The organism is Streptomyces sp. RK9 (assembly GCF_045070545.1).
GTDB lineage: Bacteria > Actinomycetota > Actinomycetes > Streptomycetales > Streptomycetaceae > Streptomyces > Streptomyces alboflavus.
Genome location: NZ_CP173703.1, coordinates 861,678 through 918,283, shown reverse-complemented (window position 1 = coordinate 918,283; position 56,606 = coordinate 861,678). Strand labels below are relative to the sequence as shown.

49 protein-coding genes (2 of these 49 cut by a window edge) are annotated in these 56,606 nt (G+C 74.5%); 22 read left to right on the top strand and 27 right to left on the bottom strand.

All coding sequences use genetic code 11. From position 1 onward, the window contains the following. The 15 genes from AB6L24_RS03900 to AB6L24_RS03830 all read right to left on the bottom strand — a co-directional run. On the bottom strand, window positions 1-1,523 hold the 5' portion of the coding sequence (locus tag AB6L24_RS03900) for a GTPase-associated protein 1-related protein (RefSeq protein ID WP_405652110.1). The gene continues 922 nt to the left of window position 1, outside the view; only the first 1,523 of its 2,445 coding nucleotides appear in the window; the start codon lies at window positions 1,521-1,523; its stop codon lies off the left edge, out of view. Further along, window positions 1,520-2,707: a hypothetical protein gene (locus tag AB6L24_RS03895; RefSeq protein ID WP_405652108.1), complete on the bottom strand. Its 1,188-nt coding sequence runs from the start codon at window positions 2,705-2,707 to the stop codon at window positions 1,520-1,522. Before AB6L24_RS03895 ends, AB6L24_RS03900 begins: the two co-directional genes overlap by 4 nt. Beyond that, complete coding sequence (locus AB6L24_RS03890; protein WP_405652106.1) at window positions 2,708-4,357, bottom strand: Hsp70 family protein; 1,650 nt, start codon at window positions 4,355-4,357, stop codon at window positions 2,708-2,710. Window positions 4,358-4,361: 4 nt separating this feature from the next. After that, window positions 4,362-6,512 (bottom strand): AAA family ATPase, encoded by a 2,151-nt coding sequence (locus tag AB6L24_RS03885; RefSeq protein WP_405652104.1) that lies wholly within the window; start codon window positions 6,510-6,512, stop codon window positions 4,362-4,364. Then, window positions 6,509-7,933, bottom strand: coding sequence for a hypothetical protein (locus tag AB6L24_RS03880; protein WP_405652102.1), 1,425 nt, complete (start codon window positions 7,931-7,933; stop codon window positions 6,509-6,511). The genes AB6L24_RS03885 and AB6L24_RS03880 overlap by 4 nt, the downstream gene beginning before the upstream one ends. Beyond that, window positions 7,930-8,610: a 4Fe-4S single cluster domain-containing protein gene (locus tag AB6L24_RS03875; protein WP_405652100.1), complete on the bottom strand. Its 681-nt coding sequence runs from the start codon at window positions 8,608-8,610 to the stop codon at window positions 7,930-7,932. The genes AB6L24_RS03880 and AB6L24_RS03875 overlap by 4 nt, the downstream gene beginning before the upstream one ends. After that, complete coding sequence (locus AB6L24_RS03870) at window positions 8,607-9,659, bottom strand: protein kinase domain-containing protein (protein WP_405652098.1); 1,053 nt, start codon at window positions 9,657-9,659, stop codon at window positions 8,607-8,609. Before AB6L24_RS03870 ends, AB6L24_RS03875 begins: the two co-directional genes overlap by 4 nt. Before the next feature lie 2 nt (window positions 9,660-9,661). After that, on the bottom strand, window positions 9,662-10,588 hold the full coding sequence (locus AB6L24_RS03865) for a protein phosphatase 2C domain-containing protein (protein ID WP_405652096.1): 927 nt from the start codon (window positions 10,586-10,588) through the stop codon (window positions 9,662-9,664). Continuing rightward, entirely contained in the window at window positions 10,585-11,355 is a 771-nt protein-coding gene (locus tag AB6L24_RS03860) for a vWA domain-containing protein (RefSeq protein ID WP_405652094.1), read from the bottom strand. The genes AB6L24_RS03865 and AB6L24_RS03860 overlap by 4 nt, the downstream gene beginning before the upstream one ends. Then, the gene (locus AB6L24_RS03855; protein ID WP_405652092.1) at window positions 11,352-11,567 is read right to left on the bottom strand and encodes a hypothetical protein; all 216 of its coding nucleotides are present in this window, start codon (window positions 11,565-11,567) and stop codon (window positions 11,352-11,354) included. Before AB6L24_RS03855 ends, AB6L24_RS03860 begins: the two co-directional genes overlap by 4 nt. 218 nt (window positions 11,568-11,785) lie before the next feature. Further along, window positions 11,786-12,463 carry an RES family NAD+ phosphorylase gene (locus AB6L24_RS03850; protein WP_405652090.1) on the bottom strand — a complete coding sequence of 226 codons (678 nt, stop codon included), beginning with the start codon at window positions 12,461-12,463 and terminating at the stop codon, window positions 11,786-11,788. Beyond that, a complete protein-coding gene (locus tag AB6L24_RS03845) occupies window positions 12,463-13,155 on the bottom strand; it encodes a hypothetical protein (RefSeq protein ID WP_405652088.1) in 693 nt (230 codons plus the stop codon). The genes AB6L24_RS03850 and AB6L24_RS03845 overlap by 1 nt, the downstream gene beginning before the upstream one ends. Next, a complete protein-coding gene (locus AB6L24_RS03840) occupies window positions 13,152-16,544 on the bottom strand; it encodes a CHAT domain-containing protein (protein ID WP_405652086.1) in 3,393 nt (1,130 codons plus the stop codon). The genes AB6L24_RS03845 and AB6L24_RS03840 overlap by 4 nt, the downstream gene beginning before the upstream one ends. A 121-nt stretch (window positions 16,545-16,665) precedes the next feature. Then, window positions 16,666-17,337 carry a hypothetical protein gene (locus tag AB6L24_RS03835; protein WP_405652084.1) on the bottom strand — a complete coding sequence of 224 codons (672 nt, stop codon included), beginning with the start codon at window positions 17,335-17,337 and terminating at the stop codon, window positions 16,666-16,668. 93 nt (window positions 17,338-17,430) lie between these two features. Continuing rightward, window positions 17,431-18,063, bottom strand: coding sequence for a TetR family transcriptional regulator (locus AB6L24_RS03830; protein ID WP_405652082.1), 633 nt, complete (start codon window positions 18,061-18,063; stop codon window positions 17,431-17,433). Between the two features lie 115 nt (window positions 18,064-18,178). On the opposite strand from AB6L24_RS03830, the gene AB6L24_RS03825 reads away from it, so the two are divergent. Continuing rightward, the gene (locus AB6L24_RS03825; protein WP_405652080.1) at window positions 18,179-19,030 is read left to right on the top strand and encodes an alpha/beta fold hydrolase; all 852 of its coding nucleotides are present in this window, start codon (window positions 18,179-18,181) and stop codon (window positions 19,028-19,030) included. A gap of 79 nt (window positions 19,031-19,109) precedes the next feature. On the opposite strand, the gene AB6L24_RS03820 is transcribed toward AB6L24_RS03825, so the two are convergent. The 3 genes from AB6L24_RS03820 to AB6L24_RS03810 form a co-directional block, all read right to left on the bottom strand. Next, window positions 19,110-20,156 carry a methyltransferase gene (locus tag AB6L24_RS03820; protein ID WP_405652078.1) on the bottom strand — a complete coding sequence of 349 codons (1,047 nt, stop codon included), beginning with the start codon at window positions 20,154-20,156 and terminating at the stop codon, window positions 19,110-19,112. Between the two features lie 37 nt (window positions 20,157-20,193). Next, on the bottom strand, window positions 20,194-20,841 hold the full coding sequence (locus AB6L24_RS03815; protein ID WP_380843965.1) for a dihydrofolate reductase family protein: 648 nt from the start codon (window positions 20,839-20,841) through the stop codon (window positions 20,194-20,196). Between the two features lie 90 nt (window positions 20,842-20,931). Then, window positions 20,932-21,678 (bottom strand): DUF1838 family protein, encoded by a 747-nt coding sequence (locus AB6L24_RS03810; RefSeq protein ID WP_405652076.1) that lies wholly within the window; start codon window positions 21,676-21,678, stop codon window positions 20,932-20,934. A 363-nt stretch (window positions 21,679-22,041) separates the two neighbouring features. Between AB6L24_RS03810 and AB6L24_RS03805 the strand changes: the two genes are divergently transcribed. Then, on the top strand, window positions 22,042-23,187 hold the full coding sequence (locus AB6L24_RS03805) for a hypothetical protein (protein ID WP_405652074.1): 1,146 nt from the start codon (window positions 22,042-22,044) through the stop codon (window positions 23,185-23,187). A gap of 27 nt (window positions 23,188-23,214) precedes the next feature. On the opposite strand, the gene AB6L24_RS03800 is transcribed toward AB6L24_RS03805, so the two are convergent. Beyond that, window positions 23,215-25,119: an amidohydrolase gene (locus AB6L24_RS03800; RefSeq protein ID WP_405652071.1), complete on the bottom strand. Its 1,905-nt coding sequence runs from the start codon at window positions 25,117-25,119 to the stop codon at window positions 23,215-23,217. 332 nt (window positions 25,120-25,451) lie between these two features. On the opposite strand from AB6L24_RS03800, the gene AB6L24_RS03795 reads away from it, so the two are divergent. From AB6L24_RS03795 to AB6L24_RS03780, 4 genes are all read left to right on the top strand, one after another. Beyond that, window positions 25,452-26,537: an SMP-30/gluconolactonase/LRE family protein gene (locus tag AB6L24_RS03795; RefSeq protein ID WP_405652068.1), complete on the top strand. Its 1,086-nt coding sequence runs from the start codon at window positions 25,452-25,454 to the stop codon at window positions 26,535-26,537. A gap of 71 nt (window positions 26,538-26,608) precedes the next feature. Then, the gene (locus AB6L24_RS03790; RefSeq protein WP_405652066.1) at window positions 26,609-27,304 is read left to right on the top strand and encodes a response regulator transcription factor; all 696 of its coding nucleotides are present in this window, start codon (window positions 26,609-26,611) and stop codon (window positions 27,302-27,304) included. Continuing rightward, window positions 27,301-28,629, top strand: a complete 1,329-nt coding sequence (locus AB6L24_RS03785; protein WP_405652064.1) for a sensor histidine kinase — start codon at window positions 27,301-27,303, stop codon at window positions 28,627-28,629. The genes AB6L24_RS03790 and AB6L24_RS03785 overlap by 4 nt, the downstream gene beginning before the upstream one ends. Beyond that, window positions 28,626-29,591, top strand: a complete 966-nt coding sequence (locus AB6L24_RS03780; protein WP_405652062.1) for a LysR family transcriptional regulator — start codon at window positions 28,626-28,628, stop codon at window positions 29,589-29,591. The genes AB6L24_RS03785 and AB6L24_RS03780 overlap by 4 nt, the downstream gene beginning before the upstream one ends. Here the strand turns inward: AB6L24_RS03780 and AB6L24_RS03775 are convergent. Continuing rightward, entirely contained in the window at window positions 29,492-30,937 is a 1,446-nt protein-coding gene (locus AB6L24_RS03775) for an amidase (RefSeq protein WP_405652060.1), read from the bottom strand. The genes AB6L24_RS03780 and AB6L24_RS03775 overlap by 100 nt on opposite strands. Before the next feature lie 130 nt (window positions 30,938-31,067). Between AB6L24_RS03775 and AB6L24_RS03770 the strand changes: the two genes are divergently transcribed. The 3 genes from AB6L24_RS03770 (at window position 31,068) to AB6L24_RS03760 (ending at window position 33,654) form a co-directional block, all read left to right on the top strand. Continuing rightward, on the top strand, window positions 31,068-31,670 hold the full coding sequence (locus tag AB6L24_RS03770; protein ID WP_405652058.1) for a TetR/AcrR family transcriptional regulator: 603 nt from the start codon (window positions 31,068-31,070) through the stop codon (window positions 31,668-31,670). Window positions 31,671-31,776: 106 nt separating this feature from the next. Beyond that, on the top strand, window positions 31,777-32,535 hold the full coding sequence (locus tag AB6L24_RS03765; protein ID WP_405652056.1) for an iron chelate uptake ABC transporter family permease subunit: 759 nt from the start codon (window positions 31,777-31,779) through the stop codon (window positions 32,533-32,535). A 252-nt stretch (window positions 32,536-32,787) separates the two neighbouring features. Continuing rightward, complete coding sequence (locus AB6L24_RS03760) at window positions 32,788-33,654, top strand: glycoside hydrolase family 19 protein (protein ID WP_380845003.1); 867 nt, start codon at window positions 32,788-32,790, stop codon at window positions 33,652-33,654. A gap of 86 nt (window positions 33,655-33,740) precedes the next feature. Here the strand turns inward: AB6L24_RS03760 and AB6L24_RS03755 are convergent, their stop codons facing one another. The 3 genes from AB6L24_RS03755 to AB6L24_RS03745 form a co-directional block, all read right to left on the bottom strand. Then, window positions 33,741-34,748, bottom strand: a complete 1,008-nt coding sequence (locus AB6L24_RS03755; protein ID WP_405652054.1) for a formylglycine-generating enzyme family protein — start codon at window positions 34,746-34,748, stop codon at window positions 33,741-33,743. 139 nt (window positions 34,749-34,887) lie between these two features. Continuing rightward, window positions 34,888-36,378, bottom strand: a complete 1,491-nt coding sequence (locus AB6L24_RS03750) for a carboxylesterase/lipase family protein (RefSeq protein WP_405652052.1) — start codon at window positions 36,376-36,378, stop codon at window positions 34,888-34,890. A 19-nt stretch (window positions 36,379-36,397) separates the two neighbouring features. Next, window positions 36,398-37,312: an MBL fold metallo-hydrolase gene (locus tag AB6L24_RS03745; RefSeq protein ID WP_405652050.1), complete on the bottom strand. Its 915-nt coding sequence runs from the start codon at window positions 37,310-37,312 to the stop codon at window positions 36,398-36,400. 199 nt (window positions 37,313-37,511) lie between these two features. On the opposite strand from AB6L24_RS03745, the gene AB6L24_RS03740 reads away from it, so the two are divergent. Both AB6L24_RS03740 and AB6L24_RS03735 read left to right on the top strand, forming a co-directional pair. After that, the gene (locus tag AB6L24_RS03740; RefSeq protein WP_405652048.1) at window positions 37,512-40,412 is read left to right on the top strand and encodes an AAA family ATPase; all 2,901 of its coding nucleotides are present in this window, start codon (window positions 37,512-37,514) and stop codon (window positions 40,410-40,412) included. Window positions 40,413-40,491: 79 nt separating this feature from the next. After that, a complete protein-coding gene (locus tag AB6L24_RS03735; RefSeq protein ID WP_405652046.1) occupies window positions 40,492-41,394 on the top strand; it encodes a chitosanase in 903 nt (300 codons plus the stop codon). Here AB6L24_RS03735 and AB6L24_RS03730 read toward each other — a convergent pair. Beyond that, window positions 41,379-41,879, bottom strand: coding sequence for a nuclear transport factor 2 family protein (locus AB6L24_RS03730; RefSeq protein ID WP_405652044.1), 501 nt, complete (start codon window positions 41,877-41,879; stop codon window positions 41,379-41,381). The two genes, AB6L24_RS03735 and AB6L24_RS03730, sit on opposite strands and share 16 nt — an antisense overlap. 88 nt (window positions 41,880-41,967) lie before the next feature. Here AB6L24_RS03730 and AB6L24_RS03725 point away from each other — a divergent pair, with 88 nt between their 5' ends. From AB6L24_RS03725 to AB6L24_RS03690, 8 genes are all read left to right on the top strand, one after another. Further along, window positions 41,968-42,741: a helix-turn-helix transcriptional regulator gene (locus AB6L24_RS03725; RefSeq protein ID WP_405657026.1), complete on the top strand. Its 774-nt coding sequence runs from the start codon at window positions 41,968-41,970 to the stop codon at window positions 42,739-42,741. 149 nt (window positions 42,742-42,890) lie between these two features. Beyond that, window positions 42,891-44,336 (top strand): glyceraldehyde-3-phosphate dehydrogenase, encoded by a 1,446-nt coding sequence (locus tag AB6L24_RS03720; protein WP_031192370.1) that lies wholly within the window; start codon window positions 42,891-42,893, stop codon window positions 44,334-44,336. A 163-nt stretch (window positions 44,337-44,499) separates the two neighbouring features. Further along, complete coding sequence (locus tag AB6L24_RS03715; RefSeq protein WP_405652041.1) at window positions 44,500-45,075, top strand: TetR/AcrR family transcriptional regulator; 576 nt, start codon at window positions 44,500-44,502, stop codon at window positions 45,073-45,075. A 114-nt stretch (window positions 45,076-45,189) separates the two neighbouring features. After that, window positions 45,190-46,410, top strand: a complete 1,221-nt coding sequence (locus AB6L24_RS03710) for a GDSL-type esterase/lipase family protein (protein ID WP_405652039.1) — start codon at window positions 45,190-45,192, stop codon at window positions 46,408-46,410. 171 nt (window positions 46,411-46,581) lie between these two features. After that, entirely contained in the window at window positions 46,582-47,382 is an 801-nt protein-coding gene (locus tag AB6L24_RS03705) for a GAF domain-containing protein (RefSeq protein WP_405652037.1), read from the top strand. 174 nt (window positions 47,383-47,556) lie between these two features. Next, entirely contained in the window at window positions 47,557-49,116 is a 1,560-nt protein-coding gene (locus AB6L24_RS03700; protein ID WP_405652035.1) for an alpha/beta hydrolase, read from the top strand. Next, on the top strand, window positions 49,113-50,351 hold the full coding sequence (locus tag AB6L24_RS03695) for a serine hydrolase domain-containing protein (RefSeq protein WP_405652033.1): 1,239 nt from the start codon (window positions 49,113-49,115) through the stop codon (window positions 50,349-50,351). Before AB6L24_RS03700 ends, AB6L24_RS03695 begins: the two co-directional genes overlap by 4 nt. A gap of 192 nt (window positions 50,352-50,543) precedes the next feature. After that, window positions 50,544-51,836 carry an aminotransferase class I/II-fold pyridoxal phosphate-dependent enzyme gene (locus AB6L24_RS03690; protein WP_405652031.1) on the top strand — a complete coding sequence of 431 codons (1,293 nt, stop codon included), beginning with the start codon at window positions 50,544-50,546 and terminating at the stop codon, window positions 51,834-51,836. Window positions 51,837-51,842: 6 nt separating this feature from the next. Here AB6L24_RS03690 and AB6L24_RS03685 read toward each other — a convergent pair whose 3' ends face one another. Further along, window positions 51,843-52,436, bottom strand: coding sequence for a TetR/AcrR family transcriptional regulator (locus AB6L24_RS03685; protein ID WP_405652028.1), 594 nt, complete (start codon window positions 52,434-52,436; stop codon window positions 51,843-51,845). A 76-nt stretch (window positions 52,437-52,512) separates the two neighbouring features. Between AB6L24_RS03685 and AB6L24_RS03680 the strand changes: the two genes are divergently transcribed. After that, window positions 52,513-53,337, top strand: a complete 825-nt coding sequence (locus tag AB6L24_RS03680; protein WP_405652025.1) for a class I SAM-dependent methyltransferase — start codon at window positions 52,513-52,515, stop codon at window positions 53,335-53,337. 45 nt (window positions 53,338-53,382) lie between these two features. Here the strand turns inward: AB6L24_RS03680 and AB6L24_RS03675 are convergent, their stop codons facing one another. After that, window positions 53,383-54,189, bottom strand: coding sequence for an NAD(P)H-dependent oxidoreductase (locus tag AB6L24_RS03675; protein ID WP_405652023.1), 807 nt, complete (start codon window positions 54,187-54,189; stop codon window positions 53,383-53,385). 114 nt (window positions 54,190-54,303) lie between these two features. Here AB6L24_RS03675 and AB6L24_RS03670 point away from each other — a divergent pair, with 114 nt between their 5' ends. Next, complete coding sequence (locus AB6L24_RS03670; RefSeq protein WP_405652021.1) at window positions 54,304-55,200, top strand: helix-turn-helix domain-containing protein; 897 nt, start codon at window positions 54,304-54,306, stop codon at window positions 55,198-55,200. 77 nt (window positions 55,201-55,277) lie between these two features. Further along, on the top strand, window positions 55,278-55,865 hold the full coding sequence (locus AB6L24_RS03665) for a hypothetical protein (RefSeq protein ID WP_405652019.1): 588 nt from the start codon (window positions 55,278-55,280) through the stop codon (window positions 55,863-55,865). 40 nt (window positions 55,866-55,905) lie between these two features. On the opposite strand, the gene AB6L24_RS03660 is transcribed toward AB6L24_RS03665, so the two are convergent. Further along, window positions 55,906-56,606, bottom strand: partial view of a discoidin domain-containing protein gene (locus tag AB6L24_RS03660; protein WP_405652017.1) — the final stretch only. The gene runs 1,522 nt beyond the window's last position; the window shows 701 of its 2,223 coding nt (coding positions 1,523-2,223); the start codon falls outside the window, past its right edge; the stop codon is at window positions 55,906-55,908.

The following is a 56,606-nucleotide window of genomic DNA, read 5'->3' as shown; positions in this document are numbered from 1 at the left end:
AGCAGATCGGCGGGGAACTGGGTGAACAGCTGCTCCTGGCCGCCCCGTTCGTCCAGGACCTCCTGCACCGCCGTCGTCAGCGCCGACCTGAACTCGGGGAGGGCGTGCACGAGGCGGGCGACCTCCTCGCGCAGCCCGGGGCCCGCGTCGCAGGAGCCGAGGAGCGCGCGGGCCAGGTCGAGGCTCTGGTCCACGACAAGATCCGGCGCCGGGTCGAGCCGCGCGCCCACCGCCCACAGCAGCAGCCGCACCCGCTGCCGGCTGGTGGTGGCCTCGTCGAGCAGCCACTGCCACAGGGCCGTGGCCCGCTCCCGCTCGGCGGGACGGGTGAGCGGCACCGGGCCCGGCGCGTCCGGAACGCCGGTCATATAGGCGCGGATCCGGGACTGGTGGAGCTTGCCCTCCAGCTCCTGGTGCAGCGCGGCGTCGCCGCCCGCCTCGGCGGCGGCACTGAGCCGCGCGAGCTGTCCGTCGTCCAGGTCCCGGTGCCGGTGGTGGATGTCCGCCGCCACCGCCGCCCGGCGCGGCCCGAGATGATCGGCGCCGGGCAGCCAGTCGACCACCGCGCGGACGTCGGCGTCGGTCAGCTCGATGCCGCCCGCCGCGGCGGCCGCCGCCACCGGCGCGTGCCAGTCGCCGAGCGCCCGCTCCTGGCCGTGGGTGTACTCGGCCGTCCAGGACCACACCGAGCGGATCGAGGCGACGCCGATCCGGGTCAGCAGCCGGATCAGATGGTGCGTGGGCACCACGTCGGGGAAGCGGCCCGCACGGAAGTCGAAGACGGTGTACGACTCCTCGTCGTCGGGCCCGAAGTCGGGGTGCGCCTCGGGCACGGTGCCGATCAGGTGCAGCCGGCTGCGGGTGGGCCGCAGGAGGTAGGTGGCGAAGGTGAGGGTGCGGGCCAGCGGGGGCGGCAGGAGGTAGGAGACGGCCGCGAACCAGTGGGCGATCCGGTCCGTCGTCTCGTCGATCACGACGACCGAGCCGTCCTCCGCGAGGGCCGCGAACACCGCCGCGAGGAGGGCGGGGAGCTGCTCGGCGCCCGGGTGCGCGCGCAGGAAGGCGTGTGCCGCGCGCGGGGACAGCGGGCCGCGGGGCAGGGGCGCGGGCAGCTCCGGGATCTCGGTGGTGTCGGCGAGCCGGGTGGTCCACACCGGGGATTCCCACAGCTCGATGGCGAGCGGCCCGCCGCCCTCGCGCGCGCCCTCGTCCGCGCTGTGCAGGGCGTGGGCGAAGTAGTTGCCGAAGCGCCGCGCCGAGTCCCGGCCGACGTACCGCACGCACAGCGTGGTGGCGCCGCCCCGGCGGTCCCGGGTGTGGCACAGGTTCACCGGGCAGCGGGCGAGCAGCTCCGGGGCGTCCGACTCCAGCAGGGAGCGCGGCGGTTCGTACCCGGCGAGGCCCTCCACGCGGTGCCGGGTCTCGGCCGACACCTGCTCGCTGACCGCGTTGAACTGGAAGCCGGAGGAACCGCTGAGCCCGTGCTCGCAGGACGTGTAGTAGAGCTGCTGGAAGCCGCTCATCCGCGGCCCGCCTTCGGCACCGATCCGAACTCGCTCAGCAGCCACAGCAGCGGGTCCGCCACCCGGTAGGGCTGGATGCCGGTGGCGGCCACGCGGGCCTCGGGCGTCGCGCTGCGGCCCAGCGCGGAGACGCCGAAGTAGCGGTAGCGGGCGAAGGTGTTCTCCAGGGACTGGTCGATGGGCACGCCGTCCCACTCCTTGAGCAGCTGGCGCACCTCCTCGTGGACGCTGCGGCTGTCGCCGACGTCGAAGCGGCCGCGCGCGGGCGCGTGCGAGCGCAGCGGGCTGCCGTTCTCCATCAGGTGCCAGAAGGCGTCCATCTTGGAGAAGACCACGGCGATCGGGGTGTCGATCTTCGCGGACTTGCCGCCCCGTGCGGCGAGCAGCATGCCGCTCACCCGGCTCAGCACGTTGATCGGCGGATCGATGCCGTCGGTGCCGGGCAGCGCGGTGCCGGGCGCCGCGTTGTCCCGGGCGCCCGGCATCTGCAGCGGGTCGAGCAGCAGGATGATGCCGTCCGCGTTCGTCAGGTAGCGGGTGTTCAGCTCCACGCTCTCGCGGCTGTTGAAGTCCTCGCCCGCCGTGTCGAAGAACGACAGGACGCTGTGCTGCGGCCGCTCCCCGAACAGCGTCCTGCGGCGGAGCCCGAACCTGAACACCAGCGGGTCGACCCGGTTGGCGTTGGTCGTCGCGGTCTGCGTCGGCGGGAACATCTGCCGGTCGCGGTAGAGCCGGTCCTCGTACTCCGAGCTGTAGCGGCGCATGGTGGTGTCGTCCAGGCCCATCAGCGAGGCGCCGTAGGCCTCGCCGACCTGGTTGCGCATCTCGTGCAGGAGCACCGTCATGTAGATCGTCTTGCCGGAGGAGCGCGCGCCCACCATCGCGATCAGCCGGTTCTCCACCATCCCGAACTGCACCGGCAGTTCGACGTGGCAGACCGGGCAGACGCGGTAGGTGGTCTCGCCGTCGCAGTCCGGGCACACCGCCGTCGACCTGCGCCCGTCGGCGGCGAAGTCCGGGCCCACGTCGTGGCTCGGGCGCCTGCCGAAGCGCTCGTCGAGCACCGGGTCGCGGCGCCGCTGGCACTGCTTGCGGGTGCGGCTGAGCCGGCTGTTGCAGCGGAACCGGATCTCGCGCGGCGCGAAGGTCTCGTAGCAGTAGGGGCAGGTGAGTCGTCTGGCCATTCAGGTCACTCGCAGCCGGTGCAGCGCCGTGGGGCGCAGGTCGATGTCGGTGTCGGGGGCGTCCGCCGGGAAGCAGACGAGCCAGGAGGGGCCCCGGGTGCCGGGGAAGGGGAACTTCACGACGAGCGGGGCACCGGCGGACAGGCGCTGGGCGGGCACCTCGTGCAGGACGGTGCCCTCGGCCGTGCTGGAGGGGCGGTAGCGACCGAGGCCGTGGACGACGCGGACGGCGGGGAGGTCGCAGCCGGTCCGGGTGGCGAACGTGACGGTCGCGTAGCGGGTGCCGTTGAGGCGGCGGCGCAGCGTGGGTTCGTACTCGACGATCGGCGGTTCGGCGGCGATCCGCAGGGACGCGGCGCCCTCGGTGTCGACGGCGGGGTCGGGGACCAGGGCCTCGACGGTGAGGGTGACGGCGCCCCGGCCGAGGCGGAGGTCCAGGCCGCCGTCGTGTTCGTAGACCCGGCGCTGACAGCGGATGTCGCCGTCGCGGGGGCCGTCGCCGCCGGCGCTCGCGTCCTCGCGGCGCCAGCGGACCCGAGCGGTCAGGGCGGTGTCGGGCCAGGCCCAGAGGACGAGGAGGTGGTCGTCCCTGCGGATGGCCTGGAGCTGGGTCACCGGAACGGAACGCTGGCGGGGCGCCTCGGGGGAGGGGTGCGTTCGGGGCTCGGGGCTGCTTTGGGGGGCTGGGGGTGGGGCGGGGTTCGGTTCGGGGGTGGTCGGGGGTGGTGGGTCGCTGCGGGGTGGTGGGGGCTGGTCGCGCAGTTCCCCGCGCCCCTTTGGGGTGGTTGCGGTTGGTGGGTCGCTGCGGGGTGGTGGGGGTTGATCGCGCAGTTCCCCGCGCCCCTTGGAGGTCGTTGGTTCGCTGTCGGCCGGTGGGGGGTCCTCGCGGTCCTTCGGTGCGCTCAACTGTGGGATGCCGTGGGGTTCGGGGTCTTCCGCCGGTGTGGGCCAGGCTCCCGGTTCCGGGTCCTCCAAGGGAGGGGGGAAGCCGGTGCTCGCCGGTGCCGGACCGGTGGCGACGCGCAGGAGGCCGAAGTCCTCCAGGAGCAACAGGCCGTGTACGACGGCCAGTTCGGGGGCCCGGCAGCGGACCGTCAGGCCCTGGGCCTCGGGGAGGCTCTCGATGTCCGTGCGGCGGGCGGGCGTGGCGTACAGGTCGCCGGAGAGGAGCACGGCGTCCGGGGCGGCCTCCGCCAGCTCCCGGGCCAGCGCCGCCAGGCCGTGGTCGTCGGCCAGGTGTGCCGTGCGCGTGGTGACGACGCGCACTGTCAGGTCCGGGGTGATGGCGAGGACCGTGAGGTCCACCGCCGCCGCCGTCTGGTCGGCCACCAGGACCGTGCGGTGCACGCCCTCGGCTATCGCGCCGTAGTGCAGGGCCGCCGCGACCGGCTCCGGCACGATCCTGCTGATACGCAGGCCGACGTCCTCGGCGGCCCGCCGCAGCCGGGCCTCGGCCCGGCGGTCGGCGGTCGCGGGCAGGGCGAGCGCCGCCTCCTCGTCGGTGGCTCCGGCGCCGAGCGCGGCCAGCGCGGAGGCGGGGTCGGCGACCGCGTCCGCTCCGGCGAGGTCCGTCACCGTCAGGGTGGGGCGGCCGTCCGGGTCGAGGCGGCCGACACGGGCGACGCGGGGGCCGATGGCGATGCCGAGCATGTGGTCAGCCCTCCCCTTCCCCGGTCCTGGCCCGCGGCTCGTCGGCCCTGACCCACGGCGTGCCGTCGGCGTCGACGCCGAGCCGGATCCGGCTGCCCGGGGCCGGGCGGCGGGCCAGGAAGTGGGAGACCACGGCGGCCCGCAGCCGCTCCAGTTCGTTGCGGATCTGACGGCCGCCGTACGCCTGGTGCTCCGGGTCGCTCATCCGCTCGGTGATCCAGGGGTGCAGGCTGTCGGGGTCGGGGACCAGCTCGACCTGGTGGCGTTCGCGGACGGACTCGGTGAGCTGGTCGAGGAGCCGGTCGGCGATCCGCACGATGTGCTCGCGGCGCAGCATGTCGAAGACGACCACGCCCGGCTTGAGCCGCCCGTAGATCTCCGGCCGCCCGATCGCCCGGAACTTCTCCTCCACGGCCCGCGTGAAGTGCGCCTCCAGGGCCGCGTACGGCACCTCCTCGTCGCCCTCGGACAGCAGGTCCTGGACCGCGTCCGCACCCGTGTTGGAGGTGAAGATGATCAGGCACTGGGAGAAGTACGCGGTCTGGCCGCGGCCGTCGGTGAGGCGGCCGTCCTCCAGGATCTGCAGGAACTTGTCCAGGACCCGCGGGTGCGCCTTCTCGATCTCGTCGAAGAGGAGCACGCTGAACGGCCGTTCCTGGACGCGCCGGGTCAGCTCGCCGCCCTGCTCGTGGCCGATGTAGCCGGGCGGCGCCCCGGCGAGCCGCTCGGCCGCGTGCTCCTGCTGGTACTCGCTCATGTCGAAGCGGGCGTACGCGCTCTGGTCGCCGAACATCAACTCGGCGACGGCCTTGGCGAGTTCGGTCTTGCCGACGCCGGTGGGGCCGACGAAGAAGAAGGCGCCCCGGGGGCGTGCGGTGCCGGAGCCGCCGAAGTCCACGCCCACGTAGGCGGAGCGGAGCGCGGCGGCCACCGCGTCGACGGCCGTGGACTGGCCGACCACCCGGTCGCCCAGGACGTCGGCCGCCCGGGCGACGGCGTCCCTGTCGAGCTGGGTCCAGGGGTCGACGCTCACGTTGAGCCGGTGCAGTTCCAAGAGCTTGTCCGGTTTCTGGAGGGGGGCCTCGCGCAGCCACGAGGTCCGGGCGAGCGCGTCGATGTCCCAGCCCCGCATGCCGTCGGTCGCGCCGACCAGGGCCTCCAGGTCGTGCCGGGTGGCCTCCGGGGCGCCGTTGAAGTCGCCGCGCAGCCAGGTCAGCCACAGGCGGCGCTCGCTGGGGTCCGGCGGGCCGACGTGCAGGGTGGCGATCCGGGGGTCCTCCAGGTGGAACCAGCCGGGCAGCCGGCCGACGTCCCCCACCGCGCACAGGACGGCGTTGCGGGCGTGCGGACGGCGGCCCGCCAGGGAGACGTGCGCGGGCACGGCGTCCGTCATCGCGGCGCGCAGGCGGAGGTAGCCGGCGTTCGACTCGGGCTGGCCGGGCGGGAGGTGGTGGTCGACGTCCTGGAAGACGAAGGCCGTGGCCGCGTCGGGGGACGCGGCGAGCCGGTGCGCGACGGCGACGGCGTCGTCGAAGGTGCGCGGCGGGGCGGCCGGGCGCGGGGCGAGCAGGCTCGACCGGTCGCGGCGGCGTTCGGCGCCGCGCTGGGTGCGCGCGTCGGCCTGGGTCCGGTCGTCGTCGGGGGTGCGCGCGTCGGCCTGGGTCCGGTCGTCGTCGGGGGTGCCTGATGCGGCCCGCGCCCGGTCGTCTTCAGCGGTGCCTGATGCGGCCCGCGCCCGGCCGTCGTCGGCGGTGCCCGCCGCGGCCCACGGCCGACTGCCTCCAGTCGCGCGGGAGTCGGACCGCCGGTCGGCCCCGGGCGCGACCGGTCCCTCGCTCCTCGCGCCGCCCCCCGGCCGGTCCGCCGCCAGCCGCGCGAAGCGTTCCGCGTGGCCCGGCAGCGGGAAGGTGAGCCCGGCCACCGGGTCCCACCAGCCCACCACGTCGGCGCCGCGCACTTCCAGCACCCCGGCGACAAGATCGCGGAAGGAGGAGGGCCGGTCCTCGAACCACCAGCGGTCCCGGATCTGCCCGCTGATGACCACCTGCCGGCCGCGCCGCAGCTCCCAGCCGAGCGACACCGCCCACAGCGGCATCATGCCGTCGGCGGTGACGGGCCCCGTACCGTCGTCCTTGCCGAAGTCGATCGCGCTCACGGCGCCGACCACCTCCAGGAGCTCTCCCGGGGCAGCGGCTTCGCGCGTCGGCCCGGCGGTTTGCCGTCCCAGGTGAGCTCACCCGGCACGAAGCCGTCGTCGCCGCCCAGCGCCTCGTGCACCCGCTCCAGGAGCGCCTCGGTGGTGTCGCACACCGGCTCGTCCCGCGAGGCGTGCAGCATCACGTCCGGCTCGCCCTCCACGCGGTACACGAGGACGGGCGTGCCGTCGTCCTCGACGCCGACCGTGGTCTCGTACGTCGCCCCGGTCGGCCGCGTGAAGTGCAGCCGGAAGCTGCCCCCTTCGTCCTCGCCGCCCTCGAAGGCGAACCCCTCGCCGGTCATCGCGTCACGGAGCGCCGCGACCAGGTCCCGGCTCCGCTCGTACGCGAGCTCCAGCTCGTCCAGGCGCCGCTCGGCGTCGGGGAGCCGGTGTTCCAGGTCGGAGACGGCCGTCAGGGCCTCGGCCGCCGAGCGCGCGGTGAGCGCCTCGGTGGCCGTGCGCAGGGCGTCGCCGATCTCGTCGGCGAGCCCGGGGTCACCGAGTTCGGCGGCGGTGTCGACGACGGCCCGGGCCGCCGGACGCACGACGTCGAGCCGTTCGGCTGCCTCGGTGAGGGCCTGCTCCAGGGCCGCTGCCGCGGCCTCGGCGCGCTGTCGCTCCGCCGCCTCGCGCTCCTGCTCCTGTTCCTGTTGCCGTGCCTCCCGTTCCTGTTCCGCCCGGGTGTGCCGCTCGGCCGCTGCCCGCGCCTCCGTGACCGTCGCCGCATGCCGGGCGAGGGCGTGCTCGACCGTGCCGAGCAGGGCGTCGAAGCGGACCCGCTGGCCCGGACCCGCGGCCGCGCGCAGCTGGTCGAGCAGCTCCGTGCAGCGCCGGTGCCCGTCCGCGTCGAGGGCGGCGCCGTCCGGGCCGGTCGCGGCGAACCCGCGCTCCAGGCCGGCGAGCACGGAGGCGGGGTCGTCCGCGGCACTGTCGTCCGCGGCGCTGTCGGCGGCAGCCGGGCGCAGGCCCACGACCCGGCCGCGCAGGCGCTCCACCGCGTCCCCGAGCTGCTCGCCGCGGGCGATCCGGCCCCGCAGCGCGGCCAACTGCTCCTCCAAGGAGGCGACATCGGCCCGCGCCCCGGACCGCTGGGCCTCCTCGATGAGTGCCCGCACCTCGTCGAGGCCGCGCTCGTCGGCCCGGCTCTGCTCCGCCCGGGCGCGGGCGCGCTGGGCGTCGCGCTCCGCTTCCCGCCGGGCGGCCGACTCGGCGTCCCTGCGGGCGAGGTCGGCCCGGCGGGCCGCCAACTGGGCCCGCTGGGCCGCCCGTTTGCGTTCCCTGGCCCGGCGCTCCTCGGCCCGGCGGCGGCGCTCCGTCGCCTCCCGCTGGGCGTACAGCACGCCGATGCGGACGCTGCTGTACTTCGGTGATCCGCTCATCGTTCCCTCCGTGCCTCGGTGTGCAGCACGACCCCCCGCGCCGCTAGCCGGTCCTCAAGTCTTCTCCGGAATCCGGGAGTCGGCGGCACGCCCGCCCAGGAGAGCGCTCCGCCCGCCTCCACGGACACCTCCACCCCGGCGGTGCTGTCCGGCTCGGCCAGGCTCTGGGCATAGCGGTCGGTGAGCGGGACGAGGCGCTGGTTGTCCGAACCGCGCCAGCGCAGGCTGCCGTGTCGCGCCGCGACGTAGGGCCCGTCGACCAGCAGGTCGAGCCGGTCAAGGAGGGCCAGCCGGTCCGGCCCGCCGCGCCGCAGCGCCTCGTGGCGGAAGCCGGAGTACGCCATCGCGCCGAAGTCGGGCCGCCGCTCCCGTACCGCGTCGAGCAGCCCGGCCAGGGCTCCGGCCTGGCTGAACGGCTCGCCGCCGGAGAGCGTGACGCCCTCGATGTCCTCCAAGTGGCAGAGCCAGTCCGTGAGTTCGGCGGTCGTCCGGCTGGTGCCGCCCTCGAAGGGCAGGGTCTCCGCGGCCACGCAGCCGTGGCAGCGCAGGGGGCAGCCCTGCACCCAGACGACCGCGCGGACGCCGGGGCCGAGGACCGTGCAGCGGTCCAGTGTCCGGGCGACGGATATCAGGGTCTCCTCGCGCGCGCCGTGCCGTGGCTGGGGGAGGGCCGTCATGCTTCCTCCTGCGGCTGGTCGGGGTAGCTGTCGGAGCCCTGTTCGGCCTGGTCGCACCACGGGCACCACGGCCGTTCCACGGTGTGGACGTGACGGGCGTTCACCGCGCACACGCGCAGCCGGCCGGGGGCCAGTTCGGCCGCGAGCGCCTCGGCCCACGCGGTCGCCGTCGGACGGTGGGCCGGGTCCGTGAACGCCCTCCGGAACAGTTCCGTGAGGCGTCTCGGCAGCAGGTCGGCGGGTGGCACGGAGCGGGGCAGCAGCACCGAGGTGCGGTCGACGATCCGGCAGCGGCCGTGGAGGACGTTGTCGTCGTACGACCGGTAGTCGCCGCCGTCCGCCGGGTGGCCGGCGAAGGGGTGCAGCCCGGCCAGGAGCAGTTGGTGCACGAGGACGGCCAGGGCGAAGTCGTCGGACGTGGTGTCGGGCGGTGCGGCGGTGGCCGTGCCGAGCCGTTCGGGGGCCGTGTAACCGGGGGTGCGCATCCGGCCGGGGAAGAGCTCGCGGCCGTCCGTGAACTGCCAGGAGTCGACGTCCGCCATGCCGACCCGGCCGCCCTCGTCGACCCACAGGTTGTCGGTCTTGAGGTCGCCCACCACATAGCCCTCGGCGTGCAGTTCGCCGAGGAGCCGGGCGAGGGCGAGGGCGGCGCGCAGGGCGGTGGCCCAGGTCGCCCGGGGCAGGAAGGCGCGCCGGGCGGAGGTGCTGAGGAGGTGGCTGAACGGCTGGTAGGCGTGGCGCATGTCGGGCATCACATAGCCGTCGACGCGGTCCGCGGCGTCGCCGATGGCCGTGCGGACCGGGACCAGCGGCCAGGCGAGACGGACCGGGGTGCCGGAGAGCAGGCCGACCGTGCGCGGCTCGCGGCGCTGGCGCACCAGGCGGGCCACGCGGCGCCGGTAGGCCTCGGGGTCGGGCGGGTCGGGGACGAGCTTCGCGACGAGGGGACGGGCGTCGTCCACGCCGTACACGAACCCCTCCGAGCCGCTGCCGATCTGCTCGGTGAGGCGCCATGCGTGTCCGTGACCGGACACCACTGTCAGTCCCACGCTCACCCTCCTTCGACCAGCGCGCACAGGACGGTCAGATCGTCACCGGTGCGCCCGGCCTCGGGGCCGGACAGGCGTCGGCGGAGCGGCTCGGCGTCCCCGTGGTTCTCGCGGAGCGTGGCGGCGAGGCCGAGGAAGAAGCCCGCGGCCGGTAATGGTCCGGCCTCCGGAGGGAGTTGATGGACGGCGGGGTGGTCGAGGGCGAGGGCGGCGCAGCCGTCGGTGGACAGGACCACGCCGGCGAGGTCCGGCTCCCAGACGGCGAAGGTACGCACGCGCAGCGCCGCGCCGGGGGAGGAGAGGAAGGGGGCCGGGGCGGCGGGCGGGGGCAGGACCAGGTGGCAGCGGTCGTCGCGCGTCAGCAGGGTGCCGAAGCCGTCGCCCAGCGAGACGAAGGCCACCCAGGGCGGGGCCACGACGGCCGCGGTGAGGGTGGCCGCGAGGGTGCTGGGGTCGGCGGCACGGGTGTCGGTGAGGGGGCTGGGGTCCGCGGCACGGGTGTCGGCGAGGGTGCCGGTGTCGGCGGCACGGGTGTCGGCGTCCAGTCCTTCCGCCCCGGGGCCCACGTCCGTGCCGGTCGCCCCCGCTCCTGTTCCCGGCGCACCCGCCTCCGCCCTCAACGCCCCCGCCCCCAACACCCCCGCCACCGCGCGCAGATACTCCTCGACCACCCTGCCCCCGCGCCCCGCGACCCACCGCGTCCACGCCTCCGGCGGCTCCTCGGCGTCGGGGATGCGCTCCGCCAGCAGGCGGCACGCCGCGTCGACCGCGATGTGGGCGCCGAGGGCGCTGCGGTCGCGGCTGCCCGCGCCGTCGGACACGGCGAGGACCGCCGTGCCGCCCAGGTCGACCGCCTTGAACGCGTCCTGGCAGCCCTGTCCGCCCGCGAGATGGGCGGTGCCCTGGACGGAGGCGCCCGCGACGATCACCGGAGGTCACTCTCCAGGCGGTCCATGCGGGCGAGGCGGGCGGCGCGGTCGTTGACCTGCTGGTGGACGAGGTCCGCGTCCTGGTCCGGGCTGCTGTCGTCCGTGCTCTGGAACAGCAGATCGAGGATCCGGCCGAAGTCGAGGTCCGCCAGGGGGGACGTGGCCTTCGGCGCGAGGACCCGGAGCATCGGCAGGTCGGCGCCGTGCACCCCGATCACCTGGAAGACCCACTCGTCCCGCACCTCGCCCTGCCGCACCCGTGCCGCCGTGCCCTCCAGGGCGGCCGCGTCCAGGGGGCGGCCCCGGGCGTCGCTCGGCGCGCCGTCGGTCAGGACCCACACGAAGGGGCGCCGGACCGGTACCCGCTGCTGTTGCAGGGCGCGGTAGCGGGCGCGGGCGAGGTCCAGGGCCGTCTCCACGGCGTCCGTCAGCCGGGTCAGCCCCTCGGCGCGCAGCGTGGGCGGGCGCATGCTGTCCACCGGGACGAAGAGCCGGTCGGCGTCCGCCTCCTCGACCGGGACGAGGCGGCCAGGGCCGGGGTCGTGGACGCGCACGGCGGAGTCGAAGGTGAGGAGGCAGACCTCCACGCGGGTGCGCAGCCGCTCCTGCGCGCGGACCCCGTCGAACCAGCGGGTCAGCGCCCGGTTCAGCTCGTCGATCCGCGGGTGCTCCTCGGGGCGCCCCATGGACGCGGACGTGTCGAGGAGCAGGAGCACGGGCTGCCGTTCCTCGTATCCGCTCCCGAATCCGATGCCGTCGACGCTCATGCGGCCGCCCCCTCCGTGTCGTCGGCGCGGGCCACGAGCCGCCGCCGTTCGGGATCGTGGCGCACGGTGACGGCCGTGCCCGGCGGCAGCCCCGCGGGCTCGGGCACCATGCGCAGCAGGACCCCGTCAACGAGTACGTATGTGTCGGGCGCGGGCCAGGTCACCGTGCGCCCGGCGCGGCCGTCCGACCATGCGCCCATCCCCCCGGTCATAGGGTCACGGTAGGTGGCTGGGGCCCCAACATGCTTGGTCCTTACGTGAATTGACACAGCGTCGGCGTCGGCGGGCCGGGCGGGCACGGGCCGCCCGGGGAGGCTCCCCCGATGTGTTGTCCCCGGGCGGACCGCCCTTTCAGTGAAGCGGACCGGCCGGGCGCGGACTGGTCGCGTCCCGGTCGGGTCCTGGCCGGGCGGCGCCCCTGGTGCCGGTCTCACCGGCGCAGTGGCTCCCTGACCGCCGAACGCAGCGGTTCGAGGAGCTGGTTGACCTCCTTGACGCCGTCCGGGGAGCCGAGGTCCGGGATGCCGCGGAACGGCAGGGCTTCGAGGGCGCCGTCCGCGCGGTCCGCGAGGCGGTCCCCGAAGAGCACCAGGGCCTGCTGGGACGGATTGCGGCGCGACTCCCAGATCATGCCCATGGCCTGGGGTGCCTGGGCCCGGATCTCCCGCGCCCAGGTCCGCGTGCGCGCGTAGTGCTCGGGCCCCTCCCTCTCCAGCAGGAAGTTGTCCTGGCAGACGGCGGCGAGGGCCGCCCCGGAGCGCAGCGAGACCAGCCTCAGCTCGCACCGGGTCCGCACCACGTGCAGCGACTTGCCCCGTACCCACGGCCAGGGGACCAGCCGCATGCTGGTCTCCTTGTCGAAGTCGATCGAGCGCAGCAGGGTCTCGGCGAGTGCGGTCTCCGGGTCCGTCGCGGCGTACAGGCAGGGGTAGGGGTCCTCCGGTGTGCCGTGGAAGCGGCCGGGCGCGCGGTCCCGCGCGTCGAACGGCTTGAACTGCTCGGCCGCGAACCGGGACGAGTGCATCCGCCACAGGTGGGAGCCCGCGGGCAGCACCTCCCAGTGCGGCTGGAAGCGGTACGCGGAGGGCGAGGCGGTCGCGTCGTGCATCAGCTTCCCTCCGCCAACACCAGGGCCGCGCCCACCAGTTCACGGTCGGGACGGATGCCGAGGAGATCGGCGGGCGGACCCCCGCCCAGCCAGGGATTGCGGCTCAGCCACCACTCGGCGGCGCCCCACGGGTCCGCGTCGGCGAGCAGCACCCGGTTGACCTCCAGGACGACCTCGTACGGCCTCCCGCCGTCGGGCTCGAACTGGAACGCCGGGTAGCGGTCGCCGAGTTCGGGGTCGGCGAGCCGGATCAGCTCGGCGGGCGGCGCCGCACCGACGCACCGGGTGCGGACCTCGGCGGCCGACAGGGCGGGCGTGCGCAGCAGCCGGTCCTCGGCGGCGGCGATGATGGCCGCGGTGTCGGGGGGCGGATCGGGGTCGGCCGTGATCCGGGTGAGCAGCACCCGCGTCCGCAGGACGGCGTGCTCGCCGACCGCGGCCGCACCGGTGAGCCGGACGGCGTCCAGGGCCTCGCGGACCGGATGGTCGAACGGCAGCGGAACCAGAGCCAGGCGTACGTTCTGGAAGGCGCGGCGGACGGCCCGGGCATCGCTCGCCGGGGTTTCGGCGAGCGCGCGCAGGTGGGTGAGCAGCAGTTCGTACTGCTCGTCGCTCAGCTGCTCGCGGACGCTGTCCAGGTGTTCGTGGACGAGGCGGAGCACCTTCACCCCGCCGTCCTCTCCCTGGTTCATGCGCTCTCCTCTCCCCGGCCCGGGTGGCCCTGATGGATGAACGCGGCCCAGACGGCGGGCCGTTGCAGGTCGGTGCGGCGCACGTCCGCTCGCAGCTCGGCGCTCAGGCAGCCCGGGTCCTGCCGCTCGGGGTCGAGCATCCACAGCTGCGCGGCCCGCAGCGCGTCGACCGGGCTGAGCCCGGCCCGCAGATGGTGGTGGAAGACCGTCATCAGGAGCATCGAGGCGCCGTCCCGCGCGGTCCACCGCGACCCCACGACATCGCGTGCGCCGCCCGAGACGAACGCGGTGGTGAGGGTCAGGGCCTCGTCGTGGTCGCGGGTGCTCAGGTCGGTCTCGCAGGCGCTCAGGACGATCAACGGGCCGTCCGGAGCGTCCCGTTCGACGGGCTGCGGGCGGTCGAGGAGGCGCGTCACGGTGAGCCGGCCGACCTCCTCGCCGGGCTCGGTGGGGGCGAGGTGCAGGGCCGACTCGGTCGGCCGCGTGCCCGCCATGCCGTGCGTGGCCAGGTGGACCATCGAGTGGTCCTGGCCGAGCAGGGCGAGGAGCTGGTCGGGGGTGCCGACCGGCACCGAGTCGGGCGGGAGCGTGGCGAAGTCGCCGTACAGCCGGGCCCCCGGGTAGAAGGCGCGGCGCAGCTCCAGGACCTCCAGCTCGGCGTACGTCAGCGAGATGCTCGGGTCGGCCACCATGGCCGGGGCCGAGACCGGGTCGCGCGGCGCGCGTCTCGCCGTGCGCAGGAACTGGCCGCCGGACGCGGCGTAGCTGATCACGAGGGCCTGGCAGAGGTAGTCGTACGGGGCGTCGGCGGGGAAGCGGGCCGCGTGCCAGGGGACGATGCCGAGGCGGCCGCAGGGGACCAGGACGACCCGGGGAGCGCGCTGTTCCCCCGTGTCCTGCGGGAGGTGTTCGGCGAGGCCGGGCAGGACGTGGGCGAACACCTCGTACGCCCAGTCGCACAGGTCGGCGAGGGCCTCCTCCCAGACGCGTTCCGCCGCCTCGTCGACGTGGTCCGTGGGCCGGGCCGCGGCCGCGTCCAGGTACCGCTCCAGCGGGGCGCTCCGCGCGGCGGAGAGCACGGGCAGCGGGCCCACGCCGACGCCGATCTCGGGGCCCACGGCCAGCACCATGCCGGGGGCCTCGCCGTCGCTGCCGGGCACCAGATAGATGAGCGCGTCCGCACCGGCCTCGCCCACGCCGTCCGCGAGTTCGCGCAGGGTGGGGACGGACAGGAGCCCGCCGTCCGCCCGGTAGCCGAGGGCTTCGAGGGCCTGGCGGCGCAGGGTGCTCGGGAGCTCGGCGGGCAGCTCGGCGCCGTCGGCGGCGCCGGACTTCCGCCAGGCGGCGGCGAGTCCGTGCTGCCCGCGCTCCGCGAGCAGCTCCGGTACGTCCCGGGAGGTGGCCGCTGCCTGGAGCACCAGCGCCCGGCCCAGTTCCAGGGCGGTCACCGCGTCGGCCACCCGCTCGTGCGCCGCGGCCCACAGGGCGGCCCGCAGACCGAGCGAGGCGCCGCTGCGGGCGGTCGTCAGCCGGTGTTCGGCGCCGTGCTGGAGGAGGACGTCGGCGGCGAGGGTGGCCATGGCCTCGTTCGCCGTGTCGGTGACGGCGTCCGCGTCGGACTTGCTGTGCTCCCGGTGCCAGCGGGCGCGGTAGGCGTCGGCGAGGGACCACAGGGAGTCGGCGGCGACGCGCGGGGCCCGGCCCTGGCGGATGTGCTCGCGGAGCCGTTCCAGGGTGGCGATGACGGCGTCGAGGTCCGCCGGGTCCTTCGTGACGTCGTGGCGCAGCCTGAGGCGGGTCGCGGCGGAGTGCAGTCGGTCGGCGGGCGCGTCGGGCGGCGGCACCTCCCGGTCCGGTACACCGGCGCTGTCGCCGCTGAGGAACGCGCGCATGGCCTCGGCCTCGGGGGCGATGGCCGCCAGTACGTCGCCCCCGATCGGGAGCTTGCTGTTCGTTGCGGCCGTCTTGCTCTCGTCGAGGTCCGCGAGGCCGTCCAGGAGCAGAGCCTTGTCCCTGGTGCACCGGCCGAGCATCATGCGGGCCATGGCGCGGGCCAGGACGGCCACCGCCCGCAGGGCGTGGTCCTCGGGGACGCTGTCGCAGAAGGCCTCGGCCCGGTCCAGCAGGGCGCTCAGCCGCTCCACGTCGTCGGTCTGCCCGACGGTGCGGGCCTCCGTCATGAGGTCCATCGCGTCGGCCATGACCGGGAGGAGGTCGGCCATGGGGAAGGGGCTCTCCGCCTTGCGCCGCAGGTAGTCGGTGACCGTCCGGGTGTGGGCGAGGCCGACGGCCTGGTCCTGGAGGGTGCCGCCGGCGCCGTCGCTGACGCCGAGCAGCAACGCCATCAGCCCTTCCAGGGCGTCCTTGTCCGGCATGTCGTCCGGCAGCCCGTCCCGGGCCTCGCGCAACCTCGCCAGCTGCTGGTTGAGGGCGGCCGGGTCGCCGCCACCGGCATGGTTCACGAAGTCGACGGACGTGGTGTGCACGGCCTGCCAGGCGGCGAGGATCCTGCGGATGTCGTCGGGGGTGCGGGGCGTCGCGGGGGTGCCGCCGTCGGCGCGGGCGGTTTCCGAGGGGGCCGGGGTGCCGTGCGCGGGGCTCGGGCCCGCGTCCGTACGGGGTGCCGTGTCCGTGTCCGTACCTGGTGCCGTGTCCGTGTCCGTTCGGGGCGCCGTACCCGGGCCCGCCGTCGGACCCGCGCCGCCGGTCATCGTCGCCAGCAGGTTCAGCATCGTCTGCCGCAGCTGATCGGTGCCGGGGAGCCCGTCGTCGGGTACGAGGCCCGCGAACAGCTCGGTGATCCCGGCGGCCGAGGGCCGGGCGAACAGGTCGCGCAGCTGCCGCACCTGCCTCAGTTGATCCGGCGGCAGCGGGAGTTCGGCCGCCTCGCTCACCAGTTCCTGGACCTCGGCCGTGAAGGCGGCCATCCCGCTCGGCCCGTTCCGCATGATCATGTCGAACATGGCGGTCGCGTCCGGCTCCGGCGCGAGCCCGCCCAGCATCTCCTGCAGCGGCATCGCGTGCGTCAGCAGGAACAGCGCGGCCCACCGCCGGTCCTCGGCGCGAGTCGCGGCTCCGTGCGGCGTCGCCGGGTCCCGCGCGTCCCGCAGCAGCGTGCGCGCCCGCTCCCGGTCCTCGGGCGTTCCGCCCCCGACGGCGTGGCGCAGCGTGAGGGCCCCGCCGAGCCATACGGTCACCGAGCCGCGCAGTTCCGGCTCCTGGTCCAACAGGCGGGAGAGGTGGTCGAGTTCGGCGATCGACTCGTCGTGGGCGCGCGTGGGTACGGCGACCGCGTCCGGCGTCGGCAGCAGCGCCCTGGCCCGCTCGACGGCCTCACCGGCCCAGGTCCGCACGGCCTGCGCGCCACCGCTCTCCTCTTCTTCCCCCACCGGCTCTCCTCACGTCCCGTAGTTCTCACCCGTGGTTCTCAACAGCCGTTCGCGGGCTCCATGATGACGAGATGTCAGCCATGGCGAAGGTCGATCGCCGAGCTTTTCGTCCGGCGCCCGGTCAACGCCCCGAACTCGCCCGGATCGCGCCCGGACCGGTGGGGTCGGGGTGTGGTCCGGTGGCGGGGCCGGGCCGGGGCGGCCCCGAGGCCCCGAGGTCCGCACGCATCCCGCGCCGCAGCTCCCGCAGCCGTTCCCACAGCGCGTCGATCTCCCCCTGCGCGGCGTCGAGCGAGTCGTCCGGCCGGGGCACGCCGTCGTCCAGGCGCCGGAGCAGGCCGTAGAGGGCGCCGAGCGCGTGGGTGGCCTCTCCCGCGAGGGCGAGCAGCGGGTCGGGTAGCCGCATCTGGGCCTCCGCGTACACGTCCCGGTGCAGGTCCCGGGCCTCGATGAGGCGCTGTCGCGCCGCGCGTGGGTCCTCCGCGCGGGTCAGGGCGTGCGCCTGGTCGGTGAGCGCGGCCAGATACTGGCGGGACGCGGTGTTGAGCGCGATGCAGCACGCGCGCCGCTCCTCGGTCTCCCTGGCCCACGCCCGGGTCCGTTCGGCACGCTCCTGTTCGCGCTGTCGGCTCCGCTCGGCCGCCCGCTGGGTGAGCAGGGCCGACAGGAGGGTCCCGACCACTCCGACGGCCGCCACGATCGGCGCGCCCGCACCCGTGATGTCCATGGCCCTCGCCTTCGTGTCGCCGCACCCCTCCAGCGAACCGGCGCCGTCGGTCACGGGGAACCCCATGACCGAGGGTCACCCGGTCTTCGCCCGGGTCCCGCCCGTTCGGCACGAACGACGTGCGCGGGCCGAGGCCGTCCGCCTCCTCGACGGCGAGCGTCAGCGGTCCCGGCGGGCGGGCGCGGCGTCCGTTCCTGCGAGCGTCGACCGCAGGGTCCCGGCCCACCAGCGGAGCGTCCGCTCGCGCGCGGCCGCGTCCAGCCCCGCGCTCCTGCGGAACTCGGCGCCGAACAGGGGCTCCATCGCGACGGCTTGGTGCAGCGCGGCCACCGCGAGCTGGACGGTCTCGCGGGCCGGTGGCGTCCGGCCGGTGTCGGCGCAAGTGTCCCGCGCCGCCGCGTGCAGGCGGTCCACGACCTCGTCGAGCAGTCCGCTTCCGGTGTCCCGCCAGCCCGACTGGTGCAGGGCGAGGGCCAGTTCGGCGTAGCCGTCGGCGTAGGGCGCGGACAGGACGCACACCAGGTCGGCCGGGTCGGCGGGTCCGTCGGTCCAGGTGTCGAGGGCGGCGCGCAGCTCGGCCTTGAGCTTCCTGCCGCCGAAGCGCAGCAGCGCCGACAGCAACTGCTGGCGGTTGCCGAAGTGGTGGTTGACCGCGGCGTCGGACACCCCGACCGCGGCGGCCACGGCCCGCACCTGCACGGCCGCCGGACCGCCCGCGGCGAGCAGCGCGCCCGCGGCCTCCAGGATCAGCCGCTTGGCCTCGTCGGGTGTACGTCGTCTACGGGCAGCCATCCGGCCAGCTTACCTTGACGGTCCAAGGTAAGAAGCTTACCTTGGACCGTCAAGGTAAGGGGGTGTCGAGGTGAATGGGGGTACCGCCGTGAACGGACCGGCATCGGTCCCGTCGATGACCGATCTCGCGGCGTCGCTGGGCGTCCGGATCCACGATCCGGCACCGCCGCGCGACGTGTACTGGACCCGCGCGGGCTGCCGGTCGCACGGATTCGACTGGGGCGGCCCCGGCCCCGCGGTGCTGCTCCTGCACGGCGGCGGACTGAACGCCCACACCTGGGACTTCGTCTGCCTCGGCCTGCGCGGGGCCGCCCGGCTCGTCGCACTGGACCTGCGCGGCCACGGCGACAGCGACTGGTCCGACGACTACCGGATCGCCGCGATGGCCGAGGACGCCGTCGCCGCGGCCGACCACCTCGGCTTCGACCGCGTGCGGCTCGTCGGCATGTCCCTCGGCGGCGTGGTCGCCGCCCAGGTCGCCGCCGCGCACCCGGGCCGCGTCGAGCGCCTGGCGCTGGTCGACGTCGCGCCCGGCGTCGACTTCGACAGCACCGAGCGGGTACGGACCTTCATGGCGGGACTCGGCCCGGTCGACGCCATCGACACCGTGGTGGACGCCGCGCTGCGCGTCAGCCCGCGGGCCGACCGCGCCCGCGTCACGTACCGGATGCGCGCCCTGTTCCGCCGCACGCCCGATGGCGGGTGGGTACCGAAGGGCGATCCGCGCCCGCCCGACTTCCCCGCCATCCTCGCGGCCACCGACCGACTCGCCGCCCAGCTCACCGGCCTGCCGGTGCTCCTCGTGCGCGGCGGGCGCAGCAGGGTGCTCCCGCAGTCCACCGCGGAACGCCTGATCGCGCGCGTGCCCGACGGCGAACTCGTGGTGGTGCCGGACGCGGGCCACAACGTGCAGGAGGACGACCCGGCCGCCCTGATCACCGTGCTCCGCACCTTCCTGACGCGCTGAAGCGGGGGACGCGCCCCCGGCCCACCCGCGCCCCGGCCCGGCCGCCCAGTGGTGAACCGCTGCCCGTGGCCGCTGCGCCTCAACGATCCACCCGCACCGCCTCGACGACACACATGGGGCCCGCCGTCTCGACGGTCCGCGTCAGCCGGAACCCGGCGCCCGCCAGCAGGGCGCGCCAGTTCTCCAGGGTCCGCTCGCGCCCGTCGAGCATGCCCATCATGGTCAGGTCCAGGAGGGTCGCGATCTCGGGGGCGGGGCCGTGGCCGAGGACGGTCTCGACGAGGAGGAGCCGGGCGCCGGGGGCCGCCGCCTCGTGGACGCGCTCCAGGATGCGGGTGCCCTGCTCGTCGTTCCAGTCGTGCAGGATGAAGCAGGCGAGATACGCGTCGGCGCCCTCGGGGACGGCCTGGAAGAAGTCACCGCCCCGGGTGTCCACGCGGTCGGCGACCCCGGCCCGGCTCAGCGTGGCGTGCGCGGCCGCCACGACGTGCGGCAGGTCGAAGACGGTGCCGCGCAGCCGCGGATGGCGCGCCGCGAGGGCGGCGAGGCCCGTGCCGTCGGCTCCGCCGATGTCGACCAGGTGGCCGACGCCGGTCAGGTCGAGCGCGTCGATCGCGTCGCTGCGGACGGCGCGCATCAGGTCGGCCATCGCGGAGCTGAACCCCGCGACCCGGTCCGGGTCCTCGCCGAGCCAGTCGAAGAACGGCCTGCCCAACTCCCGCTCCGCGGCGGGCACTCCGTCGTGCAGCGTGGACCACAGTCGGCCGAAGGGCCGGTAGTGGGTCTCCATCCACATGAGGGCGACGGCGCGCACGGACTCGTCGCCGTCGCCGCGCAGGGTGTGCCCGAGCGGCCCGAGGGCCACGGAGTCCCGCTCCTCGTCGTAACCGAAGACGTGCTCGGCGGCGAGGCTCCGCACGAGGCGGCGCAGCAGGTCCGGCCGGAGCCCCGTGGCCCCGGCCACCTCGCCGACCGGCCGGGGACCGCCGGCCAGCTCGTCGGCGACCCCGGCCCGGGCCGCGACGTACAGGGCCTGGGAGATCTGGAACCCGCCGAGCAGCCGCAGCATGGCGACGGCGGGGGTGCGGGCGGTCGTGCCGGGTGCGGATGCGTGGGGCGCGGTCATGATCACATCTGTACCGGGCCCGCACGCCCGCCGCGATTCACAGGCTCGCGCGGGTGAACATCAGGTGGGTGACTCCGCTGGGCGTGGAGACGGCCTCGACCTCGTAGTCCTTCTCCAGGCCCTCCAGGCCGTCCCAGAGGCGCACGCCCCGGCCGAGCAGGATCGGGACCACCACGAGGTGCATGTGGTCGACGAGACCTGCGGTGAGGAAGTCGCGGATCGTGGTGGGCCCGCCGCCGAGGCGCACGTCCAGGCCGCCCGCGGCCTCACGGGCCCGTTCGAGCGCCTCGGCGGGCGAGGCGTCGAGGAAGTGGAACGTCGTGCCGCCCTCCATCTCGATCGAGGGCCGCGGGTGGTGGGTGAGGACGAAGACCGGCGTGTGGAACGGCGGGTTGGGGCCCCACCAGCCCTTCCACTGCGGGTCCTGGTGCCAGCCGGGGTGGCCGAACTTCCCGGCCCCCATGATCTCGGCGCCGATCCCCGGGGCGAAAAGACGCACGAGCGCGTCGTCGACGCCGCGCGTGCCGCCCGTCCGGCCCAGCATCGCGCGGCCCCATCGGGTGGCGAACATCCAGTCGTGCAGGCGTTCCCCGGCGTGGCCGAACGGCGCTTCGAGGCTCTGGCCCTCGCCGGTCGCGAAACCGTCGAGGGAGAGGGAGACGTGCTGGACGCGGACGAGTGACATGACGGGCCTTCCTTTCCTGTCCTGCGGTCGGTCGCGTCCCATGGTCGGTGCGTTCCCGCGGCCGGGAGCGGTGCCGGAACGGCGTGGCGGCTACTTCGGCGGGTTGAGCTTCTTGAAGTACGTCCAACTGGTCTCGTTGGGCTCGCTCCACTCCTTCGGTGCGTGGGCGAACTTCGGCTGGTGGTCGGCGATGTACGCGCGGGTCCGCGCGGGGACCTCTTCGTACGAGGCGAGCTTGCGGCCCCGGCAGTGGAAGGTGAGACCGCCGGGCCGCTGACCGCGCGCCATCCAGGGCATCCACGGGGACATCCGCGTCCACGACATGGTCGCCGGGACGCTGGGCGCCGGACCCGCGAGGTCCGCGCGGTCGGCGAAGAACTGGAAGAGCTCCAGGGCCTTGTACGTGTCCCCGGCCGAGTGCAGCGGATACTGGGCCACCGGCAGGGGCGAGGGGTAGGACAGCGGGATCTCCAGGCTGAAGCAGACCTGGCCGCCGAGCTCCGTCGTCGGTATCGGGAAGGGACGCCACTTCTGGTTCGCCGGGTCGTTCCAGATGTGCACCACCGGCAGGTCCTGCCAGGTCTGCAGGATCTCGCGGGTGCCGGGGTCCAGGAAGAAGGCCGCCTCGCGGGTCAGCAGTTGATACGCGTCAGGACCGGCCTCGGCGTCCTCGACCAGGCGGGCGACGTTGAGCCCCTCGAAGCCGAACACGCGCCGGTAGGGCTCGTCGGGTGCCCAGGTGTACACGTCCCCGGACCACCAGTACGTGACCTCCTCGCCGTCGAGCGAGGCGCGGGTGCGGGCGAAGGAACGGAGCAGCTCTGCGGGAGTCGTCATACGGACCACTCTGCGCGGTCGCGCCCCGCCGGGCTCAGCCGGGGCGCGATCGGCCGGAAAGAGTCGGCAAGATCCGCACCACGCGGCGCACGCGCGGGGGTGCGCGCCCCACGCCGACGCCTGCCGCCCCGGCCGTCCGCGCATCCGCCCCCCGGCCGGTCCCGGGCCCGCTCCCGGGTCGATTTCGGGCCAAGGGTCCCGACTTTTCGGGCCGAGCCCCCCGACTCCATGAGAAGGTGACCTCTTTGACGCCGATCGTCGGCAGTTTGCTGATCCCCCTTGGGGTGGAAGGGTTCTGACCTGGGAGACTCAAGCGTTCACGGACCATACTGGTCGGGCCCCGATCACCCACAGAACGATTCCATGGCCAAAAACACCACCTCATCGACCACCGCCCCCGACACCGCGTGGCTGGGGCGCGGGCGCCACCTCGGGCCCGAGCCCGAGCAGGACGTCCGGCGCAACCTGATCGCCCTCAAGGCGGCCGGGGTGCTCGACGACTTCCTGGACCTCGAACCGGCCGAGGCCGCCCGCGCCACCGTGCTGCACCCCCGGGACGAGTCCGCCGACCCCGGCCCCCTCGCCCGCCGTCTCTTCGAGGCCCGCTGGCGCGTGGACGACGACGTCACGGTGCGCGCCCAGCTCACCACGTACGACCCGGAGAGCCGCCGCAAGGAAGGCGACGGGGTCACCTGGATCCTCGCCGCCGAGGCCGACCGGGCGTGGGACGCGCGCTGGCCCTCGCCCGCCACCATGTTCTGGCCCGACAGCGAGCAGGTCCCCTGGGACCACGACACGGTGCCCGACGTGCGGCTGCGGGCGGCGAACCACCTGCCGAAGGACGACGACGAGCTGCGCCGCCGGCTGCGGGACTGCACCCGGCAGAGCTGGTTCGTGCACGTCGTGGTGCACGAGGCGATGACGCCGGACACGGTCGGGCAGCAGCCGATCGCGACGTTCCTGCCGCCGGGCCTGCGGCACCGGGTGATCGAGCACCGGGGCACGCCCGAGCAGGCGCAGATCGCCGACTTCGCGATGAAGCGGGAGCTGGGCGTGCGGATGCCGCGCGGCGGCGCCGTCGTCCTCGCCATGGACCCGCCGAGCGCGGACTACGACGCGGACCGCTTCACGGTGCGCAGCGTCTTCCTCGACGGCTCGGAGCCGACCGAACTCCTGGAGAGGATCAAGGAGTTCGCCGCCCTGCCGCGACCGCTGCCCGCCGAGGCCGAGCGGGCCCTGACGCGGCTGCGCCAGGGCTGGCACCTGCTCACCCCGGACGAGGAGCTGACGCACGCCCAGGGCATGGTCACCAAGTACGCCGAGGCGCTCGACGCCATGACGAAGTCCCGTGACCTGTACCGCGAGGCGGCCGAGGCCGCACAGGCCGCGCTCGCCGAGGTGTCCGGCGGCGACGGCGCGGCCCTGCCGACCGCGGCCGCCAAGGCCGAAGGATCGCCGCTGAAGGCCCTCTCGAAGGCGTTCGGGCGCTTCCGGGACCCGAAGAAGTAAGGCCGGGGTCCCGGCGGCAGCCGGAGGTCAGGGCGCGTTCGCTCCCGTCAGGAGCGGTGAGTACGACGGCCTGACCGGCGGCAACGGCGGGTTGAGCGCCGCGTGTTCGGCCGCCCCGTGGACCACGCGGCCGCCCACCATCGTCAGGACCGACGCCATCTCCGGGATGCGCTCCGCGGGCACGGTGAGGTAGTCCTCGCGGAGCACGGCCAGGTCCGCGTACCGGCCGGGGGAGAGGGTGCCCTTGTCCCTGTCCTCGTCGGCGAGGGCGGCGCTGCCCTGGGTCAGCAGGCGCAGCGCGGTGATCCGGTCGAGCCGGTGCTCCGGCGGGTGCAGGACCTGCCCGCCGACGCTGCGCCCCGTCACCAGCCAGTGCAGCGCACGCCAGACGTTGTCGCTCGCCACGCGGGTCGCGTCGGTGCCGAGGCCCACGGGGATGCCCGCCCGCAGCATGCGGCGCACGGGCGGGGTGTGCGCGGTGGCCGCGGCACCGTAGCGCGCCATGAAGGTCTCGCCCTGGAAGGCCATGCGGTGCTGCACGGCGATCCTGCCGCCGAGGCGGGCCACGCGGTCGATGCTGCGGGCGCTGATCGTCTCGGCGTGGTCGAGGACGAACGGGACGTCCGGGCCGCCCCGCCCGTGCACGTCCTCGATGACGTCGAGGAACCTCTTGATCGACTCCTCGTACGTGGCGTGCAGCCGGAACGGCCAGCGCCGCTCGCCCAGGAAGGCGAGGACGCCGCGCAACTGGTCCTCCATCGTGTCGGGCAGCCGGGGCCGCGGCTCCTCGAAGTTCTCGAAGTCGGCGGCGGAGTAGGCGAGCATCTCCCCGGCGCCCAGCATGCGCAGCATCCCGTCCCCGTCGCCCGGGGACACCAGGTCCGCCATGCGCCGGAAGTCCGCGAGTTCGTCGCCGGGACGCTGCGTGAAGACGTGGTAGCCGATCCTCGCGGTGAGCTGTCCGGCGCCGTGCAGGCGGCCCACGACGTCGTAGTCGTCGGGGAACGTCTGGTGGCCGCCGCCCGCGTCCATGACACCGGTGACGCCCCGGGCGTTGAGGTGGCGCAGATAGTGCCGGGTCGACACCGACTGGTCCGCGGGGGACAGACCGGGCAGCCGGGCGAGGGTCGAGTACAGCAGGGTGGCGCTCGGCCTGGCGATCAGGAGCCCGGTCGGGTTGCCCGCCGCGTCGTGCTCGATCTGTGAACCGGGCGGCGCCGGGGTCGACTTGGTGAAGCCGAGGATCCGCAGCGCCGTGCGGTTCAGGAGGGCGCGGTCGTACAGGTGGAGCAGGAACACGGGCCGGTCGGGCACCGCCGCGTTCAGCTCGGCGAGCGTCGGCAGGCGGCCGTCCGCGAACTGGTGCCGGGTGAAGCCGCCGACCACCCGCACCCACTGGGGCGGCGGCGTGCGCTCGGCCTGGTGGCGGATCAGCCGCAGGGCCTCGGCGACCGACCGGACCCCGGCGAGCGACAGCTCCTGGGTGTAGCTGAGCCCCTGCCGGATGAGGTGGGTGTGCGAGTCGGTGAGCCCGGGGACGACGCGGCGCCCTCGCAGGTCGATCAGCCGGGTGTGGTCCCCGGCGAGGCGACGCATCGTGGGGTCGGGGCCCACGGCCAGGACTCTGTCTCCGCGTACGGCGAGGGCGGTGGTCTCGGGGTGGCGCGGGTCGAGCGTGGTGACACGGCCGTTGTGGAGGACCGTGTCGGCGACGGGGCGCGTGCCGCGGTCGCGGGCCGAGGCCGCGCCGGGCGCGAGGACCGGGACGGCGGCGGTGGCGGCGAGTGCGGCGAGGGTCTGCCTGCGGGTGGTGTGCGGGGTGTGCGGGGTGCGCGGCGTGGACGGGGTGCGCGAGGGTGTGGTGCGGGACGGGGCGGGTGACGGGTCGCGTGCCGGGGTCGGCGACGGGCCGGGGGACGGCGTGGATCCCACGTGGATACCTCCTGGGTTGCTGGGGTCGGGGGCCGGGGCGGTGCGCGCGGTCCCGGGTCGGGGTGCGGGGCGATGCGCGAGGCCCGGCACCGCGGTGCGGGGCGTTGGGCGCGGCCCTGTTCCGGGGTGCCGGGCGGTGGCGCGGGTCCCGGCGTCGACGTCAGCCAAACCCGGGGCCGCCGCCGCGAGCCATAACGCTTCCGTTCCTCACCGATGCACGATCGTGCGTGGTCAGAGGGCCTGCGCTAACCGGCCGCTAACCATCGTTGGGATCTGCTGGGCGTCGAAGGGCCGGGGCGGTGAGCGCCCCGACAGCAGAGAGGATCCGCCCGATGAAGCACACGTCCCGTCGTCGCGCACTGCCGGTCGCTTCGGCCGCCCTGGCCGTGGTGGCCGGGCTCGCCGTCACGGCGAGCGCGACGGCCGCCGTCCCCGCGCAGCCCGGGCCCCGCACCACCGCCCAGGACACCACCACCCACGACACCGCCGCCCAGGACGCGGCCGCACGCACCAGGGCCGCCCTCATCCACGCCCTCCCCGGCGACCAGGTGTTCCCCGAGAGCGTCGCCGTCGACCCCGCCACCGGACGCTTCTACGTCGGCTCGGTCAAGGACGGCACCCTCTACACGGGCCGCGTCGGCGCCCCCGGTGACCTCCGGGTCTTCTCGCCCGCCGGGGCGGACGGCCGCACCATCGCGACGGGCCTCGCCTTCGCCGACGGACGTCTCGTCGTCGCCGGCCGGCAGACCGGGCAGATCTTCGTGTACGACACCCGCACGGCGCGCCTGGTGAGCCGCCTCGACACCGGACTCCGCGCCGGGCAGACGTTCCTCAACGACGTCGCCCTCGCCCCCGACGGCAGCGCCTACGTCACCGACTCGGTCGCCCCCGTGCTCTGGCGGGCCGAGTCCCGGGGCACCGGCTACGTCCTGGAGAAGTTCATGGACTTCACGGGCACCGCCGTGCGGTACGTCTCCGCGCCCGGCGCCCCCGGCATCAACGTCAACGGCATCGCCGCCGACCCCTCGGGCCGCTACCTCGTGATCGGCAAGCGCAACGAGGACGCCCTGTACCGGGTGGACCTCAAGGAGCGCACGGTCGCCCCCGTTGCCATGCCGTCCGGCACCCTGAGCACCCCCGACGGCCTGGTGCTGCGCGGCCGCACCCTGTACGTCGTACAGAACCTGCCCGGCTCGGTGAAGAGCCTGGCCCTCGCCGCCGACCTCGGCTCGGCGCGCACCCTCAAGGACACGCCGCACCCGACGTTCGCGTTCCCGACCGGCGCCGCGGTCCACCGGGGGCGGCTGCTCGTCGTCAACTCGCAGTTCAACACCCTGGGCAGCCCGGCGGCCGTCAGCGGCACGACCCCGCCGAAGCTCCCGTTCTGGGTGTCCGAGCTGCGCGTACCGGCGCCGTGACCGACGTCCCGCCGCTCGGCGACGACCTGCCCCGGGTGCCGTGCCGCCCGGGGCGGGGGTGACACTGCACCATGCGCATACTCGTCGTGGAAGACGAATCCGACCTGGCCGAAGGCATCGCCGACGGCCTGCGCGGTGACGGTTACGCGGTCGACATCGCCCTGGACGGCGCCACCGCCCTGGACCAGCTCGCCCACACCCCGTACGACCTGGTGTGCCTGGACGTCCTGCTGCCCGACGTGCGCGGCGACGAGGTGTGCCGGCGCCTGAAGGCGGGCGGGGCGACGGCACCCTCGGCGCGGGTCGCCCCGCGGGTCCTGATGCTGACCGCCCTCGACGCGGTCGGCAGCCGGATCCACGGCCTGGACTCCGGGGCGGACGACTACCTGGTCAAGCCCTTCGACTTCGACGAGCTCGCCGCCCGGATCCGGGCCCTGCTGCGCCGGGACGGCGGCCGCTCCGGCGCCGTCCTCAGCTGCGGGGACCTGGTTCTCGACACGGCGGGCGGCGAGGCGTGGCGCGACGGCAGGCCGCTCGGGCTCAGCCGCAAGGAGTTCGCGCTCCTGCGGTACTTCATGACCCACCCGGACCGCGCGATCCCGGCCGAGGAACTCATCGAGCACGTGTGGGACGCCCACCTCGACCCGTTCAGCCAGATCGTCAAGGTCGCCGTGCTCGGGCTGCGGCGCAAGCTCGCCGCGGACGGCGCGCCCCAGCCCCTCGTCACCGTCCGCGGGCTCGGCTACCTCCTCAGGAGCACCCCATGACACCGGCTCCGCCGCGGCGGCTGCACTCGGCCCGCAACCGGCTCGCGTTCGTCTACTCGTCGGTCGTCCTCGGCCTCGCCGCCGTCCTCGTGACCGCGCTGTACTTCATCTGCGGGGCGGCGCTCACCCGGCGCTCCCTCTCCGACGAGGTGGCCCGCACCGGGGGTGTCGTCACCGGCGGCCACTTCGCCCGGGTCGACGCGGACCCGGCCTCGCTCGTGCCGTTCGAGGCCGCCGCCAACCGCGCCACCCTGTCGACGCTGCGGGAACTGCTCGCCTGGAGCCTGCTCGGGCTCTTCCTGGTGAGCGTGTTCGTGGGACGGCTCATCGCGGGGCGGGTGCTCGCGCCGGTCGACCGGCTGATCTCCACCACGCGCCAGATCCAGGCCACCGACCTCACCCGCCGCATCCGGCACAAGGGCGCCGACGACGAGCTGAAGCGGCTCGCCGACACGATCGACGACATGCTCGACCGGCTCGACACGGCGTTCACGTCCCAGCAGCGGTTCGTGGCCGACGCCAGCCACGAACTGCGCACACCCCTGGCGATCGTGCGCACCAACCTGGACGTCGCCGTCCGCGACCTGCCGTCCGGCGCGCCCGCCCGCCGCCCCCTCGAACGCGTCGACCGCGCGACGCAGCGCATGACGGCGCTGGTCAACGACCTGCTCGCGCTGGCACGCTGGGAGTCGCGGCACCAGGGCCACCAGCCCGTCGACGTCGCCGCCCTCAACCGGCAGATACGCGAGGAGAGCCGCGCCCTCGCCCCGCCCGGCACCGGCGTCACCCTCACCGGATCCGACGACGGCACGACCCTGCCGGTCCTCGGCGACCCGCTCGCCCTCCAGCGCGCCATCGGCAACCTCGTGGACAACGCCCTGCGGTACGCGGACCCCGGCACCGCCGTGCGCCTGACCGGCACCGAGGCCGACGGGCAGGTCCGCGTCACCGTCCACAACGAAGGCCCCGCCATCCCCGCGGCGGACCAGAAGCACCTCTTCGACCGCTTCTGGCGCGGCGAGCGGCGCGCCGACCGGCCGGGCTCCGGCCTGGGCCTCGCGATCGTGCAGGGGGTGGTGAGTGCCCACGGCGGCACGGTCACCGTCCGCTCGGAGCCCGGGACGGGGACGGCGTTCACGATCACGCTGCCGGGGGCCGACGGTGCGCAGAGCCTGCCGAGCGCGCAGAGTCCACCGAGCGCGCAGAGCCCGCCGAGTCCGCCCGGTGTGACGAGTCCGCCCGGCTCGCCCGGTCCACCGAGCCCGCCGGGTCGCCCAAGTCCCGCTGTCCGCAAGGGCGTTCCCGAAGGGACGCCCCGGCCATGACCCACCGGGCGGACCTCGGCACCCTGCGCAGCTTCCTCGCCGTCTACCGGTCCGGCGGTGTCGCCAAGGCGGCCGGCACCCTGGGCCTCTCGCAGCCTGCCGTGTCGCGGCACGTCAAGGCGCTGGAACGGCTCGCGGGCCGGGCCCTCTTCGAGCGCTCGGGGCGAGGGATCGCGCCCACCGAGGACGCGCATCTGCTCGCCCACCGGATCGCCGGGCACCTGGACGCGCTCGACGGGGCGCTCGACGTCATGGCTCCGGGCGCCGCCGACGACAGCGCCACGCCGGTGCTCCTGGGCGCGCCCGCCGACCTCCTCGAGGCACACGTGCTGCCCCGTCTGGCCCCGCTCCTGGCCACCGGGGCCCGCAGGATCCACTGCCGCATCGGGCTCTCGCCCGAGCTGACCGAAGGCCTTCTCCAGGACGAGCTCGACCTCGCCGTGGTGACGAAGATCGAGGGCGCGCCCACCCGAAGCCTGTACCTGCGCCACCTCTGCGACGAGGAGTTCGTCCTGATCGGCCGCCCCGGCGACCCTCCCTACGGCGGCCCGCGCGACGCCCGCCCCTTCGTCGGCTACTCCCGCGCGATGCCCATGGCCCGGCGCTACTTCCGCTCCTGCTGGGACACGCTCCCGCCGGAACCGGCCCTCACCGTCGCCGACATGCGCGCGGCCGTCGCCGCGATCCGTGCGGGCGCGGGGCTCGGCGTCGTCCCCCGCTATCTGGCCCGGGCGGGCCTGGACGCGGGGGACCTCGCGATCCTGCACGCCCCCGAGCGCGCCGTCGGCAACGCGATCTATCTGGCGGCCCGGCGCGGCAGGGAGCGGCTGCCGCGCGTCCAGGCGGTGTTCGAGCGGCTCTGTCAGGCGGTGCCGGCCCAGACGGCGGGGGCGCGGGCGGACCAGGGGGCGGCGCCCTCGAGCTGGGACGCGAGCCGGAACAGGAGGTCCTCGCGGCCGTAGGCGGCGGCGAACTGCAGGCCTATGGGCAGGCCCGTGGCGGGGTCGGACGCCAGGGGGACGGACATGGCGGGGGTCCCGGCGACGTTGAAGGCCACGGTGAAGGGGGAGCGGTCGAAGAGCCGGTCGATCCAGCCCGGGCCGTCCAGGTCCTCGACGCCCTCGGCGAACACGCCCAGGCGCGGCGGGAGTTCGGGCAGGGTCGGGGTGAGCAGCACGTCGTACCTCTCGAAGCGGCGGCCGACGGCGCGGGCGACGGTGTTGCGGACGCCGAGCGCGCCGACGAAGTCCGCGCCGGAGACCCGGCGGCCCCACGTGTGGGCGGCGAGCGTCTCGGGCTGGAGGGTGGACAGGTCGACGGGCCGGTCGAGGGCGGCGGCCAGGGCGTCTAGCCAGGGGACCAGGTTGGCCGTCCAGAGGCGGGCGTTGGCCAGGACGAACTCCTCCCGGCTCACGCCGGCGTCCAGGGTGGCCTCCTCGACGTGGTGGCCGAGCGAGGTGAGGAGTTCCGCGGTGCGGGACACGGCGTCGAGGACGGGGGCCGCGGTGCGGCGGGGGCCGTCGCCCTGGGTGAGGACGCCCACGCGGAGGCGGCCCGGGGCGCGGGTGATCTCCTCGGTGTAGGGGCGCTCCGGCTCCGCGGCGAAGTACGGGTCACCGCTCTCCGGGCCCCGGACCGCGTCGAGGAGCGCCGCGCTGTCGCGCACCGTGCGGCTGACGCAGCCCTGTACGGCAAGGCCGCTGAAGATCTCGTCGACGTCGGGGCCCATGGACACCCGGCCGCGGGTCGGCTTCAGGCCGAACAAGCCGGTGCTCGCGGCCGGGATGCGGATGGAGCCCGCCGCGTCCGTGCCGTGTGCGACCGGCACGATGCCCGCGGCGACGGCGGCCGCCGAGCCGCCGCTGGAGCCGCCCGTCGAGCGGTCGAGGTCCCAGGGGTTGCGGGTCGGCCCGTACAGGACGGCCTCGGTGGTGATGCCGTAGGCGAACTCCGGGGTCGTGGTCCGGCCGAAGGTCGCGAGGCCTGCCGCGCGGAAGCGCCGCATCAGGTACGAGTCCGAGGCGGCGACGTTGCCCTCGGCGAGGCGGCTGCCCAGCTCCGTCCGCTTCCCGGCCATGGTGACGCCGATGTCCTTGAGCAGGAAGGGCACTCCGGCCAGCGGCGCCCCCTCGGCGGATGCCTCGCCCCCCTCGGCGGGCCAGGTCTCCACCACCGCGTTGAGCAGCGGGTTGACGGCGGCCACCGCCTCCAGCGCGACGCCCTCCAGCTCGGCGCCGGTCACCTCGCCGCGGGCGACCAACTCCGCGAGTCCGACGGCGTCATGCGTCACGTACTCCGACAGCTTCATGGGAACCCCTCCGACCTGTGAAACCGATGGGTCCCGTGCGGTACCGATCGGTATCATCTGGGACTGCTCGGTACCGTAACATGGCGGTGGCGCGGCCTGGACGGCCGGAAGCGGCGCGGGAGGACGGGACATGACGGACACGGTGCGGCCGGGTCGGGCGGAGCGGGTGGCCAAGCTGCCGCCCCGCGAGCGCATCCTCGACGCGGCCGAGGAGCTGTTCCACTCCGAGGGGATCCGGGGCGTCGGCGTGCAGGCCGTCGCGGACCGGGCCGGGACCACGAAGGCCGCCCTGTACCGGCACTTCGGCACCAAGGACGCGCTGGTGGCGGAGTGGCTGCTCATCGTCGCCGCCGAGTACGCCGACGCCTTCGACCGCATCGAGGAGCGGTGGCCGGACGACCCCCGGGCGCAGATCAGGGGCGTGGCCGCGTTCGTCGCCGACGGCCTGTCCGCGATCTCGCACCGCGGCTGCCCCTTCGTCAACTCCCTGGCCGAGCTGCCCGACGCGTCCCACCCGGCGCGCCAGGTGATCGAGGCGCACAAGGCACGCCAGCTGCGCCGCCTCACCGCCATGTGCGTCGCGGCCGGCCTCACCGACCCCGAAGGCGCCGCCGCGGAGATCACCTTCGCGCTGGAGGGGGCGCAGGTCAGCGTGCAGAACGGAACCGTGGAGCGGGTGGGCGAGCGGGTGCTGGCGTTCGTCGACGCGGTGATCGCCTGGCACGGGGGCTGAGGGGGCTGAGGGGGCGGCGGCCCCGACCTCGCCCTGGACTCCCGCGACCCCGGCGGCGGCCGATGCGGGATGTCATGGTCCGTCACCGGGGGCGGGGGGTGGTCCGGTGACTCCGGCCGCCGCGCTCGCCCCGGCTCCGGAGTCCGGTCGGGACGAGGAGGAACGCGGCGCGGCCCGCTCACTGATGCGCGGATCGGGGCTGCTCGTCCTCGTCGGCGTACTGCTGCTGCTCGTCGTCCTCAGCGCCTGGATCGGCACCAAGGACACCAGCCTCGGACAGGTCTGGTCGGCGCTGTGGCACGACGACGGGTCGTACGCCACCGACGTCGTCCGCGAACTGCGCCTGCCCCGCACCCTGGTGGGCCTCATGGTCGGCGCCGCCCTGGGCGTCGCGGGCGCGGTGATGCAGGCCACCACCCGCAACCCGCTCGCCGACCCCGGCCTGCTCGGGGTGAACGCCGGGGCGTCCGCCGCGGTCGTCTTCGGCATCGGCGTGGTCGGGCTCAGCAGCTTCACGTCGCTGGTGTGGTTCGCCTTCCTGGGCGCCGCGGTCGCCACCGTGCTCGTCTACGTCCTCGGGGCGTCCTGCCGGGCCGGACCGACACCGGTGCGGCTCGCCCTGGCCGGAGCCGCGCTCCAACTCGTCGGCCTGGTCCGCGCCGCCCTGGTCGACCCGGCGGTGCTCGTCCTGGACGAGGCCACCGCCGACATCGACCCGGACACGGCGCACCGCCTGGAGACCGCCATCGACACGCTCCGCGCGGACCGCACGCTGATCGTCATAGCCCACCGCGAGTCGACCATCAAGCGACTGCCCCGGGTGGTCCACCTGGACGAGGGGTCGGTGCTGGTGCGGTCGTCGTGACAGGGCCGGGTGGCGGGGCCCGTCAACTCACCGCCGTGCGGAGCGAGTTGACGCACCCGTCACCCACCCCCTCACGCCCCCATCGGTCCGCATGCTGGACGGATTCCGCGAATTTTCCCCTCAGTTTGGTCTAGACCTTGACAGGTCCAGACCATTTTCGCTTGAGTCGCGGCACCCCCGATGGCGGCGCGGGAGACGGCTTCCGCCCTGCCCGTAAGGAGAGTTGGCATGATCAGACGCATCACCAGCTTCATGGCCGCGGTGGCCACGATCGGCGCGTTGATCGTCCTGGGTCCGGGCGCCGCCACGGCGTCCGCCGCCGAGTGCGCCGCGCCGTGGAACTCCTCGTCCGTGTACACGGGCGGCAAGTCGGCCTCGTACAACGGGCGCAACTGGACCGCCAAGTGGTGGACCCAGAACGAGACCCCGGGCCGCGCCGACGTGTGGGCGGACCAGGGCGCCTGTGGCGGTGGGACGGACCCGGGCAACCCCGACCCGTCCGGCTTCATCGTCAGCGAGACGCAGTTCAACAAGATGTTCCCGAACCGGAATCCCTTCTACACGTACAAGGGTCTGACCGACGCGCTCGGCGCCTACCCGGGCTTCACGAAGACCGGCAGCGAGACCGTCCGCAAGCAGGAGGCGGCGGCGTTCCTCGCCAACGTCAACCACGAGACCGGCGGTCTCGTGCACATCGTCGAGCAGAACCAGGCGAACTACCCGCACTACTGCGACAAGACCCAGCCCTACGGCTGTCCCGCCGGGCAGGCCGCCTACTACGGCCGCGGCCCCATCCAGCTGAGCTGGAACTTCAACTACAAGGCCGCGGGCGACGCCCTCGGCATCGACCTCCTGAACAACCCGTACCTGGTGGAGCAGAACCCGGCCATCGCCTGGAAGACCGGCCTCTGGTACTGGAACACCCAGAACGGCCCCGGCACCATGACCGCGCACGACGCCATGGTCAACGGCGCCGGATTCGGCGAGACCATCCGCTCCATCAACGGCGCCCTGGAGTGCAACGGCGGCAACCCCGCCCAGGTCCAGAGCCGCATCGACAAGTACAAGGCCTTCACGTCGATCCTCGGCACGACGCCGGGCTCCAACCTGAGCTGCTGACCCCCGGCCGCGCGATCCGTCCCCGCGCGCGGCCCTCGCCGGGCGGGCCCGACCCCACGGGCCCGCCCGGCGTTCGTCTCCGGCGCTCAGGCGCCCGGGCCTGCGCCGACGTCCCGCACGCAGCGGAAGCCGGTGTGGCCGCCCCCGCCGTCGACGGCGTCAGCGGTGCGGGCGGCGACCCGGTAGCGGTCGCAGTACGAGTCGTGGCACATGTGGGAGCCGCCGCGGACGACCTTGACGGTGCCCGTGGGCGGGCCCTGGGGGTTGAGGGCGGGGCGCGCGGTGGCGTGGTCGGTGGACCACCAGTCGGCGCACCACTCCCAGACGTTGCCCGCCATGTTGTACAGCCCGAAGCCGTTCGGCGCGAAGGCGTCGACCGGGGCGGTGCCGCGGTAGCCGTCGGCGGCGGTGTTCTTCGTGGGGAAGGTGCCGCGCCAGATGTTGCAGCGGTACTCCCCGCCCGGGTCCAGCTCGTCGCCCCAGGGATAGCGCCGCTGCTCCAGGCCGCCCCGGGCCGCGTACTCCCACTCGGCCTCGGTCGGCAGCCGCTTGCCCGCCCACCGCGCGTACGCCCGCGCGTCGTTCCACGACGTGTGCACCACCGGGTGGTCGCCGCGCCCCTCGGCCGAACTGCCGGGACCCTCCGGCGCACGCCAGCTCGCGCCCGCCACTCCGCACCACCACGGCGTGTGCTCGGGCCGCGGCGAGACGCGCCGCAGCTCGCCGCGGAGGAAGCCCGCGAAGACGTACGACCAGCCGATCCGCTCGGCGTCGGTCACATACCCCGTCGCCGCGGCGAAGGCCGCGAAGTCGTCATGGCTCACGGCACACGCGTCGATCAGGAACGCGTCCACACGCACCGGCCGCACCGGCCCCTCACCGTCCTCGGGGAACCCCTCGGCGTCCTCTGCCCCCATCAGGAACTCGCCTCCCGGCAAGGTGACCATGCGGTCGTCACCTGGGGCGGTCACGGACGGGGCGGTGTCGGCGGGGGCGGGCATGGAGAGGGCGGGCGGCGGGGCGGCGGCAGCGCGGAGTGCGGCGGCACCCCGCGGGGCGCAGCATCTGGGGGGCTGCGGCTCTGGGGCAGGCATGGAGTCCTCCTACAGCGGTGGTGATCCCCAGTGTGGTCGTGCGGAATCCTGGTGAGTCGGCCGGACTCCGATCGGCCGGACTCCATCGGCCGGACTCGGGTTGGCCAGGGGAGGGGCGGGACCGGCGCGCGTACGAGGGTCAGCTCCACGCCTCTCGTTCCTCGCCGTGGGGGTCGTCGACCTGGGTCCACTCGGCGGCGACGCGCATCGTGGCCCTGCGCCCGCCGTCGTACGGGTCCCAGCCCGGGTCGCCGGTCGTGGCGAACCGGATCCAGGTCGCGTGCACGCGGGCGGCGAGGTCCGCGGGCGGCTCGTCCGGGCCGAGCAGGGCGGCCGGGCCGCGCAGCCGGGGGAGGTGCGCGAGGTCGAAGACGAAGGGCAGCTCGACCGCGTGGGCGGCGCCGAGCCGCCCGTCCAGGGCGTGCGAGCGCCAGGCGAACTCGTAGCTGTACGTGGCCGGCCCGGGGTGGGCGGCGTGCGCGTCGGCGAGGGCCCGGGTGCCCGCGCCGAACAGCGCGTCGGCCATGACGGCGGACCGCAACTCGGCGGGGGACGCATCGGGGCGTGCCTTCCGGTACGTCTCGACGAGTCGCGCCGGGTCGTGGTGCGCGCGTGCCGCCGCCTCGTGGACGTCCTCGGCGGTCGAGGTGGCGTATGTGCCGAAGGGGACCAGGTAGAGGTTTCCCTCCTCGGCGTTGGTCCCGATCAGGAGGTCCACGTCGCCGCCGAGGCCGGCGGCGACGGATACGGCGGGCTGGGTGTCGAGGACCAGGCTGAAGGGGCTGAGTCCGATGAGCGGGTCGCGGTGCGTCGCGGTCCGCAGGTCGATGCCGCCGAGGTGGGTGGCGGCCTCGACCAGACGCTCGTCGGAGATGCCCGCGAAGGCGTCGACATGGGGCTCGGCGCCCAGACGCCGGGCGGCTTCTTCGGTGACGCGGGCGGCCTGCTCGGTGGTGAACGCCCCGAGGCCGCTGCCGCTCTGGACGATCGCCCGCCGGAGGAGACCCTTGGCCTCGGGGGCGGCGAGGACGCCGCCGACGAGGGTCGCCCCGGCCGACTGCCCGAAGAGGGTGACCCGGCGCGGGTCGCCGCCGAACGCGGCGATGTTCTCCTGGACCCAGCGCAGCGCGGCGACGACATCGAGCAGCCCGCGGTTCGCGGGCGCACCGGGGAGGTCGAGGAACCCGGCGACGCCGAGGCGGTAGTTGAGGGTGACGAGGACGACGCCGTCGCGGGCGAAGGCGGCACCGTCGTACAGCGCGGACCGCGTCGACCCGGCGACGAATCCGCCGCCGTGGACGAACACCATGACGGGCAGGTCACCGCCGCCGACGGCGGGCGTCCAGACGTTGACCGTGAGGTGGTCCTCGCCGCGGCTCCAGCCGGTGCCGAAGTAGGGCGACATGTCCACGGCGCCGAGTTCGCGCGCGGACTGCGGCGCGGTGGGCCCCGGAGCGGTGGCGTCCCGCACGCCGTCCCAGGGCTCGTGCGGCCGGGGCGGCGCGAACCGGGCGGCGCCGCGGGGAGGGGCGGCGTAGGGGATGCTGAGGAAAGCGGTGACGCCGTCCTGGCGCAGGCCGCGGACGGACCCTTGCGCCGTGGTCGCCACGGGGTCGGGGTGGTGGTTCACGGGGGTGCCTCTCCGGCTCTCAGGACTGCTCGGCGTACGGGGTGAGGGGAGCCCAGCCCTTGATGGCGAACTTGTCGGCGTCGCGCGTCACTTCGGCGGCGCCGTGGCCGCCCAGGTGCGCGGGGATCACGAGGGCGTTGTGGTCGGCCGCCCAGCCGAGGACCTTCCTGCGGGTGGCGCGGGCGCCCGCGGGGTCCTCGCAGAAGCAGCTGTTGCCATCCGGCTCCACGACCTGCGCGGGGCTGTGCAGCATGTCGCCCACGAAGACCGCCCGGTCCGTCCCGGAGCTGAGGGTGAGGACGGAGGAGCCGGGGGTGTGCCCGGGAGCCGCGTCCAGTCGCAGGCCGGCGTCGATCCGGTGGGAGTTCTCCCACAGCAGCGTCTGACCGGCCTCGTGCACCGGGGCCACGCTGTCCTCGAAGACGTTCTGGTTGCCGCGGCCGAGCACCGTCTTGTGGCCGTTCACGGGATTCCAGAAGTCGAAGTCGTCCTTCGGCATCAGATAAGTGGCGTTGGGGAAAGTGGGCACCCAGCGCCGCCCTTCCAGGCGGGTGTTCCAGCCCACATGATCGATGTGGAGATGCGTGTTGATCACGACGTCCACGTCCTCGGGCTCGACACCGGCCCGGGCGAGATTCGCCAGGAAGTCGGTGTCGAGGCGGCTCCAGACCGGTGCGTACGGGCGCTCCTTGTGATTTCCCACCCCGGTGTCGACAAGGATGGTCCTGCCCTCGCTGCGCAGCAGCCAGGTCTGGATCGCGGAACGCACGACATCGGTGCCGGTGTCCAGGAAATGCGGGGCCAGCCAGGAAGCGCCGTCGTCCCACACTCCCTTCGGGATGTCCGGGAAGAAGGTCGCGGGCGCCATGTCGACGGAGCCGAAGTATTCCCGTACCCGGGTGATGGTGACGTCGCCGAGCGTGATTGTTTCCATGCGGAATCCTTGGGAGTTCGGGGGATTTCCCGAACCGTACGACCGGCCTCGGCGCGCGCGGTATGCGTCAGGTGACTGCACCTGGGCGCCGTGCCCGCACCCGCGCACACGGCCCGTCCCCACCCGGTGCGGCGACTTGTAGCCTGGGTGGGCAAGGCAGGGGGACTCCTGTCGGGAAGCCACCATTCCTGGAGACTCCGTGGACGAGCACACAGGCAGCCTCGGCGCGGACACGGGACGGGATCCGGATCCGGGGGAGCCGTTCCTCGGCCGGGACGCGGAGTTGGCGCGCCTCTTCCGCGCGGTGGACCCGGCGTCGGCCGACCCGGTGCTGATGCTGGTCGGCGACGCGGGCACGGGCAAGAGCGCGCTCCTCGACCGCGCGGTGCGGCGGGCCGAGGCGGGCGGCGCCCGCGTCCTGCGCGCCGAGGGGAGCGAGGCGGAGTCGAGCCTCGCGTACGCCGCGCTGCACCAGTTGCTGCGGCCGGTCGCGGCCGAGGTGGACGCACTGCCTGAGCGACAGCGCGCGGCGCTTCACACCGCATTCGGTACGGGGCCGGAGACGTACGCCCCCTCCGGCACAGGTCCGGAGACGTACCCCCGACTCCGTGCGGGCCATGACACGGCCGCCCCCGACCTCATGCTGATCGGAGTCGCCGTCCTGAGCCTGCTGTCCACCCTCGGCGACCACCACCCCGTGCTCGTGGTCCTCGACGACGCGCAGTGGTGCGACCGTGCCTCCCTGGACGCCCTGTCCTTCGCCGCCAGACGGCTCGAAGGCGAACCGGTCACGATGCTGATCGGAGCCCGCGCCGACGATCACCTGCCGGGATTCGACCGCCGCCTGCCGACGCTCGCCCTGGGACCGCTCGACACCACCGCGGCGGCCCGGCTCCTCGACCTCCAGCCGCAGCGCCCCACCGGCCGCACCAGGCAACGGATCCTCGACCAGGCGGGCGGCAACCCGCTGGCGCTGGTGGAACTCACGAGGGCGGCCACCGCACCCTCCGCCACCGCACTCCACGCCACGGCATCGTCCGCCACCGCGCCCGACGCCACCGGGGTGCCGCCCGCAGGCCCGCTCCCGCTCACCGCGCACCTGGAGCGGATCTTCGCCGCCCGCCTGACCGGCCTCCCCGCCGCCACCACCCGGGCCCTGCTGCTCCTGGCCGCCATGGACAGCGTCGACTCCGCGCCCGCCGTCCTGGCCGGGCTGCCGCGCGCCGACGACGAGGCCTGGCCGCCCGCCGAGCAGGCCGGGCTCGTCCGGCGGACGGGCCGGGACATCCGGTTCCGGCACCCGCTGGTCCGGTCCGCCGTCTATCACGCCGCGTCCCCGGACGCCCGGCGCGAGGCTCACCTCGGGCTCGCCGGGATGCTGCACGACGCGCCGGACCGGCGAGCCTGGCATCGGGCCGCCGCCTGCCCGGGCCCCGACGCGGCCGTGTCGGCGGACCTGGAGCGGACCGCCGCACGGGCCCTCCGACGCGGCGGCCACGCGGCGGCGGCCAAGGCCCTCGAGCGCGCGGCGGACCTCGCGCCACGCCGCGAGGACAGCGCCCGACTGCTCGTCGAAGCGGCCTCGGCGGCCGTGTTCACCGGAGACATCACCTGGGTCGAGCACCTGACCGCCGGGGCACGCGCCCGCACGGACGACGCGGCGCTCCTGACCGCCGCCGCCGTGCAGGCCGGACGCCTCGCGGTCCTGACCGCCCGGCACGCCGTGGTGTTCTCCCGACTGGCCGACGCGGCCGAGCAGTTGACGCCCGCACGGCCCGCCGCCGCACTGGACCTCCTGTCCGGCGCCGCCGTGGTCTCCTTCTACTCCGGGGACGACGCCCAGCGTCACCGCGTCCAGGACCTCCTGCGGAGCCTTCCCGACGACGCCTCGCTCACGGACGTCCGCGCCTGGGTGAAGGCCGTGTCGGACCCCGTCGCGTTCCGGGCCGAACTGCTGCGCCGGCTCCCGCAGTCGGCCGCAGACGCACGGACCCGGCCCGAGCGGCTCACCACCGTCGGGATCATGGCGTGGCTCCTGGACGAGACCCCGCGGGCCGTCCGGGCGTTCGACGAGGCCTTCGACCGCTGGGAGACCCAAGGAGCGCTGCCGGAGGGCCTTGGCGGCGCCGTCGCCTGGGCCTATGTGGAACGCGGACGGTGGGACCAGGCCCGCGAGGCCTGCGCCCGCACCACCGCGGTCGGCCGCGCCGCCGGCCTCGACCACGCCGTGGCCTGCGCGGCCGCCGTCGACGCGACGGTCCTCGCGTTCCAGGGCGACACGGCGGCGGCCCGCGCCCGTGCCGAGGAGGCGCTCGCCCTGGTCGACCCGCTGGAGAGCCGCTCGGTCGCCGTCTACGCCCGGCGCGCTCTCGGTGCCGCTGCGGCCGCCGCGGGTGCCCATGAGGCCGCGTACGACCAACTCCGCATGGTCTTCACGGCAGTCGGCGCGCCCGTCCACCACCACGCCTCCTACCCGGCCCTCGCGGACCTGGCCGCCGCCGCGGTGCGCTGCGGCCGCCGCGCGGAGGCCACCGCGATCGTCGAGCGCGCGGCACACGCCCTGGCGGACAACGCGTCGCCCCGGCTGCGGGCCCTGATCAGCCGGGCCCGTGGCCTCCTGGCGGATCCCGAGGACCCCGAGGACGCAGAGGCGCACTTCAGGGCGGCCCTGGCGGACCCGGAACGGGAGCAGTGGCCCTTCGAGCACGCCCAGACCCTCCTCGACCTCGCCGAGTGGCTGCGGCGCCGGCGGCGCGTCGCGGAGGCGCGCGGTCCGCTCACCGCGGCCCTGGAGACCTTCCGCCGCCTGGGGGCCCGCCCGTGGACCGAGCGCGCCCGCGCCGAGTCGCGCGCCGCGGGCCTCGACGTCACGGACCCGACCCCCGACGCGCTGGCCGAACTCTCTCCGCAGCAGCGGCAGATCGTCCGGCTCGCCGCCCGCGGGCTGACCAACCGCGAGATCGGCGAGCAGCTGTTCCTCTCCCCGCGCACGGTCGGCTCGCACCTCTACCGCAGCTTCCCCAAACTGGGCGTCACCGCCCGCACCCAGCTCCGCGACCTCGTCGAGGGCCCCCTCACGGCGGTCGGTCACGACGGGTAGGGGCAGCCCGCGGCGGCCCGGACGCACCAGGAGGCAGGCCTGGACACGCCACGCGGTCCGCCCGATCTAGGCTCCTCGTATGAAAGCCCCCGCCCCACCCGCACGCCGCATCGCCCTGGCCGCCACCACTCTCCTCGCTGTCGCCGCCGTCGCCCTCGGCACCGTCCTGACCAGCGGCGACGACGCGGACAGCGGAGGCCGCGACGCTGCGGACGGCGGGCTCAGCGCCGAACAGCGCCGCCGGGCGGACCAACTCGTGAGCGTCTTCGAGAACGGCACCACCAAGATCCAGTACGGGTACGCGGAGAACCTCGACGACGGCCGTGGCGTCACCGCGGGCCGGGCGGGCTTCACCACCGACGACGGCGACGCCCTCGAAGTGGTGCGCGCCTACACCGAGAAGAAGCCGGACAACCCGCTCGCCCGCTTCCTCCCGGCGCTCAAGCGCCTGGCCGACGGCGGCGGGGCCGACGGGGGTGACAAGGCCGACGGGGGTGACTCCGACGGCTCCCGCCCCCGCCCGCTGTCCGACGCCGACTACATCGCCGCGTGGAAGCGCTCCGCCGCCGACCCCGTCTTCCGCGAGGTGCAGGACGCCCAGGTCGACGACCGCTACTTCGCCCCCGCCCTGCGGGCCGCCGACAAGGCCGGGCTCAGGAGTCCGCTGGCCGTCGCCGAGCTGTACGACGCCTCGATCCAGCACGGCAACGGCTCCGACGGCGACGGGCTGCCCGCGCTGGTCCGGCGGACGACGGCGAAGGCCGGCACCCCCGCCGAAGCGGGTGAGAAGGCGTGGCTGGACGCGTTCTTCGACGTACGCGTCCATGATCTGACCCACCCCGTGAACGCCGACACGGCCGACGAGTGGCGCACGTCCGTCGACCGTGTCGAAGCGGTGCGGCGGCTCGCCGGGAGCGGCCACCAGGACCTGGACGGCCCGTTCACCGTCACCGCCTTCGGCAGCCGCTACTCCATCCGCTGACCGGGTGTTCCCGAGACCAGCGAGGCGATGTGCGCCAGGGTGTCCGGGTCGGTGCGCGGAGGCTCCCACCACACCAGATGCGCCGCCGCCGAGGCCGCCGGTTCGAGGATCTCCCACGCCTCGGCGATCAGCCCGTCGTCGAACCGCCAGATGTCGACGCCCGTGATCTCGGCGCCGGTGCCGGGGTGGTGGCGCCGGGAGTGCATCACGACGTGGTCGCCGTCGGCCAGCAGGTGCAGGACGTCGACCCGCATGTCGCCGAGCGGCGACGCGCGGACGGCGGCGAGCCACTCCGCCTTCGTACGGGAGGTCGCGTCCGGCCGGTGATGGACGAAGTCGTCGCTCAGCACCTTGCCGAGTGCGTCGACGTCGCCCGTGCCGACCAGCTCGGCCAGTGCCTGCTGGACGACGAGCTTGTGGTCGGCGTTCTGCTTGCCCGTGTTCTGCGTGCTCGTACTCTGCGTGCTCGTACTCTGCGTGGTCATGGGCCGCAGTGTCGCCACCGCCGCGCGGCCTGTCGATGAACTCCGATGTCATGGCGGGCGGCGGCACCGGGACGTAGCCTCGGTGATCGTGGACACGGTGGGGGAGCTCCTGCGGCAGTGGCGGCGGCGTCGGCAGCTGAGCCAGCTCGATCTGGCGCTCGCCGCCGACGTCTCGGCCCGGCACGTCAGCCTCGTCGAGACCGGCAAGTCCCGCCCGAGCGCCGACATGGTCCTCCGGCTCGCGGACCAGCTCGACGTGCCGCTGCGCGAGCGCAACCGGCTGCTGCTCGCCGCCGGGTTCGCGCCCCGGTACAGCGAGCGGCCGCTCGGCGACGGCGCGCTGGTGGCGGCGCGGGACGCGGTCGAGCGGGTGCTGCGCGCGCACGAGCCGTACCCGGCCCTCGTCTTCGACCGCCGGTGGAACATCGTGCTGACCAACCGCGCCGTCGACCCGTTCTTCGCGGGCATCGCCCCCGAACTGCTGCGCCCGCCCGTCAACTTGCTCCGCCTCGGCCTCGACCCGCGCGGGCTCGCTCAGTACGTCGTCAACCAGGCCGACGTACGCGCGGTGTTCCGCACCCGCGTCACCCGTCAGCTCGCCGCCGCCCCCGACGCCGAACTCACCGCGCTCTACGAGGAGTTGTTCGCCCCCGACGCCGAGGACACGGGATCGCACGCGGAATCCGACGTCCTGATCCCGATGGTCATCCGCTTCGACGGCCGCGAACTGCGGCTCTTCTCGACCATCACCACGTTCGGCACGCCCATGGACATCACCCTGGACGAGGTCGCGATCGAGTCGTACTACCCGGCGGACGCGGAGAGCGCCGCCTACTTCACGGAGCCACGGGACGGGAACTAGGACCGGGACACCGCTCGGCGGCGCACGGTGCGCAGCGGTTCCGGGCCCGGGTTCCGGCCGGGGGCCGAGGGGCGCGGGAGGCACCCGATGGAAGGTCGAACTTGCGTCGGGTTAGCATATGAGCGCCGCCTAGCTCGAAAGATACTCCTGTGACTGTCAATGACGACTCGTTCACCAATTGGAAGAACCGCGAGGAGATCGCGGAGTCGATGATCCCGATCATCGGGAAGCTGCACCGCGAGCGGGACGTCACCGTCCTGCTGCACAGCCGCTCCTTGGTGAACAAGTCGGTGGTCAGCATCCTCAAGACGCACCGGTTCGCCCGGCAGATCGCCGGCGAGGAGCTCTCGGTCACCGAGACCCTGCCGTTCCTGCAGGCCCTCACCGCGCTCGACCTCGGCCCTTCGCAGATCGACATCGGCATGCTGGCCGAGACGTACCGGGCCGACGACCGCGGTCTGACGGTCGCGGAGTTCACCGCTGAGGCCGTCGCCGGTGCCACCGGCGCCAACAAGATCGAGTGCCGCGAGGGCCGCGACGTCGTCCTGTACGGCTTCGGCCGCATCGGCCGCCTCGTCGCCCGGCTGCTCATCGAGAAGGCCGGCTCCGGCAACGGCCTGCGGCTGCGCGCCATCGTGGTTCGGCGGGGCGGCGATCAGGACATCGTGAAGCGCGCCTCGCTGCTGCGCCGCGACTCCATCCACGGCCAGTTCCAGGGCACGATCACCGTCGACGAGGCGAACAGCACGATCATCGCCAACGGCAACGAGATCAAGGTGATCTACGCGGGCGACCCCTCGGAGGTCGACTACACGGCGTACGGCATCAAGGACGCCATCCTCATCGACAACACCGGAAAGTGGCGCGACCGCGAGGGCCTCTCGCAGCACCTGCGCCCCGGCATCGACAAGGTCGTCCTGACCGCCCCCGGCAAGGGCGACGTGCCCAACATCGTGCACGGCGTCAACCACGACATGATCAAGCCGGACGAGCGGATCCTGTCCTGCGCGTCCTGCACGACCAACGCGATCGTCCCGCCGCTGAAGGCGATGGCGGACGAGTACGGCGTCCTGCGCGGCCACGTGGAGACCATCCACTCGTTCACCAACGACCAGAACCTCCTGGACAACTACCACAAGGCGGACCGCCGCGGCCGCTCCGCGCCGCTGAACATGGTCATCACCGAGACCGGCGCCGCGTCGGCCGTCGCCAAGGCGCTGCCCGACCTGAAGGCGCCGATCACCGGCAGCTCCATCCGTGTCCCGGTGCCGGACGTCTCGATCGCGATCCTCAGCCTGACGCTGGGCCGCGAGGCCACCCGCGACGAGGTCCTCGACCACCTCCGCGAGGTCTCGCTGACCTCCCCGCTGCGCCGCCAGATCGACTTCACCAGCGCCCCCGACGCGGTCTCGAACGACTTCATCGGCTCGCGCCACGCGTCGATCGTCGACGCAGGTGCCACCAAGGTCGACGGCGACAGCGCGATCCTCTACCTCTGGTACGACAACGAGTTCGGCTACTCGTGCCAGGTGATCCGGGTCGTGCAGTACGTCTCCGGGGTGGAGTACCCGACGTACCCGGCCGTGGCGGTCTGAGTCCGCGGCAGCATGTGAGCGTCCGGAGTCCCGGGCGGAGGGAAGGCGCGAGCCGCCCCTCCGCCCGGGACTTTTTTGCGGGGCCGTTCGGGGTGGTGCTTTGGTACTTGCCTAAAGATATTAGGCATGTGCATAATTCATTTCGTTGAAAGGAGCGAGCGTCATGGTGCGCGCAGGGTTGACCGTGGCACGGCTGACACAGGCCGGGGCCGAACTGGCCGACGAGGTCGGCTTCGAGCAGGTGACCGTCTCGGCGGTCGCCCGGCGGTTCGACGTCAAGGTCGCGAGCCTGTACTCGCACCTGAAGAACTCCCACGACCTGAAGACCAGGATCGCCCTGCTCGCCCTGGAGGAACTGGCCGACCGCGGCGCCACCGCGCTCGCCGGACGCGCCGGCAAGGACGCCCTGACCGCCTTCGCCGACGTCTACCGCGACTACGCGCACGAGCACCCCGGCCGCTACACCGCGGCCCGCTTCCGGCTCGACCCGGAAGCGGCCGCCACCAGTGCCGGAGCGAGGCACGCCCAGATGATGCGCGCGATCCTGCGCGGGTACGACCTGACCGAGCCGGACCAGACGCACGCCGTCCGGCTCCTCGGCAGCGTCTTCCACGGCTACGTCAGCCTGGAGGCCGCCGGCGCCTTCAGCCACAGCGCCCCCGGCACCGAGGAGTCCTGGTCCCGGATTGTGGACGCCCTCGACGCGCTGCTGCGGACCTGGCCCGCGCCCGCGCCCTGACCCTTCCGGGGCCCGGGAGTCCAAGGCCCTGCCCGGTCCGCGCCCCGACTGCTCGGGACGCCCCCGGCACCCCTGCCGCCGCCCCACCCGACTCGACCAACAGGCTGAGACATCATGACCACCCCGCACACCCCGCCCACGTCCATCCCCACGTCCACCCCCATAGCGACCCCCATATCCACTCCCATCACCGCCGACCTCCTCCGCGGCGCCCTCGACCTGGAGCGCACCGCGCACGGCGTCCTCCCGCACCGGCTGCCCGCCCGGGCCCGCGCCCAGAACACCGACGGACAGCTCGCCATGGCCGAGTCCCAGCCCGCCGGGGTCCGCCTCGTCCTGCGCACCCGCGCCACCGCCGTCGAGCTGGACACGCTGCCCACCAAGCGCGTCTACGCCGGCGCGCCGCCCCGCCCGGACGGCGTGTACGACCTCCTGGTCGACGGCCGCCTCACCCGGCAGGCCAGTGCGACCGGCGGCAACACCCTGACCATCGACATGACGGCCGGGAGCGCCGAGCACCGGCCGGGCGCCGTCGGCACCCTGCGTTTCACCGGGCTGCCGGAGCGCCTGAAGGACGTCGAGATCTGGCTGCCGCACAACGAGACCACCGAGCTGGTCGCGCTGCGCACCGACGCCCCCGTCGAGCCCGTGCCGGACCGAGGCCGCAAGGTCTGGCTGCACCACGGCAGTTCGATCAGCCACGGCTCCGACGCCGCGAGCCCCACCACGACCTGGCCCGCGCTCGCCGCCTCCCTCGGCGGCGTGGACCTGATCAACCTGGGCTTCGGCGGCGGCGCCCTGCTCGACCCGTTCACCGCCCGCGCCCTGCGCGACACCCCCACCGACCTGATCAGCGTCAAGATCGGCATCAACGTGGTCAACGCCGACCTGATGCGCCTGCGCGCCTTCGGCCCGGCCGTCCACGGCTTCCTCGACACCGTCCGCGAGGGGCACCCCACCACCCCGCTCCTCGTGGTCTCGCCGATCCTGTGCCCCATCCACGAGGACACCCCCGGCCCGAGCGCCCCGGACTTCGCCGGCATGAGCGAGGGGCGGCTGCGCTTCCTCGCGGTGGGCGACCCGGCGGAACGCGCGAGCGGGAAGCTGACCCTCGGCGACATCCGCGACGAGCTGGCCCGGATCGTGGAGCGGCGCGCGGCCGACGACCCGCACCTGTCCTACCTCGACGGACGCGACCTCTACGGAGAGGCCGACTACGCCGAACTGCCGCTGCCCGACGAACTGCACCCGGACGCCGCGACCCACCGTCGCATCGGCGAACGCTTCGCGGACCGCGCCTTCGCGGCCACCGGGCCCTTCGGGACGGGCGGTTGAGACCGGACCCGACCGTTTCTGTCGGGTCCGGTGTCATGGCGGACCGCCCTGGCGAAGTCTCCCGGGCGCGGGCGGCGCCGCCGCTAGCGTGGGCGGGCAGGGGCCAGGTGTGCGGATCACGGAGGCCGGGCCCGTGGATTGCGGTCAGCGGATTCAGGGGCGGGGTGGGGCGTGGAGTGGTCCGAGCCGTCGCGTTCCGTGTCGGTCGGCGTCGCCAGGGCGGACGGCCGGGTCACCATCCGCGTGGCCGGTGAGCTGGACATCGCCTCCGTGCCGGTCCTGGCCCGCGAACTCCACCGCGCCGTGGAACGGCCCGTGGGCCGCACGTCGCTGGACCTGAGCCGGGTGACGTTCTGCGGGACGGCCGGGGTGGACCTGCTCCTCGACGCCCGCCTGCGGGCCGCCGCCGCGGGGGGCAGCCTCGCCGTGGAGCGCGCCCACAGCGCGGTGCTGCGACCCCTGCGGAGCTGCGGCGACGCGGAGGGTCTTCGGATCGCGCAGGAACTGGCGACGGCACCGCTGTCGGCGAGCGAACAGGCCCTGCGGCTCTCGGTGGTGTCGGCGGCGCTCTCGGCCGCGTTCGAGATCACCGGGGCGCCGATGGGCAACGCCCAGGTGCACGACCCGGCGGGCGGCGTCCTGCGGATCGTGGCCCAACGAGGCTTCCACCACCCGTTCCTGACGTTCTTCGAGACGGTGGCCGACCGGGAGACCGCGTGCGGAGTGGCGGCGCAGGACCGCAAACCCGTCCTCGTCGAGGAGGTGACCGCATCCCCGGTCTTCCTCGGCACCCCGGCCCTCGACGTCCTGGAGGAGGCCGGCGTCGGCGCGTGCGCCTCGGTCCCGATCACGTCCGGGGACGGCGCGCTGATCGGCGTGGTGTCCACCCACCACGCACAGGCCACGGAGTGGACGGACGAGCAGCGCCGGGCCCTGGAAGGACTCGCCCGCGCCGCCCACCTCCTGTGCTGAAAGCGGCCACCCGCACCCCGGCACCGGGCGCGCCCGACCCGGCCGAACGACCTTTCACGCCCTGTCAATACCGTCCACCCGACGATCTGTGAGCCGGGCAGCCGCATGGTCCCGGCGGGCGGCGGCTTCTAGCGTCGTGACCTACAGAAAGTCGCGTTCGACACAAGGAGCACCATGCGCGTCCCGTCAACGGTCGGCCTCGGCCTGGGTCTTGCCGGACTACTCACCGCCGCCGTGCCCGCCGCTGCCACCCCGCAGCAGCCGGCCGGCCGCGACGCCGCCCCGCAGCGGCAGCACCTGGCCTGGGGCCCCTGCTCGGCGGCGCAGACCGAGCTGAACGAGGCGGGGGCGCAGTGCGCCAAGGTGACGGTGCCGCTGGACTACGCCGACCCCCGCGGGCGGACCATCCAGATCGCGATCTCCCGGATCAAGGCCTCCTCCCCGGACGCCCGGCGCGGCATCCTGCTGTCCAACCCCGGCGGACCCGGCGGCCCCGGCCTCTCCCACACCCTCGCGCTCCGCCCCGCGTTGAAGGACGTCGCCGGCCAGTACGACCTGATCGGGTTCGACCCGAGGTTCCTCGGCGAGAGCAGCCCCGTGCGCTGCGCCCCGGCCGGACCCCCGCGCCCGCCAGGACCCGTCACCACGCCCCGCGCCGACTTCGACGCCTCCGTGGACTCCGCGCGGGACACGGCACGGCGCTGCCAGGAGCACGGGGACAACGCCGCGCTGCTGCCGCACGCCTCGACGCGGAACGTCGCCCGGGACATGGACGCGATCCGCGCCGCGCTCGGCGAGCGCCGACTCTCGTACTACGGCGTCTCCTACGGTGCGGACCTCGGCGCCGTCTTCACGCAGATGTTCCCCCGCCGCGCCGACCGCGTGATCATCGACTCCTCCACCGACCCGGCGGCCACCCAGTACGAGCTGTTCCAGCGTGCGGGCGGCCCGCTGGAGGAAGGCCTCGACGAGTGGGCCGCCTGGGCCGCCCGGCAGCACGACCGATACGGGCTCGGCCGGACCGGCGCCCAGGTGCGGGCGACCGTGCAGAAGCTGCTCGACGGGGCCGAGCGCCGCCCCGTGGAGGTCGCGGGCCAGCGGATGAACGCCCCGGTCATGCGGCTCCTGCTGCGCCAACTCGTCCAGCACCAGGAGAGCGACCCCGCGCTCGCCTCCGTGGTGCGCGACCTCATCGCCGCCGCCGCGGGCAAGCTCACCGAGCCCGGCCCCGAACTGGCCGCCCTGCTCGCGCTCCTGAACTCGCCCGACCTCGGCGACAGCATGGTGGGCGGCGCGCTGTTCATGTGCGGCGACGGCGGCTGGCCCGCCGGAGGCTGGCCGAAGGACACCGAGACGTACTGGCGCAACACGGTCAAGAGCCGCGCCACGCAGCCGGTGTTCGGCCCGGTCGTCAACGGCATGATCGCGCCCTGCGCGTTCTGGAAGTCGCCGCCGCGCGAGCCGGGCACCACCATCCACAACAAGGTGCCCGTCCTCATGCTCCAGGCGACCCGCGACAACAACGTCCCCTACGAAGGCGCCCTCGCCCTGCACCGCAAGCTCAAGGGGTCACGCCTGGTGACGGCCGACATCCGCTCCCACGGCGTGTACGGGCGCGGCTCCGAGGGCCACCGGCCCGTCCCGTGCGCCGACGACGCCGTCAACGACTACCTACGCGACGGGACCCTGCCCGCCCGCGACCTCACCTGCGCCCCCGAGGGAGCGACCCGATGAGCGCCCACGGGCCCGTGTTCAGCAGGCGCGGCGGCATGGTCGCCGTCGTGTCCGCCGCCACGGCCGTCATCGCGGGCACCGGTACCGGACGCGCCGCCGCGCGCCCCGCCGCGGCCCAGGGGCGCGACACCCTCCAGGCCGACGTCGACGCGATCCGCGCGACCGGGACCACCGGTGTGCTCGCCGAGGTGCAGGGCGAGCACGGCCGCCGCACCGCCCGGGCCGGTGCGGCGGACCTGACGGGGGACCGGCCGGTGCCCTGGGACGCGTACTACCGCATCGGCAGCGACACCAAGCCCTTCACCGCCACCGTCGTCCTGCAACTGGCCGGTGAGGGACGGCTCGGCCTGAACGACACCGTCGACCGCTGGCTGCCGGGCCTGGTCGAGGGCCACGGCAACGACGGCCGCAGGATCACCCTCACCAACCTGCTCCGCCACACCAGCGGCCTCAACGACTATGTGGCCGTCGGGGGCGGCGCGGACGACTTCACGCCCGCGGGCTACCTCAAGGGACGCTTCCGGGTCACCCCGGCCCGCGAGCAGGTGGCCGCCGCCGTGAGCCGCCCGCCGCTGTGGCTGCCGGACGCCGCCGACCCGGCCCGCGAACAGCGCTGGGGCTACTCCAACACCAACTACGTGCTCCTGGGCCTCGTCGTGGAGAAGGTCACCGGGCACCCCTGGGCCCAGGAGATCCACGAACGCGTCATCGCCCCGCTCGGCCTCAGGAACACCCTGGTCCCCGGCACATCGGCGTACGTACCGCAGCCGACCGCGACCGCCTACACCCAGTTCCCCGGCGGCGCCCGGCTGACCGACACCTCCCTCGCCACCGGCGGCGGCGCGGACGGCGGCATCATCAGCACCACCCACGACCTCGCCGTGTTCCTGCGCGCGCTGCTCGGCGGCCGGCTGCTGCGCCGTCCCCAACTGGCCGCGATGAAGCAGACCGTGGCGGCCCCCGACTGGATCCAGGCCGAGGGCGTGCGCTACGGCCTGGGCATCGCGTGGCGGCCGGGCGGCGGCGGGCCCGGTGGTGGTCGGTCCGCGCGGGGCCGGGACGAGGGCGTCTGGTTCCACGGCGGCACCCACCTCGGGATCGTCTCCGAGAGCGGCGTCACGGCCGACGGCAGCCGCGCCGCGACCGTCGCCGCCTTCACGCTGCGGACCGACGAACGGGGAGACGCGCAGGCCAGGGCCGCGCTCCGCCTTGTGGACCGCGCGCTGCGGCGGTGACGGCCACCGTCCGGTCCGTGGAACAGGAGTCCGTGTCCGCCGGGCAGCGGCCATCATGGGACCGACCAGGGGCGGCGCCCGCGCGGCGCCGCCCGCGGAGAACGGTTTCCTCCGCCGGTCCGTCGGCCCTCGGCCCGCGGACACCCCTGGTGCCCCGGATGCCGTACGACCGTCCCCAAGGAAGAAGCCCGCATGACCACGAGCGCGCAGGTGCCCGCCGACTCCGTCCCCCCGGCCGCACGCCTGGAGGAGGCCCGGCGCGACTACGCCGACCTGCTCGGCCGGGGGCTCGCCCTCGACCTGACGCGCGGCAAGCCCTCGCCCCGGCAGCTCGACCTCGCCGCGGACCTCCTGAGCCTGCCCGGCGACCGGTACACCGCGGCCGACGGGACCGACTGCCGCAACTACGGCAGCCCCGACGGACTGCGGGAACTGCGCGAGATCTTCAGCGGCTTCCTCCAGACCCCGGTCGACCAGCTCCTCGCCGTCGGCAACTCCAGCCTGGAGCTGATGCACGACTGCCTGGTCCACGCCCTCCTCGGCACTCTGCCCGGCGCGGAGCGGCGCTGGGCCGACGAGGAGCGGATCGCGTTCCTGTGCCCCGTCCCCGGCTACGACCGGCACTTCGCGCTGTGCGAGCGCTACGGCATCGACATGATCCCCGTCCCGATGACCGCCGCGGGCCCCGACCTCGCCGAGGTGGAGCGCCTCGTGGCCGCCGACCCCGCGATCAAGGGCATCTGGTGCGTGCCCAAGTACAGCAACCCCGACGGCACCTGCTACAGCGACGAGGTCGTGCGCGGCCTCGCCTCGATGCGCACCGCCGCGCCGGACTTCCGGATCTTCTGGGACAACGCCTACGCGGTGCACCACCTCACCGCAGAGGAGCGCGAGGTCGCCGACGTCCTCGCCGCCTGCGCCGAGGCCGGCAACCCGGACCGGGTGTTCGTCTTCGGCTCCACCTCGAAGATCACCCTGGCCGGCGCGGGCGTCGCCTTCTTCGGTTCGTCGCCCGCCAACGTCGCCTGGCTGCGCGGCCGCAACGCCAAGCGCTCCATCGGCCCCGACAAGATCAACCAGCTCCGCCACGCCCTGTTCCTGCGCGACGCCGACGGTGTGCGCGCCCACATGCGCGAGCACCGCGAGCTGCTGCGCCCCAAGTTCGACGCCGTCCTGCGGGGCTTCGCCAAGGAGCTCGGCGGCACCGGCCTCGCCACCTGGTCCACGCCCGAGGGCGGCTACTTCATCGTCCTGAACGTCCCCGAGGGCTGCGCCCGCGAGGTGGTGCGCCGCGCCGAGGAGGCGGGCATCGCCCTGACGCCCGCGGGCGCCACGCACCCCTACGGGCAGGACCCGAAGGACAGCGTCATCCGGATCAGCCCCAGCTACCCGGATCTTGCGGAGGTCGAGCAGATCATTCGCGGGGTCGCCACCTGCGTCCGCCTCGTCGGGTACGAGAAGCTGGTCGCCGACGCCGCGTCCTGAGCGCCGTCACGCGGTGCGCGCGGCCCCGGCCATGACCGTCGCCACGACCTTGTGGACGGCCGCCGCGTCCGGCGGGGTGCCCGTCCGGTCCGCGAACAGCAGGTGTGCGGCGCCGATCAGGGTCGGGGCGAGCGCGTCGATGTCGGCGTCGGCCGCGACACGGCCGAGGTCCCGCTCGGCGGCGAGGTAGGAGGCGATCGTCGCCGCCGCCTGCGTCAGGACCGGGACGCCGGTCGGCAGGGACTGCCGCAGCCGGGCGCGGAGTCCGTCCCGTGAGGTGACGAGGCCGACGATCGCCACGGCGACGGAGCCGAACAGGTCCGTCAGCGCGGCGGCGAGGTGGTCGTTGACGCTGCCGCTCCCCGCGGCCGCGCGCAGGGTGGCGGCGCTTGCCTCGACCCGGGCGACGCGGTCGAGGACGAGCTCGGCGAGGAAGGCGTCGAAGTCGGCGAAGTGCCGGTGCAGGACGCCTTTGGCGCAGCCCGCCTCCGTGGTCACGGCACGGCTGGTCAGCGCGCTCGGTCCGTCCCGGAGCAGGATGCTCTCGGCGGCGTCGAAGAGCTGCTCGCGCGCGTCGCGCAGGGCCACCCCGGTCGGCAATGTTCCTCCTCGGTCGCACCCCGGTCCCGGCCGCGGTCCCTTGACGAGTGGGCATGCGCCCACTCAGAGTGGGCGCATGCCCACTCTACCGTCCTCAGGTGCCGCCCACCCCGGCGGCGAACCGCATCGACACCGAGGCATGGCCGAGTCGTTCGGCGCGGAGGCCGGGCGCTACGACCGGGCCCGGCCCGACTACCCCCAGGCGCTCGTGGACCGCGTCGTCGCCGCGATCCCCGGAACCGACGTCCTCGACGTGGGCGTCGGCACGGGCATCGCCGCCCGGCAGTTCCTGGCCGCGGGCTGCCGGGTGCTCGGCGTGGACGTCGACGCGCGGATGGCCGACGTGGCGCGGGCGTCCGGCGTCGAGACCGAGGTGGCGGCGTTCGAGACCTGGGACCCGGCCGGGCGGACCTTCGACGCGGTGGTCTCCGCCCAGGCGTGGCACTGGATGGACGCGGCCGCGGGCGCGGCGTGCGCGGCCAGGGTGCTGCGTCCCGGCGGTCGGCTCGCCGTGTTCTGGAACGTGTTCGTGCTCGCCCCGGACGTCCGCGAGGCCTTCGCCGACGTGCACCGGCGGGTGCTGCCCGACGCGCCGCTCAACCCCTGGGCGGCCGCCCCGCTCGACGCGTACGGACCGCTGTCCGCGAAGGCGGTCGACGGGATGCGGCGGGCGGCCGCGTTCGACGCCCCGCAGGAGTGGCGCTTCGACTGGGAGCGGGAGTACACCCGCGAGCGGTGGCTCGACCAGCTCCCCACGCACGGCGGCACGGGCGGACTGCCCCCGGCCGTCCTCGCGGATCTGCTCCGCGGCATCGGCGGCGTCATCGACGAGCTGGGCGGCGGCTTCACGATGGGCTACGCCACTGTGGCGGTCACCGCGAGGCGGACGGGCTCCGGCTGAGCGGCCGCGGACCCGGGACGCGCGGCGCCGCGGGCGCCGCACGGTTCAGCTGGGCCGGACATGCAGGTCGAGGCCGCTGGTGCCCGGCGCCTCCACCCCGGGAAGCAGTCGCATGTCGTGGTCGTAGTCGCCGCCCACCAGGGTGCGGAACGGCACCGGCTCGTCCGTGAACAGGCCGTCGAGGCGCCGCGCGTACTCCTGCCGCGCGGCCTCGAACCGCTCCGCGGGCAGGTCGTTGGCGCCGAACACCGCGAACGGCTCGACGGGCGCCATGCCGGTGAACCAGAAAAGACCGTGCTGCACCGGGTAGAGCACGTCCGCGAGCCGGCCGTGGATGCCCCGGTCGGAGAACGACGTCTCCCGCGCCCCCGCCGTCACCGACACCAGGGCGCGCCGTCCCGCGAGGGGGCCCTCGCTGTAGGGCGGGGGCACCTTCGGGCCGTAGCCGAACCCGGCGGTGAACACCCGGTCGATCCAGCCCTTGAGGATGGCCGGCGGGCTGAACCACCACATCGGGAACTGCAGGATGACGGCGTCCGCCCAGCGCACCTTCTCCTGCTCGGCCGCGACGTCCGCCGTCAGGCGTCCCGCGAGCGTGGCGTCCTGCGAGGCCGCCATCACGTGCAGCCGCTCGTCCGCCGCGAGATCGGGGAAGTCGTCGGCGTCGACGGTCGCCTTCCACTTCATCGCGTACAGGTCGGAGACCCGCACCTCGTGGCCCGCCGCGCGGAGGTGGCCGGCCGCGAAGTCGGTGAGGGAGGCGTTGAGCGAGTCGCCCTCCGGGTGGGCGCTGACGATGAGGATCCGCTGCGGGACGGGCGTGGACGGGGAGGGCGGCGTGGTCGCGTTCATGAGGACCACGGTGCCGCGGCCCCGGCGGGGCAGCCAGAACCCTGTTCAGCCGGTGGATCCGCTGTCCTGGTACCGGGAGGACCACCTTGGGGCGCGGCGCGCATACTTGATCGCATGAACAGGGTGGAGGAACGCGTCCGCGGTGGTGCGGAGGTCGATGGGGTCGGTGACACCGATCGGGCTCTCGGCGGCTTCCTGCGGGCACGTCGGGGGCGGGTCGCGCCGGAGAACGTCGGGATCTCCGGAGGCCGTCGCCGCCGGGTCCGCGGGCTGCGCCGCGAGGAGTTGGCCCAGCTCGCCGGGATCAGCGTCGACTACTACGTACGTCTGGAACAGGGCCGGGCCACCCAGCCCTCGACCGAGGTCCTCGACGCGCTCGCCGGAGCGCTCGGCCTCGACACGGCGGAGCGCAGGCACCTCGACACCCTCGCCGGGGCCCGGCGCGGGCCCACGCCGAAGGCCAGGGTCAGCCCGCTGCTCCAGCGCGTCCTGGACTCCCTCGTCCACTTCCCGGTGTTCGCCACGAACCACCGCCTCGACGTGGTGGCCTGGAACGCCCTCGGCGCCGAACTCGTCGGCGGCCTCGGCGACCCGGACCGCAGGGACCCGAACAACGCCCGCTTCCTCTTCCTCGACCCCGCCTCCCACACCGTGCACCCCGACTGGGAGGACCGCGCGGCCGAGGCCGTGGGCCAGCTCCGCGTCGCCGCCGGGCGCTACCCCGACGACACGGAACTCGCCGCCCTGATCACCGAACTGTCCGAGCGGAGCGCCGACTTCCGCCGCATCTGGGGCACCGGCGAGGTGGTGATGTGCACGGCGGGCCGCAAACGCCTCCACCACCCGCGGGCCGGCCTCCTCACCCTGGACTTCGAGACCCTCCACGTACCGGCCGAGCCCGGCGAGACGGGCCTCGTCGTGCATGTGTTCAGCGCGGACGAGGACAGCGAGGAGACGGTGGCCCTGGCCGAGCTGGCGCGGGCCGTGGCGGAGCGCGGCGGCGCGGGGTAGTCCCACGGGGCGGGCGGTGAAGTGCCCGTCGGGCGGGTGAATGCGCAGGTCAGGGCCCGGCACGGTAGGGTCGCGCGGTGATTCGATCTTTCCGGGCGGCCGCGACCGTCGTTCTTGTGGTGTCGTTGACCGCTGTGGCCTGTACGTCGGACGGCCACAACGGCGACGGGAGCCGGGCGGCTGAGTTCGTGCCCCTGCGGAAGCTGCGGGAGATCGCGGTGAGCGGCGACCCTCTCGGTGAACTGGGAGCCGATGACCCGGGGGCGCGGACCCGCCCCGTCGCGGAGGTGCGGCTCGGGGGAGACCGTCTCGTCGCGTACGTGGACCCCAAGGCCTGTGGTCTGGTCGTCGACGCACCCGGGGCGGGGCACTTCGGCCTGAAGACCGCGTGGCCGAAGGACGACAACGACGCGGGGACGGACAGCCTTCCCGGCGGGCCCTACGCCCAGTCGTCCTCCTCCGGCTACGAACGCCGCTCGGCCTGGGTCCAGTTGTCGTGCGGCGGCCGCGCCATGATCGTCAGGTACGAGGCCCGGGGCGCCCACGACGTGTCCGGCGTCCGGGGAGCGATGTCCGTGGTGCGGTCCCGGACGCGGAACGCCACGCTCGTGGTGATCGGCCCCAAGAAGCTGCGGTCCGTGATCGCGCGGAAGCTGTCGGCCTGACAGGCGGGGCCGGGCCCGCGGCGGGCCCGGCCCCGAGGCGTCAGCTCAAGTACGCCTCCACCTCCCCGAACTGCGCCGCGGGCCACCCCGTGTTCGCGGTCACGTGCAGCCGTAGATGCCGGACGTTCGGCGCCGACGCCGGGACGTCGATCGTGACCGTGTTGCCGGTCGCCGGGTCGAAGCGGTACGGCTGCGAGGGGACCAGGGTGCTGTAGCCGGAGCCGTCGGTGCTGCCCTGGACCGACAGGGTCTGGGTGCGCGCGGCCCAGGCCGCGGGCGGCGGCAGCTTGAGGACGAGGCGGCGGACCGGCTCGGCCTTGCCGAGGTCGACCGTGAGCGCCTGCGGGAAGGCGTGGTTCGTGGACTCCCAGTACGTCGCCGCGTCACCGTCGACCGCCTTGCCGGGGGTGTAGACGTCCGTGGAGCCGGTCGCCGTGGCCGGGCGGGACTTGGCGAGGTTGCGCTTCGGGTCGGGGTCGGGGTTGCCGCCGCCGGGCTGCGGCCAGGTCGAGCAGTCCTCCCAGACGCTGTCCCAGCCGGAGTTGCCGCCGCCGTCGGTGAGCGTGAAGCTGCCCGAGCCGGACGGATAGGGGCAGTTGTAGACGCCCGCGGCACCCACCGACGTGGCCTTGACGCCACTCATCCGCACCGCGCCCGGCGTCTCCGCCTGCACGACGACCGTGCCGACCCTGGTCACGGTCGACCTGTCGACGGTCACGTTCCGCACGGCCTTGCCGGTGC

Bases quoted from the DNA above. Each gene is read 5' to 3' on its own strand.
- AB6L24_RS03895 (WP_405652108.1), bottom strand. From the start codon at position 2,707: ATGGCCAGACGACTCACCTGCCCCTACTGCTACGAGACCTTCGCGCCG.
- AB6L24_RS03890 (WP_405652106.1), bottom strand. From the start codon at position 4,357: ATGCTCGGCATCGCCATCGGCCCCCGCGTCGCCCGTGTCGGCCGCCTC.
- AB6L24_RS03880 (WP_405652102.1), bottom strand. From the start codon at position 7,933: ATGAGCGGATCACCGAAGTACAGCAGCGTCCGCATCGGCGTGCTGTAC.
- AB6L24_RS03875 (WP_405652100.1), bottom strand. From the start codon at position 8,610: ATGACGGCCCTCCCCCAGCCACGGCACGGCGCGCGCGAGGAGACCCTG.
- AB6L24_RS03860 (WP_405652094.1), bottom strand. From the start codon at position 11,355: ATGAGCGTCGACGGCATCGGATTCGGGAGCGGATACGAGGAACGGCAG.
- AB6L24_RS03855 (WP_405652092.1), bottom strand. From the start codon at position 11,567: ATGACCGGGGGGATGGGCGCATGGTCGGACGGCCGCGCCGGGCGCACG.
- AB6L24_RS03850 (WP_405652090.1), bottom strand. From the start codon at position 12,463: ATGCACGACGCGACCGCCTCGCCCTCCGCGTACCGCTTCCAGCCGCAC.
- AB6L24_RS03845 (WP_405652088.1), bottom strand. From the start codon at position 13,155: ATGAACCAGGGAGAGGACGGCGGGGTGAAGGTGCTCCGCCTCGTCCAC.
- AB6L24_RS03835 (WP_405652084.1), bottom strand. From the start codon at position 17,337: ATGGGGTTCCCCGTGACCGACGGCGCCGGTTCGCTGGAGGGGTGCGGC.
- AB6L24_RS03830 (WP_405652082.1), bottom strand. From the start codon at position 18,063: ATGGCTGCCCGTAGACGACGTACACCCGACGAGGCCAAGCGGCTGATC.
- AB6L24_RS03825 (WP_405652080.1), top strand. From the start codon at position 18,179: ATGACCGATCTCGCGGCGTCGCTGGGCGTCCGGATCCACGATCCGGCA.
- AB6L24_RS03820 (WP_405652078.1), bottom strand. From the start codon at position 20,156: ATGACCGCGCCCCACGCATCCGCACCCGGCACGACCGCCCGCACCCCC.
- AB6L24_RS03815 (WP_380843965.1), bottom strand. From the start codon at position 20,841: ATGTCACTCGTCCGCGTCCAGCACGTCTCCCTCTCCCTCGACGGTTTC.
- AB6L24_RS03810 (WP_405652076.1), bottom strand. From the start codon at position 21,678: ATGACGACTCCCGCAGAGCTGCTCCGTTCCTTCGCCCGCACCCGCGCC.
- AB6L24_RS03805 (WP_405652074.1), top strand. From the start codon at position 22,042: ATGGCCAAAAACACCACCTCATCGACCACCGCCCCCGACACCGCGTGG.
- AB6L24_RS03795 (WP_405652068.1), top strand. From the start codon at position 25,452: ATGAAGCACACGTCCCGTCGTCGCGCACTGCCGGTCGCTTCGGCCGCC.
- AB6L24_RS03790 (WP_405652066.1), top strand. From the start codon at position 26,609: ATGCGCATACTCGTCGTGGAAGACGAATCCGACCTGGCCGAAGGCATC.
- AB6L24_RS03785 (WP_405652064.1), top strand. From the start codon at position 27,301: ATGACACCGGCTCCGCCGCGGCGGCTGCACTCGGCCCGCAACCGGCTC.
- AB6L24_RS03780 (WP_405652062.1), top strand. From the start codon at position 28,626: ATGACCCACCGGGCGGACCTCGGCACCCTGCGCAGCTTCCTCGCCGTC.
- AB6L24_RS03775 (WP_405652060.1), bottom strand. From the start codon at position 30,937: ATGAAGCTGTCGGAGTACGTGACGCATGACGCCGTCGGACTCGCGGAG.
- AB6L24_RS03770 (WP_405652058.1), top strand. From the start codon at position 31,068: ATGACGGACACGGTGCGGCCGGGTCGGGCGGAGCGGGTGGCCAAGCTG.
- AB6L24_RS03760 (WP_380845003.1), top strand. From the start codon at position 32,788: ATGGCCGCGGTGGCCACGATCGGCGCGTTGATCGTCCTGGGTCCGGGC.
- AB6L24_RS03755 (WP_405652054.1), bottom strand. From the start codon at position 34,748: ATGCCTGCCCCAGAGCCGCAGCCCCCCAGATGCTGCGCCCCGCGGGGT.
- AB6L24_RS03745 (WP_405652050.1), bottom strand. From the start codon at position 37,312: ATGGAAACAATCACGCTCGGCGACGTCACCATCACCCGGGTACGGGAA.
- AB6L24_RS03735 (WP_405652046.1), top strand. From the start codon at position 40,492: ATGAAAGCCCCCGCCCCACCCGCACGCCGCATCGCCCTGGCCGCCACC.
- AB6L24_RS03730 (WP_405652044.1), bottom strand. From the start codon at position 41,879: ATGACCACGCAGAGTACGAGCACGCAGAGTACGAGCACGCAGAACACG.
- AB6L24_RS03715 (WP_405652041.1), top strand. From the start codon at position 44,500: ATGGTGCGCGCAGGGTTGACCGTGGCACGGCTGACACAGGCCGGGGCC.
- AB6L24_RS03710 (WP_405652039.1), top strand. From the start codon at position 45,190: ATGACCACCCCGCACACCCCGCCCACGTCCATCCCCACGTCCACCCCC.
- AB6L24_RS03700 (WP_405652035.1), top strand. From the start codon at position 47,557: ATGCGCGTCCCGTCAACGGTCGGCCTCGGCCTGGGTCTTGCCGGACTA.
- AB6L24_RS03695 (WP_405652033.1), top strand. From the start codon at position 49,113: ATGAGCGCCCACGGGCCCGTGTTCAGCAGGCGCGGCGGCATGGTCGCC.
- AB6L24_RS03690 (WP_405652031.1), top strand. From the start codon at position 50,544: ATGACCACGAGCGCGCAGGTGCCCGCCGACTCCGTCCCCCCGGCCGCA.
- AB6L24_RS03680 (WP_405652025.1), top strand. From the start codon at position 52,513: ATGCCCACTCTACCGTCCTCAGGTGCCGCCCACCCCGGCGGCGAACCG.
- AB6L24_RS03675 (WP_405652023.1), bottom strand. From the start codon at position 54,189: ATGAACGCGACCACGCCGCCCTCCCCGTCCACGCCCGTCCCGCAGCGG.
- AB6L24_RS03670 (WP_405652021.1), top strand. From the start codon at position 54,304: ATGAACAGGGTGGAGGAACGCGTCCGCGGTGGTGCGGAGGTCGATGGG.